This is a genomic window from Streptomyces sp. NPDC026538 (genome assembly GCF_055567535.1).
On the sequence record NZ_JBVHQG010000018.1, the window covers coordinates 57,224 to 113,396 of the forward strand.

Below are 56,173 nucleotides of genomic sequence, written 5' to 3' on the forward strand. Positions count from 1 at the left end.
CCACCGGCGACCGCTGTGACGCGCTCATCAAGGCCGCCGAGGAGCAGCTCGCCAAGGCCCAGGCCAAGGCCAAGGACCTGGTCTCGGAGGCCAACTCCGAGGCGGGCAAGGTCCGGATCGCCGCCGTCAAGAAGGCCGAGGGGCTGCTCAAGGAGGCCGAGCAGAAGAAGGCCACGCTGGTCCGGGAGGCCGAGGAGCTCAAGGCCGAGGCGATCCGCGAGGCCCGTGCCACGGTCGACGCCGGCAAGCGCGAGCTGGAGATCCTGGAGCGCCGCCGCGAGAACATCAACGGCGAGATCTCCCGTGTCCAGGACGTCCTGGAGGCGTTGGAATCCTTCGAGACCCCGGCATCCAACAAGGACGGCGGAGTCAAGGCGGGCAGCACGGTGGGCGCCCCTCGATCGGGTGGCAAGTCGTCAGAAGGTTAAAGAACGGTGCCGGTTCTGTAGTCTTCTGGGGTATTTGACCGAACCTTTGACGGAGGCTTTGGCAAGCGATCTCACAGCTAGCCACCCAAAAGGGGTGTCATTCTCCAGATCAAACACGTATCCGCTCGATGACACACCGCTTCGGCCCCTAGGATTCCACCTATCACCTCACCGGTCTCACTCGACAGGAACCCCATGAGCGACACTTCCCCCTACGGCTTCGAGCTTGTGCGGCGTGGGTACGACCGCGCTCAGGTGGACGAACGCATCTCCAAGCTCGTCTCCGACCGTGACAGCGCTCTCGCCCGCATCACCGCTCTGGAAAAGCGCATCGAGGAGCTCCACCTCGAGACGCAGAACGCCCAGGCTCAGGTAAGCGACGCGGAGCCGTCGTACGCCGGCCTCGGCGCGCGTGTCGAGAAGATCCTTCGCCTCGCCGAGGAGGAGGCGAAGGACCTGCGCGAGGAGGCCCGCCGGGCGGCGGAGCAGCACCGTGAGCTCGCCGAGTCGGCGGCCCAGCAGGTGCGCAACGACGCAGAATCGTTCGCTGCTGAGCGCAAGGCGAAGGCCGAGGACGAGGGCGTCCGGATCGTCGAGAAGGCCAAGAGCGACGCGTCGCAGCTGCGTTCCGAGGCCCAGAAGGACGCGCAGTCCAAGCGTGAGGAAGCGGACGCGCTCTTCGAGGAGACCCGTGCGAAGGCCGCGCAGGCCGCCGCCGACTTCGAGACGAACCTCGCCAAGCGGCGTGAGCAGTCCGAGCGTGACCTGGCCTCGCGCCAGCAGAAGGCCGAGAAGCGCCTCGCCGAGATCGAGCACCGCGCGGAGCAGCTGCGCCTCGAGGCGGAGAAGCTGCGCACCGACGCCGAGCGCCGGGCGCGTCAGACCGTCGAGACGGCTCAGCGTCAGGCCGAGGACATCGTCGCGGACGCGAACGCCAAGGCCGACCGGATCCGCTCGGAATCCGAGCGTGAGCTGGCCGCGCTGACCAACCGCCGCGACAGCATCAACGCCCAGCTGACCAACGTCCGCGAGATGCTGGCCACGCTGACGGGGGCGGCGGTCGCCGCCGCGAGCTCTCCGGCGGAGGACGAGCCGATCTCCCGTGGGGTTCCGGCCCAGCAGTCCCGGTAAGCGCGGACTGGTAACGACCGACGTTCAAAGACCCGCATGCCCTTCGGGGGGTGCGGGCCTTTGTCATGCGGGTGCGGGTGGGATGTGGTTGCCCGCGCAGTTTCCCGCGCCCCTGAAGGGGCGCCAGGTGCACGCCCCTGAAAGGGGCGCGGGGAACTGCGCGGGCGGCCCCCACGGCGCCGCACCCGGCCACGGCGCTCGGGTGGCAGCGCCCGTAGGCCGGTCATAGCGTGGCCGCATGATCGAGCTGGAGGGCCTGACCAAGCGCTACGGCGACAAGACCGCCGTCGACGACCTCACCTTCGCCGTACGGCCCGGCATCGTGACCGGTTTCCTCGGGCCCAACGGCTCGGGCAAGTCCACCACCATGCGGATGATCCTCGGGCTCGACCACCCCACGGCCGGCCGGGTGCGGATCGACGGCAAGCGGTACGAGCAGCTCAAGGACCCGCTGACGTACATGGGGGCGCTGCTCGACGCCAAGGCCGTGCATGGCGGGCGCAGTGCCTTCAACCATCTGCTGTGCCTCGCGCAGAGCAACGGGATTCCGAAGGCCAAAGTGGCCGAGGTCCTTGACACCGTCGGGCTCACGGCGGTGGCACGGAAGAAGGCCAAGGGGTTCTCGCTGGGCATGGGGCAGCGGCTCGGGATCGCCGGCGCGCTGCTCGGGGATCCGCGGATCCTGATGTTCGACGAGCCGGTGAACGGACTCGACCCGGAAGGGATCCACTGGATCCGGAATCTGATGAAGTCGCTGGCCGCCCAGGGCCGGACCGTGTTCGTCTCCTCGCACCTGATGAGCGAGATGGCGCTGACCGCCGATCACCTCGTCGTCATCGGGCAGGGGCGGCTGCTCGCCGACACCTCCATGGCGGACTTCATCCGGATGAACTCGCGGTCGTACGTCCGGATCCGCTCCCCCCAGCGCGAGCGGCTGCTCGACGTGCTGCACGGGGCCGGGATCACCGTCGTGGAGACGGGGACCGGGGCGCTGGAGGTGGAGGGCGGGAAGTCCGAGCCGGTCGGAGAACTGGCCGCGCAGCACGGGATCGTGCTGCACGAGCTGAGCATCCAGCAGGCCTCGCTGGAAGAGGCGTTCATGCAGTTGACGGCGGAGTCCGTGGAGTACCACGCGCACGCCGACTCGGCCCCGGTGCCGCAGGCCTGGGGTTCCGGCTGGGACAAGGGGGCGTGATGGCGGTCGTCGCTCAGGTCGTACGGTCCGAGTGGACCAAGATCCGGTCGGTCTCCTCGACCGTGTGGACGCTGTCGCTGGCCCTGGTCGTCAGCGTGGCGCTCGGGATGCTGCTCTCCGCGCTGGCGAACAGCCAGTTCGGCAACATGCCCGCCCGGGAACGGCTCTCCTTCGACCCGACGAACATCAGCTTCGCCGGGCTGACCCTAGGACAGCTCGCGATGATCGTGTTCGGGGTGCTGGTGGTGTCGAACGAGTACAGCACCGGCATGATCCGCACCTCGCTGGCCGCCGTGCCGCAGCGCGCCACCTTCCTCTTCAGCAAGATCGCGGTGGCGACGGCCCTGGCGCTGGTCGTCGGCATGGTGACCAGCTTCGCCGCGTTCTTCCTCGGCCAGGCCATGCTCGGCTCCCACCGGGCGTACCTCGGCGACACCGGGGTGCTGCGCGCGGTCGTCGGCGGCGGGCTCTACATGGCCCTCATCGCGATGTTCTCCATGGGTGTGGCCACGATGCTGCGCTCGCCGATGCTGTCCCTCGGCATCCTGATGCCGTTCTTCTTCCTGATCTCCAACGTCCTCGGCAACGTGGACGCCACCAAGAAGATCGGCCGGTTCCTGCCGGACCAGGCGGGCAGCCACATCATGCAGGTGGTGCCGAGGGTCGGCGACGACGTCCCGTACGGGCCCTGGGGCGGCCTCGGGATCATGGGACTGTGGGTGGTCGCCGTGCTCGCCGGCGGGTACGTCCTGCTGAAGAAACGGGATGCCCAGTGACCGGACCGATACGGACCGCCTTTGCCAGCTCTTGATGGGAACCGTCAGCGCCCGGATATCCTCCTAACCCTTACGGGGGCGTCTGCCCTGCTGTCCTGATCCTTTCGATGGGTGCGGAGCATGATCGAGGCTGTCGGCCTGACCAAGCGCTACGGCGACAAGACCGCCGTCTACAACCTTTCCTTCCAGGTGCGGCCGGGCGCCGTCACCGGCTTCCTCGGGCCCAACGGCTCGGGCAAGTCGACGACCATGCGGATGATCCTGGGTCTGGACAACCCGACCGCGGGCGCGGTGACGATCGGCGGCTACCCCTACCGCCGGCTGCCCAACGCAGCCCGTCAGGTCGGCGCGCTGCTCGACGCCAAGGCGGTGCACGGCGGCCGGTCCGCCCGCAACCACCTGCTCTCCCTGGCCCAGCTGTCCGCGATCCCGGCCCGCCGGGTCGACGAGGTGCTCGGGGTGGTCGGCCTCCAGGACGTGGCCGGCAAGCGTTCCAAGGGCTTCTCGCTCGGCATGGGCCAGCGCCTCGGCATCGCCGCCGCGCTGCTCGGCGACCCCGAGGTGCTGCTCTTCGACGAGCCGGTCAACGGCCTCGACCCGGAGGGCATCCTGTGGGTGCGCAACCTGATGAAGTCGCTCGCCGCCGAGGGCCGTACGGTCTTCGTCTCCTCCCATCTGATGAGCGAGATGGCGCTGACCGCCGACCACCTCATCGTCATCGGGCGGGGCCAGCTGCTCGCCGACATGAGCGTGACGGACTTCATTTCGGCCAACTCCGCCGACTTCGCGCGGGTGCGCACCCCGGACACCGAGCCGCAGCTGCGCGAGAAGCTCAGCTCGGCGCTGACCGAGGCCGGCGGCCATGTCATGCCCGAGCAGGACGGGGCGCTCCGGGTGACCGGCCTGCCGCTGCCGCGGATCAGCGACCTCGCGCACGAGGCGGACGTACGGCTGTGGGAACTCTCCCCGCACCAGGCCTCCCTGGAGGAGGCGTACATGCGGATGACGCAGGGCGCCGTCGACTACCGGTCCAGCATCGACCAGAAGGCCGGCCTCCAGCAGCCGCTGCCGCCCGGCGCACAGCCGCCGATGCCGGTACCCGGGCAGGGCCAGCCGGGCTGGTACGCCCCGCCGCCGCCCCAGCAGGGCGGCCAGCCGTTCGCAGGGGCCTACGGCGCGCAGGGGGTGCCCGCAGGCGCGTACGGCGCCCCCCAGGCCCCCTACGGGGCGCCTCAGGCCGCTCCCAACCCCTACGCCGCCCCGGCGGCGGCGCCCGCTCCGGCGCCCGCTGAATCGTCACAGCCGGCTCCCGCGCCCGCTTCCGCCCCCGCCGACCTGACCAAGCCCGAGGACGCCCGATGAGCACCCACCAGCCCCCGATGCCGCAGGCAGCCCCGGCCGCGCCCGACCGGCAGGCGGCGCCCGGCGGTCCGTACCCCGGTTACACCTCGCCGATCCCGGTGGTGCGTACCCACCTCGGGCACGCCATCGCCTCCGAGTGGACGAAGATCCGCTCGGTGCGCTCGACGATCTGGACGCTCGGCGTCTTCGTCCTGCTCGTCGTCGGCATCGGCCTCCTCACCGCCTCGGTCGTCAGCAGTTCCGCCTCGTCCGATGACCTGTCCAGCGAGAGCGCGCTGTCGCTCGGCTTCTTCGGGCTGCTGCTCGGCAGCATGTGCATCATCACGCTGGGCGTGCTGACCACGGCCTCCGAGTACGGCACCGGAATGATCCGTACGACGATGGTGGCCTGCCCCTCCCGCGCCCGCGTGCTCGCGGCCAAGGCGATCGTCTTCTTCGCGGTCGCGTTCGTGATCACCCTCGCGGCCAGCGCGTTCGTGGCCATGACGCAGGTGTCGATGCTGAACGACGTCGCCCGGACGCCGACCGGCGGGGAATGGCTGAAGGGCACCGTCGGCGTCAGCCTCTACATCGCGCTGCTCGGGCTGCTCTCGCTGATCATCGGCTCGATCATCCGGCACTCGGCGGGCGCGATCACGATCATGATCGGCGCGGTGCTCGCCCCGCTGGTGATCGCGCTGTTCATGTTCTCGCAGTCGCTGGAGAAGGTGCGCACGGCCCTGTTCGAGTACTCGATCCCGAACCAGCTGAGTGTCTTCTACTCCAACTCCCTCAGCGATTCCGGCCCTTCGGGCTGGGACCCGCTGTGGATCATCCTGCTCGTGACGGCCGTCGCGTTCGGCGGCGCCTACCTGCTCCTGGAGAAGCGGGACGTGTGACGTCCCTCCAGAGCCTCCGGTAGAACCTTCGGCAGAGCCGCCGGCCTAGAACTTCGGCGCGTTCCGGGACCGCTGCACCCGCGTGGTGCGGCGGTTCTTCGCGTTCCAGCAGGCCTTGTGCCAGTGCCGGCGCTCGTCGACGCCCGAGTGCTCCGGCCACGCCACCACGTGCGGGACACCGGAGGGGATCACCTGGTCGCAGCCCGGGCAGCGGTACGTCTTGCCGAGCGCGCTGGCGCCCGCCACGTGCCGCACGCTCCACTCCTCGCCCTGCCAGCTCTCGCTGGACTGCCAGCCGCCGTAACGGTCCGCGCGGTCGTCCTCGGCGCTCCGCCCGGAGCTCTGTCCGGACGAGGAGGCTCCATTCGGGCCCTGGGGTCGGTTGCGACGCGGGGACACGGGACACCTCTCGGGGCTATACAGGAAGCACGGGCTGTGTCCAGCCTACGACGCGCGCCCGGGGGTACGCGTAGGGCACCAACCCGCACAAGTCCCCCTCCAGGGCGACCCATTCTCCAGACAATCCGCAAATCTCTTCGCCAGGCCGTGTCCTCGGCACGTGTCAGACGGTTATGCCCTGTGGGGGAGCTCCGGGTAGGAGCCAGGAAAGCAGGAAGAAACGATGCGCGTAGGTAGTTTTGTGCTGGCCGCCCAGTTCCCGGGCCAGGGCCAGGGCGAGGCGCTGCACCGGGCGGTGCGCACGGCGGAGGTGGCCGAGGAGGCCGGTCTGGACGCGGTCTGGCTGGCCGAACACCACTTCGTGCCGTACGGCACCTGTCCGTCCGCGGTCACGCTGGCGGCTTTACTGCTGGGCCGCACCAGGCGTCTCCGGGTCGGTACGGCGGTGAGCGTACTGCCGACGGTCCACCCGGTGGCGCTCGGCGAACAGGCCGCGCTGCTGCATGTGACGAGCGGCGGCCGCTTCACCCTCGGCGTGGGCCGGGGCGGGCCCTGGGTGGATCTGGAGGTGTTCGGGAGCGGCCTCGACGCCTACGAACGCGGCTTCCCGGAATCACTCGAACTGCTGATGCGCTGGCTGCGCGAACCGGCCGTGTCGGCCACCGGGCCGCGCTTCTCGTTCCGTGAAGTCCCGGTCGTGCCACGCCCGTCGGAGGCGCTGACGGAGGCGCCCGGGCCGGAGGTGGTGGTCGCGTGCACCTCTCCGGCGAGCGTTCGGCTGGCCGCCGAGCGGGGGTTGGCGATGCTGCTTGGAATGCATGTCGGGGACGAGGAGAAGGCCGAGATGGTCGCGCTGTGGCGGCAGCACGCGCGGGCCGCCGGACGGCCCGCCGAGGAGATCCTCGGCGCGGCCCATGTCTCGGCCGGCGTCTGCCAGATCGCCGACCGGCGCACCGACGCCGTGGAGACGCTGACGAAGGCGATGCCGGGCTGGCTGAAGCAGGGCCTGGAGGCCCATGTGACGGTGGACGGCCGGTTCCGCTCGATGCGCGATCCGCTCGCCTACACCGAACTGCTCTGCGGACTGCACCCGGTGGGGACCCCGCGGCTGTGTGCCGACCGGCTCGCGGCGACCTCCGAGCGGACCGGTATCTCCCGATTCGCCCTGCTGACCGAGGGCTCGGGGGACCTTGCGGCCACGGAGGAGAACGTACGACGGCTGGGTGCCGAGGTACTGCCGCACCTCCGGTGACCGCACACCTCCGCGGGGAGCTTGCCGCCCCAGTGACTTATTGCACCTCCCGCGTGTGGAGCGGCAAGCAAGCGGCTCACTGCGTCAGCAGTACCGGAACTCCGCGTCAGCAGTCCCGGAGCTCCGGGGACTGGTTCAGCAGCTGACTGCGCACCGAGGTGAAGCGGGCCAGCCTCGCGTCCACCGAGACGTCCAGCGGGAACACCGCAACACGATGGCAGTTCTGGAAGGCCAGCCGCACACCGAAGTGCCGCTGCAGGGCGCCGCGTATGGCGTCACTCGCGAGCGCACGCAGCAGCTGACCGCGTGCCTGCTCGTCCGGCGGGGGCGTCTGGTTGTCGGCGAACTCTCCGCCGTCCACCTTCAGCTGGGCCACCAGGGAGCTGATCATCTCCCATGCGTAGGGCAGGGAGGTCCGGACGCAGTCGACGAAATCTGCTTCGTCGACCTCGCCTCGCTCGGCCTGTTCGAGTAGGGCCGGTGAGACGTCGAGCGACATGGGTTCTCCTCTCGCACCCCCGAACAGCAGGGGTTGCCGGACAGGTATGGGGAGTTCGCGATACCGAACACGCTGAGTACACACACAGCGACCTCCCGTTCACTACGGTAGGCAACGGACGGTGACGCCACCAGGAGATTGCGTATATGCGACGGTCCCTTTAGGCACACAATCGGCCAGGGTTGAACAGAGGTGTGCAGGCGACTCGTCAGGAGCGGTCGCCGGGGCCTGCCGAGAGGGCGGATCAAGCGGCGCGGCCCGCAGGGCCTCGGTTGAGGGCGGGCGGGCGAATCGCGTGGAGGGCGGGGCGTCGAGTAGCGTTGCCGACCATGCGTCTCGTCATCGCCCGGTGCTCCGTCGACTACGCCGGCCGGCTCACCGCCCACCTTCCCTCGGCCCCCCGTCTGATCCTGGTCAAGGCGGACGGCAGCGTCTCGATCCACGCGGACGACCGGGCCTACAAGCCCCTCAACTGGATGTCGCCGCCGTGCACCCTCAAGGAGGGGGCGGGCGACGAGGAAGGCGTCTGGACGGTCATCAACAAGGCCGGCGAGAAGCTCATCATCACGATGGAGGAGGTCCTGCACGACTCCTCGCACGAGCTGGGCGTGGATCCGGGCCTGATCAAGGATGGCGTGGAAGCGCACCTGCAGGAGCTGCTGGCCGACCGTATCGAGACACTCGGCGAGGGCTACACCCTGATCCGCCGCGAGTACATGACGGCGATCGGGCCGGTGGACATCCTGTGCCGGGACGCCGACGGGCAGACCGTCGCCGTCGAGATCAAGCGCCGGGGCGAGATCGACGGTGTGGAGCAGCTCACCCGCTACCTGGACCTGCTCAACCGCGATCCCCATCTCGCCCCCGTGCGAGGCGTCTTCGCGGCCCAGGAGATCAAGCCCCAGGCCCGCGTCCTCGCCACCGACCGCGGCATCGGCTGCACGATCCTGGACTACGACGCGCTGCGGGGCGTACAGGACGACAAGCTGCGGTTGTTCTGAGCGCCGGGGCCGGCTGACGCCGAAGACAGCTGAGGGCCGGTCTCCACGTGGGAGACCGGCCCTCGATCGTGGCTCAGATCACCGTGCCGGTGGATGTTCCCGGGCTGATGCCTTCCGACGCGCTGGACGTGATGACGCTCGGGGTGTCGGAGGTCGGGCCGCTGGCGGAGTCGGTCGTGCTGGGGGTGTCGCTCGGGGAGACGCTCTCCGAGGGGGTGTCCGACGGCGTCGGCGACTCGGTGGTCTTCGACGGGGACGGCGACGGTGAATGCGAAGTCGAACGGGTCGGCTTGGGCGACTTGGACGGCGTGTGAGTGGGACCGCCGCTCGACGATCCCTTCGTCCCCGACGGCGTGTCCGAAGGCGTGACCGTGTCCGACGGTGGCGTCGGGTCGTCCGACGTGCCGAGCGTGCCGTCGGGGCCGGGGTCCGTCGGCTTGGTGGTCGCCGTGCCCGTGTCGCCCGTGCCCGACGACTGCTTGGGATCGGCGTCCAGGCTGCCGTCCCCCGTGCCCTCGCCGGCCGACGGGTTGACGCTCACGTTGTTGGCCGGGTTGTCGGCGTTGTCGTGGGAGGTCATGCCGAGCCCCACCACCGTGCCGAGGACCGCGGTGAGGAGGACGCCCGAGCCCACCGCCACCAGGTTGCGGCGGGCCATGCGTACCAGCCCGCTGCCGCCCCGGTCCGCCGGCGAGTGCTCCGGGCCGCGGCGGCTGACCAGCGTCTCCGAGATCGGGGAGTGGACGGCCGGGAAGGGCGTCGTGACACCGCCCGCCGGGGATATGGACTCCTCGTGGCGGGCGTCGGGGATCTCGTCGCCCGCCATCGCGGCGAGGCTGGGAATGACCTCGCCCGAACGGTCGGCGACCAGCGCCAGCGCGCGTCGGCCGGCCGTCGTACCCCGCTTGTCGGAGAGCGCTCCGCGCAGCCCGATGGAGGCCTCCAGCTCGGCCCGGGCCCGGTCCAGCTGGTCGCCGCAGAGCGCGAGTATCCCCAACTCGTGGTGGAAATAGGCTTGTTCACTTACGTCGCCGGCCAGACGGGCGGCCTCCGCGCCGGCCCGCAGCGCGCGTTCCCACGCGCTCCAGTGCAGGCCGGCCGCGAACGCGGGCGCGGCCGTGCGGGCCAGTCGTACCGGGGTGGACTCCTGGTCCTCGGCCGGCGGCACGGTGGCCGGGACGAGGACCGCCAGGGCGGCGAGGACCGCGTCCGCCTCGGCGCACACCCGGTCGGGGGTGACGGAGGGGTGGCCGGCCCACCAGGAGTAGTGCTGGCCGGCGGTGAGGGCCTGGGTCTCGATGTCGTCGGCGTATCCGGCGGCCTCCAGCTGCTGCTGGACGCCCGCGGCGAGCCGGTAGCGGGAGCCGACCGGGGAGACCAGTCCGCAGCCCGCCAGTTCACCGAGGGCGGCGTCCGCGTGGGTGTCGCCGACCAGGGCGGGCAGATGGGCCTGGTGCGGGACCTCACCGCCGAGGGCGACCGCGAAGCGCAGGGTGGCGCGGGCGGAGGCGCTGAGGCGGGCGGCGAGCAGCGGCGCGGGCGCGGCGGCCTCGCCGAGGGACGGCAGCGGAACTTCTTCGGCCGTCTCGGCGTCGAAGGGCGCGTCGACCGACAGGTCGGACAGAGCGGACAGGTCGGACAGGTCGGAGGCGAAGACGCCGAACTCGTCGACGGCGCCCGCGCTGGCCCGCAGTTGGTCGCGCTGGCGCAGCAGCGCGCCCGCCTGGACGAATCGCAGCGGCAGGCCCTCGGACTCGAACCAGAGGTCGCCGGCCCAGTTGGCCTCCTCCTCGCTGAGTACCCGGCCGACCGCACGCTCCAGGATGTCCACTCCCCCGGCCCGCTCCAGGCCGCTGAGGAAGATCTCCTCGACCGCCGAGTCCGCGGTGGGTGCCGGCACGTCCGGGGTGGCGGCGATGAGGAAGGCGCACTCCGGGGTGGCGTCGACCAGTTCGTCGAGCCCGGAGCCGCCGAACTCGATGTCGTCGAGGACGACGACCGCGCCGATCTCACCCACCAGTTCCAGGAGCTCGTCGGGGTCGGGCCGGTGCGCGGGCGCCTTGTAGACGGCGTAGAAGAGGTCGTGGAGCAGGTCCGCGGGCGTGCGGTGGAAGCCGCTGAGGCGGACCACGCCGTCGGGGGCGAGGTCCGAGCAGTCGTCGGCGACCAGGTCGAGGAGCGCGGTGCGGCCGGAGCCCGAGGGGCCGGTGAGCCGGACGGAGCGGCCGCGGGCGAGGAGTCGTACCAGACGCTCGCGGTCGTCCTGGCGCTCCAGGAGCGGCAGGTCGGGCTGGGCGGGGCCGGGCGGCACCGGCGGCCGGGCGGCGCGCTCGTACTCGGCGCGCTCGGCGGCGGTGCGCTTCTCCGGTCTGGCGGGGCGCTCGGTCGGCGGGCAGGGTTCTATCTCGCTGCCGTCGACCGGGTTCACGGTCAGCAGGAAGTCGCCGGAGACCAGCCGTGCCGTGCGCACGAGCGCCGGCGCGCTCTGGCCGAAGTCGTTGGTGAGGGATTCCCTCGGCGGGCGCTGGCGCGGCGTGCTGCCGTCGCCGTCGTGGCCGTACGCCTCGGGTCCCGGGTTGATCGGGTCCATAGGTTCCTAGCCCCCCAAAAGCGTGGTGTGCCGTGAATGCGGGCCCCTCCCGGCCTGTTGCACACTGCGCTGTCGCTTCTGGTCCGGGCCCGCGCTCGAAGGGTGACTAGGCAGCGGGCGACCGAACCCTAAACCTTCGCACAGTATCTACGACAGTCCGGGGTACCGCGCCGTCCAAGACATCACAGTCTCGTGAGGATTGCGCACGAGGTGAGCTTGTGCGCGGTCCGTCCGGGTCTCCCCCGTCGCCCGGTCCACACCGTGTCCCACCCGTTCGCCGCCGCACACCCGTCGCACACCCGGGGCAGGCGTGACACCCCGGCCCCGTGGTCAGACCCGGGGCAGCGACTCCACCCCGATTCCCCCCTCGATCGCCAGGATCCGGTGCAGCCTGGTGGCCACCAGCAGGCGCTGCATCTGCGGCGGTACGCCGCGCAACACCAGACGGCGGCCGCAGCGGCCGGCCCGCCGGTGGGCCCCCATGATCACCCCGAGTCCGGTGGCGTCCCAGGAGTCCAGCTCGGACAGGTCCAGCACCAGATCGCCGACTCCGTCGTCGACGGCCGAGTGCAGGACCGTACGGGCGTCCGCCGCGCTGCGCACGTCGAGGCGGCCCCCGACGACCAGCTCGGCGTGGTCGCCCCTGATGTGCATATGCGCTCCCCGAGAGTGCGTGTCCTACTCCGTGCAAGTGATGTCCGGTGATGCAACCTCTGACTGCGTTCGACGGTCAGAGGTTGCCATCTGTAAGCGAACCGATACCGAATTCACCCCCGAGAGTGAAACTTTCGGGGCCTGTGCGTTTTCGGAGGCGGTTCAGAGGCTCTGGGTACGGGTGCCGGGCTGATGACGCACTGATGTTTCAGTACGTGTAGAAGCCCTGCCCGCTCTTGCGCCCGATGTCACCGGCGTCAACCATCCGGCGCATCAGCTCCGGCGGGGCGAACTTCTCGTCCTGCGACTCGGTGTAGATGTTGCCGGTGGCGTGCAGCAGGATGTCGACGCCGGTGAGGTCCGCCGTGGCCAGCGGGCCCATGGCGTGGCCGAAGCCCAGCTTGCAGGCCAGGTCGATGTCCTCGGCGGTGGCGACGCCCGATTCGTACAGCTTGGTGGCCTCGACGACGAGCGCCGAGATCAGCCGGGTCGTCACGAAGCCGGCGACGTCCCGGTTGACGACGATGCAGGTCTTGCCGGTGGACTCGGCGAACTCCCGCGCGGTGGCGAGGGTTTCGTCGCTGGTCTTGTAGCCCCGGACCAGTTCCACGAGCTGCATCATCGGCACCGGCGAGAAGAAGTGGACGCCGACGACCCGCTCGGGGTGCTCGGTGGCCGCCGCGATCTTGGTGATCGGGATGGCGGAGGTGTTGGAGGCGAGCACGGCGTCCGGACGCACGATCTTGTCGAGCGCACGGAAGATCTCGTGCTTGACCTCCAGCTTCTCGAAGACGGCCTCGACGACGATGTCGGCGTCGGCGACCGCGTCCAGGTCGGTGGTCGTGGTGATGCGGGCCAGGGCGGCGTCGGCGTCGTGCGCCTCCAGCTTCCCCCTGCTCACGAACTTGTCGTACGAGGCCTGGATGCCTCCCACGGCACGGTCCAGCGCCTCGTCGGTGACGTCCCGCAGGACCACGTCCCAGCCGCCCTGCGCGGCGACCTGGGCGATGCCGGAACCCATCAGGCCGGCACCGATGACGGCAAGCTTCCGTGCCACTCCGCTCCCCTTACACGCTGTTGAGGTATGCCTCTTTGGCGGGACCCTAGCGCTCGTGGGGGGCCGGGAAACCCGGTAAGTAATGCGTGTCACGGTCTCAGGGCGTGAGACAACCGTCACGTCTCGTCAGCCGTGCCCCGCGGCGTGGTTCATTCCCGGCCACGTAACACGATGCGCGACGCACACGCCGGTGCGTACACGACCGTCCACATGCTGTACGGCGTGCTGGTCGCCGTCGCCTTCACGACACCGGCCGTGACGGTGGGCACACGCGCGTTCCGGACGGCCGGAGCGTAACTACGCTGGTCGCATGGTCAATCTGACGCGCATCTACACCAGGACCGGCGACCAGGGCAGCACCGCTCTCGGGGACATGAGCCGGGTCGCCAAGACCGATCTGCGGATCTCGGCGTACGCGGACGCCAACGAGGCGAACGCGGCGATCGGTACGGCGATCGCGCTGGGCGGGCTGGACGAGGAGGTCGTCAAGGTGCTCACCCGGGTGCAGAACGACCTGTTCGACGTGGGAGCGGACCTTTCGACGCCGGTCGTGGCGAACCCGCAGTTCCCGCCGCTGCGGGTCGAGCAGTTCTACATCGACAAGCTGGAGGCGGACTGCGACCGCTTCAACGAGCGGCTGGAGAAGCTCCGTTCGTTCATCCTGCCCGGCGGCACCCCCGGCGCGGCCCTGCTCCACCAGGCCTGCACGGTGGTGCGGCGGGCCGAGCGGTCGACGTGGGCCGCGCTGGAGGTGCACGGCGCCGAGGGCAAGGACGGCGGCATGAACCCGCTGACCGCGACCTACCTCAACCGGCTGTCGGACCTGCTGTTCATTCTCGCCCGCACAGCCAACAAGGACGTCGGGGACGTGCTGTGGGTGCCGGGCGGGGAGCGCTGAGTCCGGGCGGTCCCCGCCCCTCCCCCGCTTCTCAGCGGCCGGTGTCGTCCTGGGCCGCGTCCTTGTCCGCCTGCCCGACCGCGGACTCGGCCGCGGCCACCTTCTGCTGCATCTCCGGGTAGCCGGAGGGGGCCGCGGGGGCGTGCTGCGCCGTACCGCCGTCGTGGGCGCAGCCGACGCAGAGCCCCGCGAGGAGGGCGACCGCGGCGGCCGCGAGCCTCGGGCGCATCAGCTCGCGCCCGCGTCGTTGTTCCGGCACCACGTCCGGACGTCGGCCAGATCGCTCTGCCGCTGCCGGAGGGTGGGGACGAGGGACTTGCGGAAGGTCAGCCGGTCCTGCAGATAGGTGGCGACCTCGCTGTGCCCCGCCGCCTTCGCGTTGTCCACCCGCTGCTGCAACCGGGCGATCGAACCGCGCCGGTCCGCCCCGGCGTTCAGCCGCCGCAGCGCGCGGTCGATGCGCCGGTCGATCTTCGGCGCCCGCTTGCACAGCGCCTGTGCGCCGTCACCGGTCGGCGTCGCCGCCGGGGCCGGCGTGCTGTCGGCCGTCGCCACGCCGGTGCCGGTCGTCATCAGCGCCGCCGCGGCCAGCCCCACGAGGAGGGTGCGCCGCCTTCGTCGTACATACATCTCTGCCTCCGTTCCCCGGGCGGTCCCGTGGTCCGCCCGACGCGACGGACGCTAGGGACCGTCTTTGGGGAAACTCTGTGACCGGTTTGCCCCGGCTGTGTCGATCAGCCAGTCCCGGTGGGCGGGCAGTTCGCCGCCGGCCCGGTCCATGCGCACCTGGAAGCGGGCGCCGGCGCCGTCCGGACCGCCGGTGACCGTGACCTCGCCCTGGTGCAGTGCCGTCTGCTGGGCCACCAGAGTCAGGCCGAGCCCCGAGCCGGTGCTGCCCGGCCCGCGCCGGAAGCGCTCGAAGACGCGGCCCCGCTCCCCGGGCGGCACGCCGGGTCCCTGGTCGTCGACGGTGATCACGACCTGCTCGCCCGCACCCCGCAGCCCGACCGCCACGCATGCCCGACCGTCCGCGTCCCGGCCGTGGGCCAGCGCGTTGGCCAGCAGGTTGTCGAGCAGCAGTCGCAGGCCCGGTTCCCAGCCGTGGACCGTGAGCCCGGGGGCCGCGTCGACGGTGATCAGGGCGTCCGGGGTGCGCCGCCGGGCCTCGGCCACCGCCGCGTCGGCGACGTCGGAGAGGTCTACGGTCCGGAGCGCTTCCGCCTCCACCAGGTCGCCGCGCCCCAGCTCGCGCAGCATCACCAGCAGACCGAGCAGCCGGGCGTGCTCGTGACGCAGGTCGGTGAGGACCTCGGCGCGTTCCGGCTCGGCGAGCTCGGGATGCGCGACGAGGATGTCGAGGTTGGTGCCCATGCTCATGAGCGGGGTGCGCAGCTCGTGGGCGGCGGCCGAGGAGAAGGAGCGGGCGGTGTCCAGGGCTTCGGCGGTGCGGGCGGCCTGTTCGTCGTAGCGGGCGAGGGCTTTCTGGAGGGTGGCGGCCAGTTCGTCGACCTCGGTGACGCCGGTCGGTTCGTGGTGCAGCCGGGTGGCGCTGGTGCGCGGGTCGAGGCCGGCGGCACGGCGGCCGAGGCGGCGCAGGGGGCCGGTGGCGCCGGTGGCGATGCCCCAGGCGAGCAGGCCGGAGAGGGGGGCGGCGAGCAGGGAGGTGGCGAGCACGCGGCGCCGGACGAGACGGAGTTGGGCCTGGTCGGCGGCGTTGGGCGCGAAGACCCACAGGGTGCCCGAGCCGCGGTCGGTGGTGATCGGCCGTGACAGGGCACGCCAGCTGGTGCCGCCGTCCCGGACGGTGACCGGGGTGCGGGCCGCCCGTGCCGGCAGCCGGACCGAGGCGTCCGGCTGGGGGCCGCCGCTGAAGGTGCCGTCCGGTGCGACGACCCGTACGCCGACGTCCAGGGCCGCGCTGAACAGCTGTCGTTCCCTGGTGTCGGCCGCCTTGGGCCGGCCGCCCGCGCTGGCCCGCAGCAGGGCGCGGGCGTCCTGGGCCACGGCGGTGGCGCGGGCCCGGAGGTGGTCGTCCTCGGCGCTGTGAAGGTCGTGGTCGACCAGCTGGAGCAGCAGCCAGCCGGAGGCCAGCACCAGCAGCGGCACGGTCACCCCGACGGCGAGCCCGATGCGGGTGGAGAGCCTCACGGCTCCTCCCGCAGCACGAAACCCACGCCGCGTACGGTGTGCACCAGCCTGGGCCGCCCGTCCGCCTCCAGTTTGCGGCGCAGATAGCTGACGAACGTGTCGACGGTGTCGGTACGCACGTCGAAGTCGTAGCCCCACACCCGGTCCAGGAGCTGGTCCCGGGTGAGGACCAGCCCGGCGTTGCGGGCGAGCACCTCGAGGAGTTCGAACTCGCGGCGGGTCAGGTCCAGGGGCCGTTCGTCCCGCGCGGCGGTGCGGGCCGCCGGGTCGATCACCAGCCCGGCCACCCGCAGCACCTCCCGCCCGGCGGGCGGCCGGCGGCGCAGCAGCGCGCGCAGCCGCAGCACCAGTTCCTGCAGCGCGAACGGCTTGACCAGGTAGTCGTCGCCGCCCGCCTGGAGTCCGGCTATCCGGTCGGCGGTCTCGTCCAGCGCGGAGAGCATGAGGACGGGGAGGTCCTGACCGTCGTCACGGAGCCGTTCGCAGACCTCGATGCCGCTCATACCGGGCATCGAGACATCGAGGACAAGCACGTCCGGCGGGGCGTCCCGGACGGCGGCCAGGGCCTGCGGTCCGCTCTCCGCCGTCCGCACCACGAAGCCGCTCAGCCGCAGCCCGCGCTCCAGGGAGCGCCGGATGGCCGCGTCGTCGTCCACGACCAGCACGGCCCCCGGCGTGTCCGCCTCGCTCATGCCCGCCTCCCTCACTCGGTGCCCGGCCAGCGTACGGTCCCCGTCCGGGCGGCCGGCCGAGGGATCCGTCTATCCGCCTCGGGTACGGCGGGCCGTCCGGCGCCGGTGTCGCGGCCCGGCCGGAGCCGGCCGAGGCCACGGCGAAGACGCACGTCAGTCGGCCGCCGGGCGGCCCAGAGCCACACAGCCGGGGCAAGCGGCCCCACCGGCAGCGGAGTTGGGCGTCCGGCAGCCGATTCCGGATAGTGGTCCAGACCTATTGACCGGTGGTCCAGACCTTTCTATTCTCGCGGCACTGTGGGTGCGAAGGCTCAGTCGCACCCCCCAACTCCCCATAGGAGGCGCACGATGCGCTTCAGACACAGAGCCGCGGCAGGGTTCGCGACCCTGTTGCTCCCGCTGGCCGGCCTGGTCGGCCTCGCGGCCCCCGCCCAGGCCGCGACGACCGCCACCGCCACCTACACCAAGACCCAGGACTGGGGCACCGGCTTCGGCGGCCAGTGGACCGTCAAGAACACCGGCACCACGTCGATCAGTTCCTGGACCGTCGAGTGGGACTACCCCTCCGGCACCTCGGTCACCTCCGCCTGGGACGCGGACGTCACCTCGTCCGGCACCCACTGGACCGCCAAGAACAAGTCCTACAACGGCTCCATCGCCCCCGGCGCGTCCGTCTCCTTCGGCTTCAACGGCGCGGGTTCCGGCGCCCCGAGCAACTGCCTCCTCAACGGCGCCAGTTGTGACGGCGGCACCACTGTCCCCGGTGACGCGGCGCCCTCCGCGCCCGGCACCCCGACCGCGTCCGCCATCGCCGACACCTCGGTGAAGCTGAGCTGGTCCGCCGCCACCGACGACAAGGGCGTCAAGAACTACGACGTGCTGCGCGACGGCAAGGTCGTCTCCACGGTGACCACCACGTCGTACACCGACACGGGTCTCACCGCCGGTACCGACTACTCCTACACGGTCCAGGCCCGCGACACCGCGAACCAGACGGGTCCGGTCAGCGGCGCGGTCTCCGTCCACACCACGGGCGGTACGACCACTCCCCCGACCACCGGCTCCAAGGTCAAGCTCGGCTACTTCACCGAGTGGGGCATCTACGGCCGCAACTACAACGTCAAGAACCTGGTGACGTCGGGATCGGCCGCGAAGATCACGCACATCAACTACGCCTTCGGCAACGTCACCAACGGCCAGTGCGCCATCGGCGACGCCTACGCCGACTACCAGAAGACGTTCACCGCCGACCAGTCGGTCAGCGGTGCCGCCGACACCTGGGACCAGCCGCTGGCCGGCAACTTCAACCAGCTGCGCGAGCTGAAGGCCAAGTACCCGAACATCAAGGTCCTGTGGTCCTTCGGCGGCTGGACCTGGTCCGGCGGCTTCGCCCAGGCCGCTGCCAACCCGACCGCGTTCGCCGACTCCTGCTACAAACTGGTCGAGGACCCGCGCTGGGCCGATGTCTTCGACGGCATCGACATCGACTGGGAGTACCCGAACGCCTGCGGGCTGAGCTGCGACACCAGCGGGGCGGCGGCCTACAAGAACCTGATGGCCGCGCTGCGCGCCAAGTTCGGCTCGAACAACCTGGTCACCGCGGCCACCACCGCGGACGGCACCTCCGGCGGCAAGATCGACGCCGCGGACTACGCGGGCGCGGCCCAGTACGTCGACTGGTACAACGTGATGTCGTACGACTTCTTCGGCGCCTTCGACGCGGACGGCCCGACCGCCCCGCACTCGCCGCTCACCACCTACGCCGGTATCCCGACGCCCGGCTTCACCACGGCCGACGCGATCGCCAAGTTCAAGTCCAAGGGCGTCCCCGCGAGCAAGCTGCTGATCGGCATCGGCTTCTACGGCCGCGGCTGGACGGGCGTGACGCAGGACGCTCCGGGCGGTACGGCGACCGGTCCGGCGCCGGGCACCTACGAGCAGGGCATCGAGGACTACAAGGTGCTCAAGACGTCCTGCCCGGTCACCGGCACCATCGCGGGCACGGCGTATGCGCACTGCGGCAGCAACTGGTGGTCCTACGACACGCCGTCGACGATCGCCGGGAAGATGAGCTGGGCCAAGTCCCAGAGTCTCGGCGGCGCGTTCTTCTGGGACTTCAGCGGTGACACCAGCGACGGCGAACTGGTGAGCGCCATCAACTCGAACCTGTAGTAACCCACCTGAGCAGGATTCGCCCTTCCCCGGACCCCGTCCGGGGAAGGGCGAATGTGGTTACGCCACATTCACCCGCTGGCCGGGCGGGGCTGCCTCCAGCCACGCGAGAAAACCGGTCAGCGCGTCTTCGCTCATCGCGAGTTCCAGGCGGGTGCCCCGATGGACACAGGTGAGGATCACCGCGTCGGAGAGCAGCGCCAGTTCCTCCTCGCCCTCCGGCAGGCGGCGGCCGGCCACCTCGATCCGGTCGCGTTCCAGGACCCGGCGGGGGCGGTAGGCGTAGGAGAAGACCCGGTACCACTCGACGCTGTCGCCGTTGTAGCGGGCGACGCCGTAGCTCCAGCCCTTGCCGTTGGTGTCCGGTTTCTCGGGGACGTCCCAGCGCAGCGAACAGTCGAAGGTGCCGCCGGAGCGCTGGATCAGTCTGCGCCGCAGCCCGAACAGGAAGAGTCCCACCACCACGAGCGCGACCACGATTCCGCACACAGTCAGAGCGAGGACCATCGGCACCGACCTCCTCGTCTCCTAGGTAATGGAACGTAAAAAGACCCAGATCTACCTCAGCCGCGGCTGGGACCGGATGGCTCCGGTCCCAGCCGCGGCTGAGTTACGTCAACGCATACGCGCAGTGTGTCAGCGCGACGTCGCCGCCCGCAGACGGACGTCGGCGCGTCGCTCGGCAGTGGCGTCGCCTTCCGCCTTCGCGCGCTCCAGCTCCCGCTCCGCGCGCTGGACGTCGATCTCGTCCGAGAGCTCGGCGATCTCGGCCAGCAGCGACAGCTTGTTGTCCGCGAACGAGATGAAACCGCCGTGCACCGCGGCGACGACCGTCCCACCTTCACTCGTACGGATGGTCACCGGGCCCGACTCCAGCACACCCAGCAGCGGCTGGTGACCGGGCATGACGCCGATGTCGCCGGACGTGGTGCGCGCGACGACCAGGGTCGCCTCGCCGGACCAGACCTGACGGTCGGCGGCGACCAGCTCGACATGCAGCTCAGCAGCCAAAGGTGGCTCCTCGGGTCACCACCCGGTGGGATCACCGGGTGTTGGATACAAGTCTAATGGGCGTGAGAGAGGGGGCGGGACGCGCCCGCCCCCTCACACGAACTCAGGCGAGTTCAGGAGACGCCCAGCTCCTTGGCGTTGGCCTTGAGGTCCTCGATGCCACCGCACAGGAAGAACGCCTGCTCCGGGAAGTGGTCGTACTCACCGTCGATGATCGCGTTGAACGCGGTGATCGACTCGTCCAGCGGCACGTCCGACCCGTCGACGCCGGTGAACTGCTTGGCGACGTGGGTGTTCTGGGACAGGAAGCGCTCCACGCGACGGGCACGGTGGACGACGAGCTTGTCCTCCTCGCCGAGCTCGTCGATACCGAGGATCGCGATGATGTCCTGGAGGTCCTTGTACTTCTGCAGCACCGTCTTGACGCGCATGGCGGTGTTGTAGTGGTCCGCCGCGATGTAGCGCGGGTCCAGGATCCGGGACGTGGAGTCCAGCGGGTCCACGGCCGGGTAGATGCCCTTCTCGGAGATCGGACGGGACAGCACCGTCGTCGCGTCGAGGTGGGCGAAGGTGGTGGCCGGGGCCGGGTCGGTCAGGTCGTCCGCGGGGACGTAGATCGCCTGCATCGAGGTGATCGAGTGACCGCGGGTCGAGGTGATGCGCTCCTGGAGGAGACCCATCTCGTCGGCCAGGTTCGGCTGGTAGCCCACCGCGGAGGGCATCCGGCCGAGCAGGGTCGAGACCTCGGAACCGGCCTGCGTGAAGCGGAAGATGTTGTCGATGAAGAACAGCACGTCCTGCTTCTGCACATCGCGGAAGTACTCCGCCATGGTCAGACCCGCGAGGGCCACGCGCAGACGGGTGCCCGGGGGCTCGTCCATCTGGCCGAAGACGAGGGCCGTCTTGTCGATGACGCCCGAGTCGGCCATCTCCTCGATGAGGTCGTTGCCCTCACGGGTGCGCTCGCCGACACCGGCGAACACGGAGACACCGTCGTGGTTGTTGGCGACGCGGTAGATCATCTCCTGGATGAGCACCGTCTTGCCGACGCCGGCACCGCCGAACAGACCGATCTTGCCACCCTTGACGTACGGGGTGAGCAGGTCGATGACCTTGACGCCGGTCTCGAACATCTCGGTCTTCGACTCGAGCTCGTCGAAGTTCGGGGCCTTGCGGTGGATGGACCAGCGCTCGCCCGTGTACTTCTCGTCGACGTTCAGCACCTCACCGAGGGTGTTGAACACCTTGCCCTTGGTGAAGTCGCCGACCGGGACGGTGATGCCGTCGCCGGTGTCGGTGACCGGGGCCTGGCGGACCAGACCGTCGGTGGGCTGCATCGAGATCGTCCGGACCAGGCCGTCACCCAGGTGCTGGGCGACCTCCAGGGTCAGGATCTTCTTCTCGCCGGCGTTGGCCGGGTCGGCCACCTCGACGTGCAGCGCGTTGTAGATCTCCGGCATCGCGTCGACGGGGAACTCCACGTCGACGACCGGGCCGATGACCCGGGCGACGCGGCCCGTGGCCGTCGCGGTCTCAACAGTGGTGGTCATTAGCGGTCACTCCCCGCGGTCGCGTCGGCCAGGGCGCTGGCGCCACCGACGATCTCGCTGATTTCCTGGGTGATTTCGGCCTGGCGGGCCGCGTTGGCAAGCCGGGAGAGCGTGTTGATCAGCTCGCCCGCGTTGTCGGTCGCCGACTTCATCGCGCGCCGCGTGGCGGCGTGCTTCGAAGCGGCCGACTGGAGGAGCGCGTTGTAGATACGGCTCTCCACATAGCGCGGCAGAAGGGCGTCGAGGACGTCCTCCGCCGAGGGCTCGAAGTCGTACAGCGGGAGGATCTCGCCCTGGGGCCTCTCCTCCGCGACCTCTTCGAGGCGCAGCGGCAGCAGTCGGGCGTCAAGCGCCGTCTGCGTCATCATCGAAACGAACTCGGTGTAGACGATGTGGAGTTCGTCCACACCGCCGTCCGCCGTGTCCGTCTCGATGGCCTCGATCAGAGGCGCCGCGACCTTCTTGGCGTCCGCGTACGAGGGCTCGTCGGTGAAGCCCGACCACGACTCCACGACCTTGCGCTCGCGGAAGTTGTAGTGGGCCAGACCACGGCGGCCGACGATGTAGGTGTCGACCTCCTTGCCCTCCGCCTCAAGACGCGCCGTCAGCTGCTCGGCGGACTTGATGGCGTTGGAGTTGAAGGCACCGGCCAGACCGCGGTCGCTCGTGAGGAGCAGGACCGCGGCACGGGTCGGGTTCTCCGCCTCCGTGGTGAGCGGGTGCTTGGTGTTCGAACCCGTACCGACCGCCGTGACCGCGCGCGTGAGCTCGGTCGCGTACGGCGCGGAGGCCCGCACCTTGCGCTGCGCCTTGACCACGCGCGAGGCGGCGATCATCTCCATCGCCTTGGTGATCTTCTTGGTCGCGGTGACGGATCGGATGCGACGCTTGTAGACCCGGAGCTGGGCTCCCATGAGTCAGGTCCCTTCCTTACGTCACTTGGCCGCGGCCGGGGCGTCCTCGCCGAGAAGCTTGCCGTCCGAGGTCTCGAACTGCTTCTTGAACTCGGCGATCGCGTCGGCAACAGCGGTGAGGGTGTCGTCCGACATCTTGCCGCCCTCCTTGATGGAGGTCATGAGGCCCTGCTCCTTGCGGTGCAGGTACTCCAGGAGCTCCTTCTCGAAGCGGCGGATGTCGGAGACCGGGACGTCGTCCATCTTGCCGGTGGTGCCGGCCCACACGGAGACGACCTGGTCCTCGGTCGGCATCGGCTGGTACTGAGCCTGCTTCAGCAGCTCGACCAGTCGGGAACCACGCTCCAGCTGCGACTTCGACGCGGCGTCCAGGTCGGAACCGAAGGCGGCGAACGCCTCCAGCTCGCGGTACTGGGCGAGGTCCAGACGGAGGCGGCCGGAGACCTGCTTCATCGCCTTGTGCTGCGCGGAACCACCGACTCGGGAGACGGAGATACCGACGTTCAGCGCGGGGCGCTGACCGGCGTTGAACAGGTCCGACTCCAGGAAGCACTGGCCGTCGGTGATGGAGATGACGTTGGTCGGGATGAACGCCGAGACGTCGTTGGCCTTGGTCTCGACGATCGGCAGACCGGTCATCGAACCGGCGCCCATCTCGTCGGACAGCTTGGCGCAGCGCTCCAGCAGACGGGAGTGCAGGTAGAAGACGTCACCCGGGTAGGCCTCACGGCCCGGCGGGCGGCGCAGCAGCAGCGACACGGCGCGGTAGGCGTCGGCCTGCTTCGAGAGGTCGTCGAAGATGATGAGGACGTGCTTGCCGTCGTACATCCAGTGCTGGCCGATGGCCGAACCGGTGTACGGCGCCAGGTACTTGAAGCCGGCCGGGTCGGACGCCGGGGCGGCGACGATCGTCGTGTACTCCAGCGCGCCGGCCTCTTCGAGGGCGCCACGCACGGAGGCGATGGTCGAGCCCTTCTGACCGATGGCGACGTAGACGCAGCGGACCTGCTTCTTCGGGTCGCCCGAGCGCCAGTTGTCACGCTGGTTGATGATCGTGTCGACGGCCAGGGCGGTCTTGCCGGTCTGACGGTCACCGATGATCAGCTGACGCTGGCCGCGGCCGACCGGGGTCATGGCGTCGACGGCCTTGTAGCCGGTCTCCATCGGCTCGTGCACCGACTTACGGGCCATGACGCCCGGAGCCTGCAGCTCCAGGGCACGGCGGCCGGACGTCTCGATCTCACCGAGGCCGTCGATCGGGTTGCCGAGCGGGTCGACGACGCGGCCGAGGTAGCCCTCGCCCACCGCGACGGAGAGGACCTCACCGGTGCGGTGCACCGGCTGACCCTCCTCGATGCCGCTGAACTCACCGAGGACGATGGCGCCGATCTCGCGCTCTTCCAGGTTGAGCGCGAGGCCGAGGGTGCCGTCCTCGAACTTCAGCAGTTCGTTGGCCATGGCCGAGGGCAGGCCCTCGACCTTCGCGATGCCGTCGCCGGCAAGGGTGACCGTACCGACCTCCTCGCGCGAGGCCGCGTCCGGCTTGTACGACTGGACGAAGTTCTCCAGCGCGTCCCGGATCTCCTCCGGCCGGATCGTGAGCTCCGCCATCTGGGTTCCCTGCTCTCCTTGTTGGGCCCGAAGTTTCACTTGGGGGGTCTGGGGGCGACCCCCAGGATTCTTCATGTACGGCCCAACCCGGGCCGTCGTAAGTACGTACTGCTTGTTCTCGACTACCGAGGTGCTAGCTCGCCATGCGGCGGGCCGCGTCCTCCAGCCGGTCCGCGATGGAACCGTTGATGACCTCGTCACCGACCTGCACCCGGATCCCGCCGACGACCTCGGGGTCGACGTCGAGGTTGAGGTGCATCGTGCGGCCGTAGAGCTTCGCGAGGGCGGCGCCCAGGCGCTGCTTCTGCGGCTCGCTCAGCGGCACCGCCGAGGTGACGACGGCGACGACGCGGCTGCGGCGCTCGGCGGCGAGCTTGGAGAGGGCCTCCAGGCCCGCTTCCAGGCTACGTCCCCGCGGCGCGGTCACAAGGCGCGTGACCAGACGCTCGGTGACCGGCTTGGCACGGCCGCCGAGCAGCCGGTGCAGCAGCTCGGTCTTGGCCGGGGTGCCGGCCTTGCGGTCGGTGAGCGCGGCGCGCAGCTCGGTGCTGGAGGAGACGATCCGGCCGAAGCGGAACAGCTCGTCCTCGACGTCGTCCAGCGTGCCCGCCTTCTCCGCCGCCGTGAGGTCGGCGGTGTTCGCCAGCTCCTCCAGCGCGTCCACCAGGTCGCGGGGCTGCGACCAGCGGGACCGCACCATGCCGGACACCACGTCGGCGGTGGCCTCGCCGACCTGGCCGCCGATCAGGCGCCGGACCAGCTCGGCCTTGGCCTCGCCGGACTGCGCCGGGTCGGTGAGGACCCGGCGCAGGCCGCCCTCGCGGTCGAGCAGCGTGGTGACGGCCGCCAGCTCGTCCGCGAGCCGCGTCGCGTTCACGGACGTCGAGTCCGTCAGCGCGTCGAGACGCTCACGTGCGGCTGCCAGTGCCTCGCGGCTCGCTCCGTTCATCGGGCCGCCTCGGCCTTCTCCTCAAGCTCGTCGAGGAAGCGGTCGATCACGCGGCTCTGCCGGGCGTGGTCCTCCAGGGACTCGCCGACGAGCTTGCCGGCCAGGTCGGTGGCCAGCTGACCCACGTCCTGACGCAGCGCCAGCGCGGCGGACTTGCGGTCGGCCTCGATCTGGGCGTGACCGGCGGCGACGATCTCCTCACGCTGCCGCTGGCCCTCGGCGCGCATCTCGGCGATGAGGGTGGCGCCCTGCTCCTGAGCCTCCTGGCGCAGGCGCGCGGCCTCGTGCCGGGCCTCGGCCAGCTGCGCCTTGTACTGCTCAAGGACGCTCTGGGCCTCGGTCTGCGCGGCCTCGGCCTTCTCGATACCGCCCTCGATCGCCTCGCGGCGCTGCTCCAGAACCTTGTTGATGTTCGGAAGGAGCTTCTTGGCGAGGAAGCCGAAGACGATGACGAAGGCGATGAGGCCGATGACGAGCTCTGGGATCGGCGGGATGAGGGGGTTCTCGGCCTCCTCTACCGCCAGCTGAACCAGGGGGCTCATATCAGTGCCTTTCGTCTAAACGTGCGCTGCGGTCGGGTCAGGAGGCCGGGTAGACGAACGGCATGACCAGACCGATCAGGGCGAGCGCCTCACAGAAGGCGAAGCCGAGGATCTGGTTGGCGCGGATCAGGCCGGCCGCCTCGGGCTGGCGGGCGAGGGCCTGGGTGCCGTTACCGAAGATGATGCCGACGCCGACGCCCGGGCCGATCGCGGCGAGGCCGTAACCGATGGAGCCGAGGTTGCCCTTGATCTGGACAGCGGCCAGGGTCTCGTGCAGAACGGACATGCCGGTTCTTCCTTCTCTTTCAATGACCGGTGGGGGTTGGCCACCGGATGCCTGGAGTGGGTGGTCGGGTTGGCGCTCAGTGGGACTCGGCGAGCGCGCCCTGGATGAAGCTGCAGGTCAGCAGTACGAAGACGTATGCCTGAACAGCCTGGATGAAGAGCTCGAAGGCGGTCATCACGAGGACCATCACGAACGAGACACCGGAGTAGGCGATGCCGACGCCGTTGAGCATGTACCAGCTGGCAACCGTGAAGAGCAGCAGCAGGGTGTGGCCGGCGAACATGTTCGCGAAGAGCCGGACGGCGTGGGTGAAGGGCCGCACGAGCAGGTTCGAGAAGAGTTCGATCGTCATCGAGAGCGGAAGGACCGCGCCGAGCGACTTGTCGTAGCCGGTGAAGTTCTTGAAGGCGCCGACGAAGCCGTGCCGCTTGAAGGTCAGCGAGACCCACAGGATGTAGACGATCGCGGCCAGGGCGGCGGGGTACGAGATGATCGCGGTCACCGGGAACTGGGCGATCGGGATGATCGACCAGAGGTTCATCATCCAGATGAAGAAGAAGAGCGAGACGATGAGCGGGACGTACTTCTCGCCTTCCTTCTTGCCGATGGTCTCGTAGACGACACCGCGGCGGACGAAGTCGTAGCCGGCCTCGGCGACCATCTGGAGCTTGCCCGGGACGACCTTCGGCTTGGCGAAGGCGGCCCAGAAGAAGCCGATGACGATGATCGACCCGAGCAGCGCCAGCAGCATCGTCTTGTTGAAGTACACGTTGCTGTCCGCGTCGCCGAAGAGCGGCTTGAACAGGAACGAGTGCAGGCCCGGAGCGACCGTGTCGAATCCGCACCCGTCGTTTCCGAACAGGTGGCAGCTCGTGTCGAAAGCGAGCGTCTGCGTCGGGTCAGCACTCACCGCGGGCTCCTTCAGCGTGGCGCATAGGTACGGCAACCTCGTTGTGTCGGCGCGGCGCATGGCCGCGGTTCGGCACGGGACTGGTGTTACGGATGTGGGGGCGGCTGGGGGGCATCTCGCCTCGCGATTGAGCAGGCGTCAGCTCAGATGCCCGCGCCCGCGATGCCGCAGTTGGCACCGGACGATAGCAGCATCTCTCGTGCGCCTTTATCCCGGGCCTACCTCTCACGACGGCTGCCCGGTCTTGTCGGGCTCGACGTAGAGGATCTTGGCCTTCATATGGGCACGGGTCTGGGCGGCGATCCAGGTGAGCGTGGCGGCCACGAGCACGAGGGCGAAGGCCCGGGGATTGAACAGCGTCGTGTTCTTGAACGCGGCCATGAAGATGAACAGCAGCAGGAGCTGGGCCGCGTAGAGCATCAGGCCCATCATCTGGAAGAGCTGCGGAAGCGATTTGGCAGTGCGCTGCAGAACATAGAGACCGACCCCCATGAAGAGGATCACGATCACCGTCGCGACGACGGCCCCGATCGCCCCCTTGCCGCCCGCGACCACTGCGCTGACGACGGCAGCGAGCACGCCGACGGCGGCCGTGGGTACGGCGGCCTGGGCCAGGATCCGGGCGTCATTGGACGGCATGGCGGCAACTCCGCTTTCACAGGGGGGCAGGTGTCGTCATGGACGAGCGTAGTCCCGGTCGGAGGGTCGAAGACCTCACGCTGACGGACCTTCGCAGTCGGGTCCGTCGACTCTGTCCGGGGTTCTCGTGAACCGTATCACAAACTATTTGATGAGGTCTTTACCTGGTAGGTGTGCTCACTGTCACACATGAGAGTGAACATGCGCGTCTGAGCGAAAACCGAGCCGTTATGTCTGGTATTAGGGGTGTTTACTCCCCCACGACTTGGCAATGCTCTAGTCAGATTCTTACCTTGCGAGGGTCTGCGCAGAGTCAGCACGAGGTCAGCGGGAGGTTTCGGAAGCGCGCCGATCCAGCATGCGCGCACGGGGGCCGACCGCGGTCGCGCCGTTGAGCCGGGCCGCGCCGACGGGCACCGGGGAGTGGTGCCCCTCGCACGGTTCCTCGGCCTTCTCCAGCACCACGGGGGTGGCCGTCTGCGCAGTCGCGGCCGCCTGCTCGGCGGCCTCCGCGGCGCGCCCGCGGCGCCGGTAGCGCGGCGGCACGAACCGTTGGCCCCACACCGGCACGCGCGGGGTGAACCGCGGCAGCAGAAGCAGCCCCAGGCCGATCGCGCTGAGGAAGACCACCCCGAGCACGATCCACATGGAGGCGGAGTTCACCGAGTACGCCAGCGCCCCGAAACCGATCAGCGCCGACCAGAAGTACATGATCAGCACCGCCCGGCTGTGCGAGTGGCCGATCTCCAGGAGCCGGTGGTGCAGGTGCCCGCGGTCGGCCGCGAACGGCGACTGGCCGCGCCAGGTGCGCCGCACGATCGCCAGCACCAGGTCGGCGGCCGGCACCGCGATGATGGTCAGCGGCAGCAGCAGCGGGATGTAGACCGGCACCATCTGGTGCACCGCGTTGCGCTCGGACCCGGCGAACAGGTTCATCACGTCCGGATCGACCTGGCCCGTGACCGAGATCGCACCGGCGGCCAGCACCAGGCCGATCAGCATCGAGCCGGAGTCGCCCATGAAGATCCGCGCCGGATGCAGGTTGTGCGGCAGGAAGCCCAGACACATACCCATCAGGATCGCCGAGAACAGCGTGGCCGGGGCCGCGGCCTCGATGCCGTACGAGTACCAGATCCGGTACGCGTACATGAAGAACGCCGCGGCCGCGATGCACACCATGCCGGAGGCCAGGCCGTCCAGGCCGTCGACGAAGTTGACCGCGTTGATGGTGATGACCACCAGGGCCACCGTCAGCAGGGTGCCCTGCCACGGGGTCAGGGCGACCGTGCCGACGCCCGGGATGGGCAGCCACAGGATGGTCAGACCCTGCATGACCATGACGCCCGCGGCGATCATCTGGCCGCCCAGCTTGATCAGGGCGTCGATCTCGAACTTGTCGTCGAGCACACCGATCAGCCAGATCAGCGCGGCGCCGGAGAGCAGCGCCCGCGGCTCGTTCGACTTCTCGAAGACCTCGTTGAGGTTGGTCAGGTGGTCGGCGACCAGCAGACCAGCGCACAGCCCGAAGAACATCGCGATCCCGCCGAGCCGTGGAGTGGGCTCCCGGTGCACGTCACGGGCCCGGATCTCCGGCATGGCCCCGGCCACGATCGCGAACTTCCGCACCGGCCCTGTCAGCAGATACGTCACCGCGGCCGTGATGCAGAGCGTCAGCAGGTATTCACGCACAGGCTTCCCCACAGGTCTCGCTGGCCATCACAGCCCACACCCTAGCGACGGTCGCATATGTATGGGGACTTCCGGGTAGCGACGATGGTTGCACGTGTGCCTGTAAGGCGGGCGTACAACGGCTCTACGACGCTGCGCCTACCCCGTCTCCAACGGGATACGGCGGAAATCTACCGGTGAGCTCGCGCACCTCGTCACGCACCCTCCCCACGTCCGTCGCACCGCGCAGCACCTCCGCCAGCAGGGCCGCGATCCGGGTCATCTCCCCCGCCCCCATGCCCTGGGTGGTCACGGCGGCTGTGCCCAGCCGCAGGCCGCGCGCATCCCCGTGCGGCAGAGCACAGCTGTCCAGCACGATCCCGGCGGCGACGAGCCGGCCCCGGGCGGTGCGTCCGTCGACGCCCAGCGGGGCGGGGTCGGCGGTGATCAGGTGGGTGTCCGTGCCACCTGTCGTGACCAGCAGCCCCTGGTCGGCGAGCCCGGCCGCGAGAACCCTCGCGTTGGCGACCACCTGATGGGCGTACACGGAGAACGCCGGTGTCGCCGCCTCCCCGAACGCGACCGCCTTGGCGGCGATGGTGTGCATCTGCGCGCCGCCCTGTGTGAAGGGGAACACGGCCCGGTCGAGGCGCTCGGCCAGCTCGGGCGAACCGCACAGGAGCATCCCGCCGCGCGGCCCGCGCAGCACCTTGTGTGTGGTCGCGCACACCACGTCGGCGTACGGCACCGGGTTCGGCGCCGCTCCGCCGGCCACCAGCCCGATCGGATGGGCCGCGTCCGCGATCAGATACGCGCCCACCTCGTCGGCGACCTCGCGGAAGAAGGCGTAGTCGATGTGCCGGGGATAGGCGATGGACCCGCACACGATCGCCTTGGGCCGGTGGCCGCGGGCCAGCGCCCGCACCTGGTCGTGGTCGATGAGCCCGCTCTCCGGGTCGACCCCGTACCCGACGAAGTCGAACCAGCGGCCGGAGAAGTTGGCCGGCGAGCCGTGCGTGAGATGACCGCCGTAGGGCAGGCCGAGGGCGAGAACGGTGTCACCGGGGCGCAGCAGGGCGGCGTAGGCGGCCAGCACGGCGGACGAACCGGAGTGGGACTGCACGTTGGCGTGCGCGGCGCCGAACAGGGCCTTGGCGCGGTCGACGGCGAGCCGTTCGGCGACGTCCACGATCTCGCAGCCGCCGTGGTGCCGGGCGCCCGGGTACCCCTCGGCGTACTTGTTGGCGAGCGGCGAGCCGAGGGCGGCCAGCACGGCCGGGGAGGTGAAGTTCTCGGCGGCGATCAGCTGCAACGACGTCGACTGCCGGGCCAGCTCCCCCAGCAGGATCTCCGCCAGCTCCGGGTCCTGCCGGCGCAACGGATCGGCTTCGACGAGGGTAGGGCTGACCGACATGACGGGCTCCGGGCGGTCGACGGTGACGTACGTCCAATGTAGGCCCGGGGTGGGTGGGGTGCGCGGTGTGTACGGCGCCTCGGGTTACATCCGCGCCGGGACGCCCGTCAGCGCCGTGACCACCGGGTCCAGGGCCTCGTGTATCTCGTCGCCGATGGAACGGAAGAACGGCAGCGGGGCGCCGTACGGGTCGTGGACCTCGTCCGCCTCCGCCGTGGGGGCCAGCAGCCATCCGCGCAGCGCGGCCGCCGCACGGACCAGCGCACGGGCGCGGACGACCACGCCCTCGTGCAGCGGGGGCAGCGTCGCCGGGTCGATCGCGCGGACCAGGCGGGTGAACTCCTTCAGCGTGAAGGTGCGCAGACCCGCCGAGTGGCCCATGGAGATGACCTGGGCGCGATGGTCGCGGGTGGCGGTCAGCACCAGGTCGGCACGGATGACGTGCTCGTCGAGCAGCTCCCGCCCCACGAACCCGGTCGCGTCCGCGCCGAAGTCGGCCAGGACCGCCTCCGCGTTGGCCTCCATGGGCGCGCCCTCATGGCCCCAGGTGCCCGCGCTCTCCACGACCAGGCCGCCGCCCAGAAAGGTGCCGAGCCGGTCGGTGACGAGATGGCGGGTCAGCCGCTCGGTGATCGGCGAGCGGCACACGTTGCCGGTGCTGACGTGGAGGATGCGGAAACTGTCGCGCGGAAGCCCCACGAACGTGGTCGTGATCTCCGATGCGCGCTCCCCGTTGCCTATGCCACGCCCCGCGTCAGGGGCTGTCAATTCGCCACCTCGAGGTCGGGTACGACCTTGCGCAGCTCCTCGGCCGAGATCGCGCCCGCGCGCAGCAGCAGCGGCACCTCACGGCTGACGTCGACGATCGACGAGGGCACGTTGCCCGGGGTCGGACCGCCGTCGAGGTACACGGAGACGGAGTCGCCGAGCATCTCCTGCGCGGCGTCACAGGTCTCCGGGGACGGGTGGCCGGTGAGGTTGGCCGAGGAGACGGCCATCGGGCCGACCTCGGTGAGCAGCTCGATGGCGACCGGGTGCAGGGGCATGCGGACGGCGACCGTGCCCCGGGTGTCGCCGAGGTCCCACTGCAGGGACGGCTGGTGCTTGGCGACCAGTGTGAGGGCGCCCGGCCAGAACGCGTCGACCAGCTCCCAGGCCAGCTCGGAGAAGTCGGTGACGAGCCCGTGCAGCGTGTTCGGGGACCCGATCAGCACCGGGGTGGGCATGTTGCGGCCCCGGCCCTTGGCGTCGAGCAGGTCGGAGACCGCCTCCGCGGTGAACGCGTCGGCGCCGATGCCGTACACGGTGTCCGTGGGCAGCACCACCAGTTCGCCCCGGCGGACGGCGGACGCGGCCTCGCGCAGACCCGTCACGCGGTCGGTCGCGTCATTGGTGTCGTATCGCCGTGCCATGTCTAGCGGGCCTCCTCGTACACGAAGTACACGTACTTCCGGGACTTCCGGAGCGTCCGGGACTTCCGGCACGTCCGGGAACGGGTCTGGGGGGTGCTCACGGCAGCGCCTTGCGGGCGGTCGCGAAGCGGGGGCGGTTGTTGAGGTCCGGATGGTCGGCCGCGTCGGCCCAGCCCCGCTCCTCGGTGAAGATCCACGGCACCTGGCCGCCCTGGGTGTCGGCGTGCTCGATGACGACGACACCGCCGGGGCGCAGCAGCCGGTGCGCGGTGCGTTCGATGCCCCGGATGAGGTCGAGACCGTCCTCGCCGGAGAACAGCGCCAGCTCCGGGTCGTAGTCGCGGGCCTCGGGGGCGACGTACTCCCACTCGGTGAGCGGGATGTACGGCGGGTTGGAGATGACCAGGTCGACGTGGCCGTCGAGGTCGCGGAAGGCGTCCAGGGCGTCTCCCTGGCGCAGGTCGACCCTGGAGCCCGCCACGTTCTTGCGGGTCCACTGGAGCGCCTCCTCGGACAGCTCCACGGCGTGCACGCGCGAGCGCGGGACCTCCTGGGCGAGGGCGAGCGCGATGGCGCCGGAGCCGGTGCACAGGTCGACGATGCACGGCTCGACCACGTCCATGGCGCGCACGGCGTCTATGGCCCAGCCGACCACGGACTCGGTCTCCGGGCGCGGGACGAAGACGCCCGGCCCCACCTGGAGTTCGAGGTAGCGGAAGTAGGCCCGCCCGGTGATGTGCTGGAGCGGCTCGCGCTGCTCCCGCCGGGCGATGACCTCCCAGTAGCGGGCGTCGAAGTCGGAGTTCTTGACGGAGTGCAGCGCGCCCCGCTTCACGCCGTGCACGAACGCGGCGAGCTCCTCCGCGTCGTTGCGCGGCGAGGGCACGCCGGCGTCGGCCAGCCGCTGGGTGGCCTGGGCCACCTCGGCGAGCAGCAGGTTCACGCTGGTCCTCCGTGTCGTACTCAGTCGTGCATGCCTTACGCGGCCGCGAGCTTCGCGGCCGAGTCCGCGTCGACGCAGGCCTGGATCACCGCGTCGAGGTCGCCGTCCAGGACCTGGTCCAAGTTGTACGCCTTGAAGCCGACGCGGTGGTCCGAGATGCGATTCTCCGGGAAGTTGTACGTGCGGATCTTCTCGGAGCGGTCGACGGTACGGACCTGGCTGCGGCGGGCGTCGGCGGCTTCCTTCTCCGCCTCCTCCTGCGCCGCGGCGAGCAGCCTGGAGCGCAGGATACGCAAGGCCTGCTCCTTGTTCTGCAGCTGGCTCTTCTCGTTCTGGCAGGAGGCGACGACTCCGGTGGGCAGGTGCGTGATGCGCACGGCGGAGTCGGTGGTGTTGACGGACTGTCCGCCGGGTCCCGAGGACCGGTAGACGTCGATCCGGAGGTCGTTCGGATTGATCTCGACGTCGACCTCCTCGGCCTCGGGGGTCACCAGCACACCCGCCGCCGACGTGTGGATACGGCCCTGCGACTCGGTCGCCGGCACGCGCTGCACGCGGTGCACGCCGCCCTCGTACTTCAGCCGCGCCCAGACGCCCTGACCGGGCTCGGTCGCGCCGTTGCCGCCCTTGGTCTTCACCGCGACCTGGACGTCCTTGTAGCCGCCCAGCTCGGACTCGGTGGAGTCGATGATCTCGGTCTTCCAGCCGACGCGCTCGGCGTACCGCAGGTACATCCGCAGCAGGTCACCGGCGAACAGCGCGGACTCGTCACCGCCGGCCCCCGCCTTGATCTCCAGGATCACGTCCTTGTCGTCGGACGGGTCCCGGGGTACCAGGAGCAGCCGCAGCTTCTCGGTCAGCTCGTCGCGCTGCTTGTCGAGCTCCTTGACCTCGGCGGCGAAGTCGGGGTCGTCGGCGGCCAGTTCACGCGCGGTCTCGATGTCGTCGCCGGTCTGCTTCCAGGAGCGGTAGGTGCCGACGATCGGGGTGAGTTCGGCGTAGCGCTTGTTCAGCTTGCGCGCGTTGGCCTGGTCGGCGTGGACCGACGGGTCGGCGAGCTTCTTCTCCAGGTCGGCGTGCTCGACGACGAGCTCCTCGACGGCCTCGAACATTTTTGGGCTCCTGATACTGCGTACGGAAGGGAAGGCGGGCGACCAAAAACGCCGGTCCCGGGCGTGCCCTCGTAGGGACACGGCCGTGGACCGGCGAAATGGGGCTCGCTACTTCTTGGAGCCGGCGGCAGCCTTGCCGAAGCGGGCCTCGAAGCGGGCCACACGGCCACCGGTGTCGAGGATCTTCTGCTTGCCCGTGTAGAACGGGTGGCACTCGGAGCAGACCTCAGCCCGGATGGTGCCGGACTGGATGGTGCTGCGGGTGGTGAACGACGCGCCACAGGTGCAGCTGACCTGCGTCTCGACGTACTCGGGGTGGATCTCGCGCTTCAAGGTGTCTCCTAGATTTCGGGAGGGCACCGGGTCGCTACCGCGGGCTGCGGGGCGTGAACCGGGGCCGACGTACCAGTCTGCCAGGGCTGGGCGCATAGCCCAAAACCGGGGGGACCGGTCCGGTATTCCCAAGGGTGCGGGGGATGGTCGTGCCGAAGGGGGTGCCTCAGATTCGTCGTGCGCGAGTGCGGGTGCGTGGGGGCTTGTCGCGCGGTTCCCCGCGCCCCTTTAGGTGGGACCAGCGCAGTTACCTGGGGGCGCGGGGAACTGCGCGAGCAACCCCAACGCACCCGCGGCCGGGCTACGACGTCACGACCCCCTTGGCCTGGCCCGTCGCCGTGCCCTTCGTCGCGCTCGCCGGGATCGGCCTGTCGTTCTTCAGGGCCGTCCAGACCTGCTTGGCCTTGGCCTTGGCCACGATCACCCGGTTCGGGTTCGCCGGGTCGTACTCGACCGGCATCGTGACCATGTGCATGTTCTTGGAGCCGATGGACTTCAGGCCGTTCGCGAAGTCGATCAGGGAGTTCACCGAGCCCAGGTCGGAGTCGGCGGTGACCGTCTTCGTCGCGGTGTCCGCCAGGTCGTACAGCTTCTTGGGGCTGGTGAAGACGCCCACCTGCTTGACCTGGTCGATCAGGGCCTTGACGAACGCCTGCTGGAGCTGGATGCGGCCCAGGTCGGAGCCGTCGCCGACGCCGTGCCGGGTGCGGACCAGGCCGAGCGCCTGCTCGCCGTCGAGCGTGTGCCTGCCGGCCTTGAGGTCGAGGTGGCTCTGCGGGTCGTCGATGCTCTTGGTCGTGGTGACCGTGACCCCGCCCAGCTCGTCGACGAGCTTCTGGAAGCCCGAGAAGTCGACCTCCAGGTAGTGGTCCATGCGGATGCCGGTGACCGACTCGACGGTCTTGACCGCGCAGGTCGCACCGCCCGTCGAGTACGCGGAGTTGAACATCACGCCGGTCGCGGCGGAGTGGCGGGCGCCCTGCGCGTCCTTGCAGGCGGGACGGTCGATCAGGGTGTCCCGGGGGATGGAGACCACACTGGCCCGCTTGTGGCCCTTGTACACGTGGACGATCATCGCCGTGTCGGACCGGGCGCTGCCGTCGTCGGTACCGCCGCCGAGCTTCCTGTTGACGCCGGAGCGGGTGTCCGAGCCGAGCACCAGGATGTTCTCGGAGCCGTTGTCGACCTTGGTGGGCCGGTCGGCGCCCAGCGCCTGGTTGATGTCGACGCTCTTGATGTTGCCGTTGAGCTTGAAGTACAGGTAACCGAGGCCGGTGCCGCCGAGGACGAGGATGCCGGCCGCCGTCCAGGCCGTGACGCGGAGCGCCCTGCGGCCCGTACCGGGGGCCTTGCGGCGGCGGCCCTTGCTCCGGCGGCCCGGGACCTTCGGACCGGCCTCGGGTATGGCGGGCTCCGGCGTGCTCTCGGCAGACATGGGCTCCTCTGTTCTCCTACGACTGCTCGGTTACCCCCTGCTTTCAGGGTCAGGCCCGGCGTACCAGGATCATCGGCACGTACCGGACCATCGTCGCTCCGCCTGGTCAGACCGCGAAACTCGGGAAAGGGTTGCACAACGCAGTGTGCCCACCGCGTGGGGCGATGGGCACACTGTGTAGTCGGACAGGTGGGGCGAACCCCGCTCACCAGCTATTTCAGCCGAAGATGCCGTACTGCTGGAAACCGGTACCGAGAGACTTCCTTGTGCCGAAGATCTCACTGGTCGCCTTGCCCGTGCCCGGGTAGAGGTACAGCGTGCCGCCGGTCGTACGGGCCAGCAGGTCGGCCTTGCCGTCGCCGGTCAGGTCGCCGACCGTGGCGAGGGTGTTGAAGCCGGTCCAGCCGGAGCGGACCTTCACCCGGGCCGAGAAGAGGCCGGTGCCGGACTTGCCGGTGCCCTTGTACAGGTAGAGGTCGCCGCCGCTGCTCTTGCGGGCCAGCAGGTCGGCCTTTCCGTCGCCGTTGAAGTCGCCGACGCCGCGCAGCTGGTTGTACTGGCTCCAGCCGCCGCCGATCCGGACGCGGGAGCCGAAGGTGCCGTCGCCCTTGCCCGGGTACAGCCACAGGACGCCGCCGGAGTCCTCGGAGAGCACGTCGGGCAGGTAGTCGCCGGTGAGGTCACCGGGGATGACCGTGGCCTTGCGGGTCTTCCAGTTGGTGAAGAGCTTCTTCGTGACCCAGGAGCCGCTGGTCTGGGCGCTGTTCAGCGCGAAGTGGTCCCAGTAGACGTCACCGGTGGAGGCCACCCGGTAGACCAGGTCCTGGAAGCCGTCCCGGTTGAGGTCGGCCTGCAGGATGAGGTTGACACCGCTCCAGTCGCCCCAGGACTGGCGGGCGGCCAGCGAGGTGCCCTTGGAGTCCAGCTCGTAGCCGACCTGGGACGACGACTTGCGGGCGAACAGGTCCGCCTTGCCGTCCGTGTAGCTCAGGTTGGTGTCGGCGATCTGCGCGTAGGCGGCACCGACGTAGGTGCTGACCTTCGTGAAGACGCCGTACGCGCCCTTGGCGACACAGTCCTCGACGCCCCAGGAGACCACGCCGACGATCCGGCCGCCGACGACCAGCGGGCCGCCGGAGTCGCCGTTGCAGGTGGTCGTCGTGCCGGTGTCGCTGCCGGTGGCGGGCGCGCCCGCGCAGACCATGTGGCCCTTGACGAAGTCGGTGCTGCCGTAGGCGGCGGTGCAGGTGGCGTCCGAGTCGATCGGCAGCGTGGCCGTCTTCAGCGTCTCGGAGATGTCCTGCGTGGTGGAGCTGGTCCGGCCCCAGCCGTAGACCTTGGCGGTCTTGGCGGGCGTGCCCGTGTACGACGCGGTGTCGGTGTTCGTCGTCATGCGGATCGGGGTCGCCTTGACGGGGGCCGCCAGGGTGAGCACCGCGATGTCGTTGTTGGGGGCGCCGTCGGCCGACACGGTGTACGACGGGTGGTTCCACTGGCGCAGGACGCCGGTGGCGGTGCCGCCGTGCAGGTTGGCGGTGCCGTCGGCGTTGCTCGTGGGCAGCGAGGCAGTGCCGGTGACGACCGCGGAGTCGGTGGTGCTCCACTTGTAGCCCTTGACGCAGTGCGCCGCGGTGAGGATCTTCGTGGGCGAGATGACCGAACCACCGCAGAAGAAGCCGACGTCGTCGCTGGTGCTGGTGGTGCCCTTGTCGTCGTAGTACCAGAGCTGCGCCATCCACGGCGCCGAGGTGATGGTGGTCGTACCGCCACCGATGATCTTCGGCGAGACCGAACCGCTCGAGGCGGCCGGCTTCTTCGTGGTCGTCGTCGCGCTGTCGGCGGTGATCGCACGCGCGATCCGCTTGTTCAGGACGGTCTGCGACGTCGTGCTGACGGCCGGCTTGACCGTGGGCGTCGGCTGGGTGGCCGCACTGGCGGAGGTCGAGATCAGCGCGGCGGCGGTGGCCGCGGCGACAGCGGCCGCGGCGACGGGCAGCGCGAACCGTATCCGACGTCTGTGGCGACCGCTCCCGGACGTGGGTGTACCCACCTAAGTCCCCCCTCGGGATCAGGATTTCGAGATTCGGTCAACTGACCGAAGGGCGAGATCCTACACCGAGGGGGAGAACGCCAGAAGCCGTCCCCCCAGGTGGGGGAACGGCTTCCGGTTAGGGCAGTCGTCAGTCGCCGTTGCCCGGCGTGGGCGTCGTCTTCTGAATCTGCATCAGGAACTCGGCGTTCGACTTCGTCTGCTTCATCTTGTCGAGCAGCAGCTCGACCGCCTGCTGCTGGTCGAGGGCGTGCAGCACCCGGCGCAGCTTCCAGACGATGGCGAGCTCGTCCGGAGCGAGCAGGATCTCTTCCTTACGGGTGCCGGACGCGTCGACGTCCACCGCCGGGAAGATGCGCTTGTCGGCGAGCTTCCGGTCGAGCTTGAGCTCCGCGTTGCCGGTGCCCTTGAACTCCTCGAAGATCACCTCGTCCATGCGGGACCCGGTGTCCACAAGGGCGGTGGCGAGGATCGTGAGAGACCCGCCGTCCTCGATGTTGCGGGCCGCACCGAAGAAGCGCTTCGGCGGGTACAGGGCGGTCGAGTCGACACCACCGGACAGGATGCGGCCGGAGGCCGGCGCGGCCAGGTTGTACGCACGGCCCAGACGCGTGATCGAGTCGAGCAGCACGACCACGTCGTGGCCCAGCTCGACGAGGCGCTTGGCGCGCTCGATGGCCAGCTCGGCGACCGTGGTGTGGTCCTCGGCCGGACGGTCGAAGGTCGAGGAGATGACCTCGCCCTTGACCGACCGCTGCATGTCGGTGACCTCTTCCGGACGCTCGTCGACCAGGACGACCATCAGGTGGCACTCGGGGTTGTTGTGGGTGATCGCGTTGGCGATCGCCTGCATGATCATGGTCTTGCCGGTCTTCGGCGGGGCCACGATCAGACCGCGCTGACCCTTACCGATCGGCGACACCAGGTCGATGATGCGGGTGGTCAGCACGCCCGGGTCGGTCTCCAGGCGGAGCCGGTCCTGCGGGTAGAGCGGGGTCAGCTTGTTGAACTCCGGGCGGCCACGGCCGTGTTCGGGCGCCATGCCGTTGACGGAGTCGAGGCGGACCAGCGCGTTGAACTTCTCGCGGCGCTCGCCCTCCTTCGGCTGCCGGACCGCGCCGGTGACGTGGTCGCCCTTGCGCAGGCCGTTCTTGCGGACCTGGGCGAGGGAGACGTACACGTCGTTCGGGCCCGGCAGGTAGCCGGAGGTCCGGATGAACGCGTAGTTGTCGAGGATGTCCAGGATGCCCGCGACGGGGATCAGGACGTCGTCGTCGGCCAGCTGCGGCTCGGCGCCACCGATCTCGTCGCGGCCCCGACGGCCCCGACGGTCCCGGTAGCGGCCTCGACGGCCACGGCGGCCGCCGTCGAAGTCGTCGTCGTCCTGCGGGCCGGCGTTGCGGTCCTGACGGCCACCGCCCTGCTGCTGCGGCTGCTGCTGCCGGTCCCGGTCCTGACGGTCCTGGCGGTCCCGGTCCTGACGGTCCTGACGGCCGCCCTGGCCACCGCCCTGCTGCTCGTCGCCCTTGCCGCGCCGGTCACGGTCCCGGCCGCGCTCACGGCGGTCACGGCGGCCGCGGCCGTCGCCGTCGGCGTCGCCCTGCGGCTGCGCGGCGGGCGTCTCGGCCTTCGGCTCGCTCTTCGCCTCGGCGACGACGGTCTCGGCGCCGCTCGCGGTGGGGCTGCCGGCCTCGGCGGTGGCCCGGCGACGGCGGCGCTCGGCCGGCGCGTCATCTCCGCCACGCTCGGCGTCGCCCGTGCGGGTGCCGCCGGCGGGCTGGCCGGGAATCTCGATCTGCTGCTGGGCCACGGCCTGCTCGGCGGGGGCCTCGGCGGCCTGCTCCGCCTTCTTCTCGGCGACCTCGTCGCCCGTACGGGCCTTGGAGGTGGCCCGGCGCTTCGGCTTGGCCTCTGTGGCGCTCTCGGTGGCCTTGGGGGCGGTGCCCCCACCGGCCTGCGCCTCCTTGATGACCTCGATCAGCTGGCTCTTGCGCATCCGCGCCGTGCCCCTGATACCGAGACCGGATGCGACCTGCTGAAGCTCGGCCAGCACCATGCCCTCAAGGCCGGTACCACGGCGCCGCCGGGAGCCGGCACCGGTGGCAGGCGCGGAGGCGTCCGTGGCGGGCGCGGCAGCGGTCTCCTCGACACGTGCGCCCATCAGATCGGTGGTGTCGCTCACGAAGGGTCCTTCCCTGGAGCGGACGTCGGCCTGTCTGGCTCGGCGACCGGTTGTGCTGTCCGGCTGCGGTCCTTGCTGTGTGGACCGGGCCGGGGCGGTGGTCCGCCAAAGCGGCGGAGAGAATTTCTGGTGACGGCGCTTCCTCAGCCGTGGCACCCGGTGTCACGTGGCGTGGTAGCACCAATTCCGGAGCGTGCCCAGCGGCCCGCTCAGTGTCCGCGTACGACGTACTGCCCAGGTACGACATACGAAACGCTGAGTGGCTTGGGAGACTCCCGGAAGAATGTCTGTCCCGGACGGGGACGTGAAGCACCTCGCCATGGTGGGGTCGGGTGCAGACTTGAGGTTAACACTACCGGATCCAACAAACATTCCCCCTCTCCAAATCCGGCAACCGTGCGCAGTCAAATGTCACTGGTGGGCGCGAGCGGCAGCACGCTCGCTCCCTGGACGTCGAGGTTCAGCCGGTTGGCGGCCCACTCCGAGCCGGCCAGGGCTTCGATCTTTTCGGCGCTCGCGGCGTCGGCCAGCGCCATGACGGTGGGTCCGGCGCCGGAGATCACGGCCGGGATCCCGTCCGCGCGCAGCCGCTCCACCAGCGCCGCGCTCTCGGGCATGGCGGGGGCGCGGTACTCCTGGTGCAGACGGTCCTCGGTGGCGGGCAGCAGCAGCTCGGGGCGCCTGGTGAGGGCCTCGACGAGCAGGGCGGCACGGCCGGCGTTGGCGGCGGCGTCGACGTGCGGCACGGTGCGCGGGAGCAGTCCGCGCGCGGTCTCCGTAAGGACCGGCTTCCCGGGCACGAAAACCACCGGAACGATGGAATCGGCGGGCTCCATCCTGATCGCCCGGGCAGCGCCGGACTCCATCCAGGAGAGCGTGAAGCCGCCCAGCAGACACGCCGCGACGTTGTCGGGGTGACCCTCGATCTCGGTGGCCAGTTCGAGGAGCGCGGCGTCGTCGAGCCTGGCCTCGCCGCCTATGGTCACGGCACGCGCGGCGACGATGCCGGCGCAGATGGCCGCGGAGGAGGAGCCCAGGCCGCGGCCGTGCGGGATGCGGTTGGCGCACACGATCTCCAGGCCGCGGGGCTGTCCGCCCAGCAGGTCGAAGGCGGTGCGCAGGGAGCGTACGAGGAGGTGGCTCTCGTCACGCGGCAGCGTCTCGCTGCCCTCACCCGCGATATCGATGTGCAGCCCGGAGTCGGCCACCCGTACGACGACATCGTCGTAGAGCCCCAGCGCGAGGCCCAGGGCATCGAAGCCCGGACCGAGGTTGGCGCTGGTGGCGGGGGTGCGCACCCGGACGGCGGCGGCGCGGAACGCTGGACCGGCCATCGCTCGATGACTCTCCTTGAGCTGCGTGATGGTCGAATGACACTCGATAGGTACCTGAGGGAACCTCGGGCCGCGGAGGCGGCACGGCACCGCGCCATATGCGCAGGCATATGCAGCGGGCGGGTTCGGTACAGCCTATCGAAGGAAGGTTCTGTGGCGACATAGGGCGCACAGGAGGCGCACGATGCGTGTCGTAAGCCCCTTGTGCCCCCTCCTTAGGGAGTCCCCTGTTCAGGACGCCTCAGTCCGTTCACCGGTTGCCCGGCCGGGGTTGGCCGGGCGTTGCCCGAGAAGCGCTCGTGCGGTTCTCGGGCAACGCTCCAGCGGTTCTCTAGGCGAGCCCGAGCCGCTCGGCCGCCGCGGCGGCGTCGACGGGCACGGTGACCGGCTGCGGGGCGCCGGCGACGGCCCAGTCCGGGTCCTTCAGGCCGTTGCCGGTGACGGTACAGACGATGCGCTGCCCCGGGTCGACCTTGCCCTGCTCGGCGGCCTTGAGCAGACCGGCGACGGAGGCGGCGGAGGCGGGCTCCACGAAGACACCCTCCTGCGCGGCCAACAGCCGGTAGGCGCGCAGGATTTCACGGTCCGTCACCTCGTCGATGAGGCCCTCGGACTCGTCCCGGGCGGCGAGCGCGAACTGCCAGGAGGCGGGGTTGCCGATCCGGATCGCGGTGGCGATGGTCGACGGGTCCTTGACGATCTCACCCCGCACGATGGGCGCGGAGCCGGAGGCCTGGAATCCCCACATCCGGGGGGTCCCCGCGGCGATCCCGTCCGCGGCGTACTCCTTGTAGCCCTTCCAGTACGCGGTGATGTTGCCCGCGTTGCCGACCGGCAGGACATGGATGTCGGGCGCGTCGCCGAGCATGTCCACGATCTCGAAGGCGGCCGTCTTCTGCCCCTCGATGCGTACCGGGTTCACCGAATTGACCAGCGCCACCGGGTAGTTCTCGCTCAGCTTGCGGGCGAGGGTGAGGCAGTCGTCGAAGTTGCCGTCGACCTGGAGGATCTTCGCGCCGTGCACGAGGGCCTGGCCCATCTTGCCGAGCGCGATCTTGCCCCGCGGCACGAGCACGGCCGAGACCATGCCGGCGCGCACGGCGTAGGCCGCGGCGGAGGCGGAGGTGTTGCCGGTGGAGGCGCAGATGACCGCCTGGGCACCCTCCTCCTTGGCCTTGGAGATGGCCATGGTCATACCGCGGTCCTTGAAGGACCCGGTGGGGTTGGCACCCTCCACCTTCAGGTGGACCTCGCACCCCGTGCGCTCGGAGAGCACCTGCGCGGGCACGAGGGGCGTGCCGCCCTCGCGGAGCGTCACGACCGGCGTGGTGTCGGAGACGGGCAGCCGGTCCCGGTACTCCTCGATGATTCCGCGCCACTGGTGGGTCATTGCTGGTTACTCTCCTTCAACCCGCATGATGCTGGCGACACCCCGCACGGTGTCGAGCTTGCGCAGCGCCTCGACGGTCCCGGACAGGGAGGCGTCGGAGGCCCGATGGGTGACGACGACGAGGGAGGCCTCGCCGTCCTTGCCCGTCTGCCGAACCGTATCGATGGAAACCCCGTGCTCGGCGAACACGGTGGCGACCTGGGCGAGAACACCCGGTTTGTCGGCGACGTCGAGGCTGATGTGGTAGCGCGTCACGACATCGCCCATCGGCGACACGGGCAGGGCGGCGTACGCCGACTCGCCGGGCCCCGTTGCCCCGCTGAGCCGGTTGCGGCACACGGCGACCAGGTCGCCGAGGACCGCGGAGGCGGTCGGGGCGCCGCCGGCGCCGGGACCGTAGAACATCAGCTGGCCGGCCGCGTCCGACTCCACGAAGACGGCGTTGTAGGCGCCGCGCACGGAGGCGAGCGGATGGGTCAGCGGAATCATCGCGGGGTGCACCCGGGCCGTCACCGATCCGCCGTCCTCGGCGCGCTCGCAGATGGCCAGCAGCTTGATGGTGCAGCCCATGTTCTTGGCGGAGGCGAAGTCCGAGGCGGTGACCTCCGTCATGCCCTCGCGGTAGACGTCGTCGAGGCGCACCCGCGAGTGGAAGGCGATCGCGGCGAGGATGGCGGCCTTGGCGGCGGCGTCGAAGCCCTCGACGTCGGCCGTGGGGTCGGCTTCCGCGTACCCGAGAGCGGTGGCCTCGTCGAGGGCCTCCTGATAACCGGCGCCCGTCGAGTCCATCTTGTCGAGGATGAAGTTGGTGGTCCCGTTGACGATCCCCAGCACCCGGTTGACCTTGTCGCCGGCGAGGGACTCGCGCAGCGGCCGGATCAGCGGGATGGCACCGGCGACGGCGGCCTCGTAGTAGAGGTCCTTGTCGTTCTGCTCGGCGACCGCGTGCAGGGCGGCACCGTCCTGGGCCAGCAGCGCCTTGTTGGCGGAGACCACGGAGGCGCCGTGCTCGAAGGCGGTGGTGATGAGCGTACGGGCGGGCTCGATGCCCCCGATGACCTCGACGACGACGTCGATGTCCCCCCGCTTGACCAGGGCGGTCGCGTCCGTGGTGACCAGGCTCGGGTCGATGCCCTCACGCACCTTGGAGGGCCGTCGTACGGCCACACCGGCCAGCTCGATCGGGGCACCGATGCGCTGCGCGAGGTCGTCGGCGTGCGTCGTCATGATGCGCGCCACCTCTGAGCCGACAACCCCACAGCCCAGCAGCGCCACCTTCAGCGGACGCGTACGCATCATCCGACCTCGTTTCCTCATACCGTCTACGGTTGGACCAGTCTCACTCACCGGACGGGAGTTTCTACCCTTCGTCCGGATCGTGAGACATCTATTTCATTTTGCGGCGGTGGCAGACCGGAGATCTTCCGCCTGCGCCATCCGGGGCTTCGGACACCATTCGAGAATGCCGTCCGATGTCGCCGAATGACCTCGAATGCCGTTGAAGTGCCGCCGAAATGCCGTCGCCATTCCGTCGGACGGGATCATCGGTCGGTCGCACGGGATCGTCAGTCCGTCGGACAGGATCGTCAGTCCGTCGCACGGGATCATCGTCCTGTCGAGCGGCACCGTCGTTCCGTCGAACCGGACCAAACACTCCGTCGGGCGGGACCATCGGATCCGAAGCGGTCCGGCGTCGTCGGACGCCGTGCGTTCCGCGGACGTCATCCGACACCGTGCACTCCGTGAAGGTCATCCGACACCGTGGACGCCGTTCACGTCACCCGACGTCGAGGCGCAGGAGGTCCTCCTCCGTCTCCCGGCGGACGATGACCCGGGACTCGCCGTCGCGCACCGCGACGACGGGCGGCCGGAGCACATGGTTGTAGTTGCTCGCCATGGACCGGCAGTAGGCGCCGGTGGCCGGTACGGCGATCAGGTCACCGGGTGCCAGGTCGCCCGGCAGGAACGCGTCCTTGACGACGATGTCCCCGCTCTCGCAGTGCTTGCCGACGACCCGGGCGAGCATCGGCTCGGCATCGCTCGTCCGCGACACGAGAGCGACGCTGTACTCGGCGTCGTACAACGCGGTCCGGATGTTGTCGGACATGCCGCCGTCGACGGAGACGTAGGTGCGCAGCCCGTGCAGGGGCTTGATGGTGCCGACCTCGTAGAGGGTGAAGGCGGTCGGCCCGACGATGGCCCGCCCCGGCTCGACGGAGATCCGCGGCGTCCGCAGCCGGGCGGCCTCGCACTCCCGCGTCACGATCTCGGTCAGCGCCTTGGCGATCTCGTGCGGCTCGCGCGGGTCGTCGTCACTCGTGTACGCGATCCCGAGCCCGCCGCCCAGGTCGATCTCGGGCAGCTCGACCCCGTGCTCGTCCCGGATGTCCTTGAGCAGCCCGACGACCCGGTGCGCGGCGACCTCGAAGCCGGACATGTCGAAGATCTGCGACCCGATGTGCGAGTGGATCCCGATGAGCTCCAGCCCGTCCAGCTGGAGCGCCCGCCGCACGGCCTCCGCGGCCTGTCCCCCGGCGAGCGGGATCCCGAACTTCTGGTCCTCGTGCGCGGTGGCGATGAACTCGTGCGTGTGTGCCTCGACGCCGACGGTGATACGGATCTGCACGCGCTGCCGCTTGCCGCGGGACTGGGCGATGTGGGCGACCCGCACGATCTCCTGGAAGGAGTCGAGCACGATCCGCCCGACGCCGGCCTCGACCGCCCGCTCGATCTCCTCCGTCGACTTGTTGTTGCCGTGGAAGGCGATCCGGTCGGCGGCCATGCCGGCGGAGAGGGCGGTGGCCAGCTCGCCGCCGGAGCACACGTCGAGATTGAGGCCCTCCTCGTGCAGCCAGCGCACGACGGCCCGCGACAGGAAGGCCTTCCCGGCGTAGAACACGTCGGCGTCCGGCCCGAAGGCGGTGCGCCAGGCGCGCGCCCGGGCCCGGAAGTCGTCCTCGTCGAGGACGTAGGCGGGCGTGCCGAACTCCTCGGCGAGGGTCTTCACGTCGACACCACCGACGGTGACGACCCCGTCGGCGTCTCGCGTGACGGTCTGGGCCCACACCTTGGAGTCGAGGGAGTTCAGGTCGGCGGGCGGAGCGGCGTAGTGGCCCTCGGGCAGGACATCGGCGTGCCGGGGCCCGGCGGGGTGTGCGGAACGGCTCATTGCTCTTCTGGCGCTCTCTTCAGAGGTGATCGGGTGCGTCGATACCGAGCAGGGACAGGCCGCCGGCCAGCACCGTCCCGGTGGCTTCGGCGAGGGCGAGCCGGGCACGGTGGGCGGCCGAGGGTTTCTCGTCGCCGCGGGGCAGCACGGTCGGCAGGAACGGCAGGGCGGCATCGGCGACGGTGACGAGATGCCGGGCGAGCCGGTCGGGAGCGCGGTGGGTGGCCGCGGCGGTGAGGATGCGGGGGTAGTCGGCGAGGGCGGTGACAAGGCCGGCGGGGAGGCGGGGGGTGCCGGGGACGCGGGGGGTGCCGGGAGCGTCCGGGGTGCCGGGAGTGTCCGGGGTGCGGCGCACGCCCGAGGCGCCGCGAACGCCTGAGGTGCCGGGGACGCCGGGGGTGCCGGCGACGCCAGGGGTGCCGGGGACGCCAGGGGCGCCAGGGATGTCACCGGGTTCGGCTTCGAAGCCGAGCCGTACGGCACCGCGGCCGACGGCTCGCGCCCGGGCGTGGGCGTACCGCACCCGGAAGAGCGGGTTGGACTCGCGCTGCACCAGGTGGTCGGCGGTGATCCGGGGCCGGTCGTGGGCGGCGGGATACAGCAGGGCCCACTGGGCGGCGTCGGGCCCGAGCGGGGCCGGGTCCTCGGGCGCCGGCACGGGCCGGAGACTGACGGGCTCGCCGTGACCGACCTCACCGCGCCCGCCCTGGGTCGCGACGATCCGTACGACGGCGTCGGCGACGACCTCGGCCCGGACGTCGTACGGCACCCGCAGCGCGACCACCTGCCCGGCGAGGGCGTCGCCGTGGCCGTAGCCGAGGCCGAGAGCGCGGATCTCGGCGACCAGGGTCGCCGTGGGGGACGCGGTTGGGCTGAGGCTGATGTTGAGGAACCCGGGCCCGGTGACGACGACGTCCTCGACGCCGGCGGCGCCCGCGAGATGGGGCACCAGGATCTCGGCGACCCGCATCGGGGACTGCCCGGCCGGGCGGGCGAGCTGCAGCGCGATGTTGGTGGCGTAGTCCCCACACCCACCGGGCCCCGGAGGCGTGACCACGGCCCGCTCCGGCACGCTCACGCTCAGCTCCCCCTCGTCAACAGCACGACGCACCGCGCGCAGCACGGTACGGGAGAGCTCGACGGGGGTCACGGGACAAGCCTAGGGGAGGAGGGGGCAGGGCAGGCGCCCCGGTTTGAGGGGGTCCGGCATGTGGACGACGACAGCCCGGCGGGCGCGACGCGGCAGAGGGCTACGGACCCACGGCCGAAAAGGGAAACCGTAGATAGACAGGCAGGCAGGCAGGTCCACGGCCACACGGGATTGATGCGGTCCGCAGAGTCGGTCACTGACTACACGTCGGTCGCCGACTACACGTCAGTCACCGACTACACATCAGTCACCGACTGCACGGCCGCGGCCGCTACGGGCAGACGGGATTGCCCCCGGCCCGCTCCCCGGAGAACTCGACCTCGCCGGCCTCGCCGCCGTCTCCCCCGCGTTCCCGCTCCTCCGACTTCTCAGGCCGTCGCCGCCGCTCCACCAACTCCCTGACGAGCCGAACGAGTTCGGAGGGCTCGAAGGGCTTGGCGAGGAAGGCGTCGACGCCAACGTCGAGGCCGGTCTCGACCTCGTACTGGGTACAGGCACTGACGATGGCGAGGGGAAGGTCGTGGGTGCGGGGGTCGGCACGGAGCAGAGCGGCGGTCCGCAGACCGTCGAGCCGGGGCATGACGACGTCGAGGGTGATCACATCGGGCCGCACCTGATGAACGACATCCAGACACTCGGCACCATCGGCCGCGGTCACGACCTCGAGACCCTCCAGTTCGAGATTGACCCTGATCAGCTGCCGGATGACCTTGTTGTCGTCCACAACAAGCACCCGGCCCGACGCCCCTGGCACAACTCGAGAGTAGGTCCGGACCGGCCACCGCGTCCGGGTTTTCCCGACTTCCACCCCGTGCGAGGGAGCGACCCCGGGAAACCCGTTCCTGATCACCCCGAGCAAGCTGGTAGTGTTCTACCCGTCGCCGCGAGCAACAGCTCAACGCCAGACGCCCCCGTAGCTCAGGGGATAGAGCAACGGCCTCCGGAGCCGTGTGCGCAGGTTCGAATCCTGCCGGGGGCACTCGCCTAGGAACAGCAGAAATCAAACGCTGACCAGGGCGGATGCCGAACGAAGAGGGCGGGAGTCAGTCTCACTGACTCCCGCCCTTTCTCATTGTCTCTCAGTGTCCACGCACCATCTGCGATACGCGCGACACACCACGTGTGGACGCCACGCGGCGGCGGAAGGATGCGGACATGCCCCAGCCGAAGAGCTTCACTGCGTGGTTGAAGACCCATGCCAAACAAGACAACGCCATTGGCGATCTCGCCCGGGAAGTCTCGCGCGATCCTGACTGGCCGGCGCGTCGGGGCCTGCCGGGACAGCGCACCTACCTTGAAGAGCGCGGCGCCGTTCGGGCAGCCATAGAGACACTCGAACGCGCCTGGGCTGAGTACGACCAGTACAAAGCCGCCCAAGAAGAATGACGATGTCCCGACCCCTCACGGCCAGCGCCAAGGCGGCAAGGGGTCGCCGGATTGCTGGCCGTGGGTTGGACCTGCGACAACCCAGGTCGCGTTGTTCGGGGTCACGTCGGTTCAGAAACTGGAGAGCCTGTCCTTCCGGCGTGGCCCTGGTCTCACCACCGGTCGTTGATCTCCCACCAACCGGGGGACATCGAGGGCAGGGGCCCCGGGGGTTTCAATGCCCGGCCCTGCCGAGCCCGACGTACGGCATCCTGCTCGGCGAGCCGCTTGGCTATGCGCTGCCTGGCCTCGCTTGCCTCTTTACGTGCCTCTGCGAAGTACTCGTCAGACTCGCGGGGCCCTCGTAATAAGCGAACGCATGGCCGGCAGTAGACACCCTCTGCATACGGTGTCCGCCGCGCTTCATTCTTGCATCCTCGACCTGTGCACCTTGGCATGTTCCCCCCTGCCCGTGTGGCCCGCACGATACGGGAGTTGCCCCCGCTGCTCTAGCCCCTGTGCTGGTTGCGAAAATTGGGTCTGCTGCACGATTGGGTGACATCTGAACTGGCTTGCCCTGTGGGGCGGGTGGGAAGGATGTCGCTGTGCCCAAGCCTTATCCCGAAGAGTTCCGCCAGGACGTCGTGCGGGTTGCGAGGAATCGCGGGCCGGGTGTGACGGTCGAGCAGGTGGCCACCGACTTCGGAGTCCATCCGATGACGTTGTGGAAGTGGATGCGTCGCGCGGACATCGACGACGGGAACAAGCCCGGAACGACCAGCCAGGAGAGCGCAGAGCTTCGGGAAGCGCGTCGGCGGATCAAGCTGCTGGAGCAGGAGAACGAGGTCCTGCGCCGGGCCGCGGCCTACCTGCCGCAGGCACATCTTCCGGGAAAAGGATCTACCCGCTCGTGAAGGAGCTGGCCGGGGACGGGGTGCCCGTCACGGTTGCGTGCCGGGTGCTGAAGCTCGCCAGACAGCCCTACTACCGGTGGTTGGACCAGCCGGTGACCGATGCCGTGCTGGAGGAGGCGTATCGCGCGAACGCGCTGTTCGACGCGCACCGTGACGACCCGGAGTTCGGCTACCGCTTCCTGACCGACGAAGCGCGCGGCGCCGGCGCCGTTGATGGCGGACCGGACTGCCTGGCGGATCTGCCGGGACAACCGCTGGTGGAGCGTGTTCGGCAAGAAGCGCGGCAGGGGCAAGAAGGCCGGCCCGCCGGTCCACGACGACCTGGTGTGCCGTGACTTCACCGCGACCTGTGCGAACCGGCTGTGGCTCGCCGACATCACCGAGCACGCCACTGGCGAAGGCAAGCTCTACCTCTGTGCGATCAAGGACGCCTTCAGCAACAGGATCGTGGGCTACTCCATCGATGCGCGGATGAAGTCCCGCCTGGCCGTGGCCGCCGTGGACAATGCCGTGGCCCGGCGTGGAGACGTCGACGGGTGCATTCTGCACAGCGATCGCGGATCGCAGTTCCGCTCCCGGAAGTTCGTCCGGGCGCTCGACCGCCACCGGATGGCCGGATCGATAGGGAGGGTCGGAGCTGCCGGCGACAACGCGGCCATGGAGTCCTTCTTCAGCCTGCTGCAGAAGAACGTCCTCGACCGCCGTGTCTGGGCCACCCGCGAAGAACTCCGGATCGCGATCGTGACCTGGATCGAGCGGACCTACCACCGACGCCGCAGACAAGCCTCACTCGGCCGGCTGACCCCCATCGAATTCGAGACCGTCATGACCACGCCGGCCCTCCAGGCCGCGTGACCGAACCTATCACCCGAATCTGCATCAGACCCGACGCAGTCGCCCAGGAAGCTGCCGAAATCGGGAGTGAGATGGCGAGTGAACTGGCCGCCGCAGAACCGACGTATCCGGAGGAAGGAGATACAGCGACTCCGGAAACCCCGAGTGGAGAACCGCTCCAGATCACGCGACCACAATATTCAGGCACCGATTTTTCCGACCTGTTTGAGCTTGCGGAGACAGAGACAACTGCTGCGGTTATGGCCGCGTGGCGGGAGGTAGAGAGGGCTCTGAAGGCTGCCGCTGCAAAGCACGGGGTTGCGCGGGTGTCTTCGCAGGCTCTCTCTGATATCGGCCTGCTCTCTGACGAACTCGCCAGATCGGTTGAAGACCTGCGCAGCCTACGGGATCGAGTCGTCCATGAGGGCGATATCGTCCTAACGAGGAGTGGCGCACGGTCCTACATCACTGCCGCGCAGCGAATCGTACAGGCATTGGAGCTGTCTCAAGATCCAAGGTTCCGGGCGCTCCAGTACGAGCGTTCTGTCATTCACGCCTTGAGGCGCGCAGGTTTGCCTGCCGAACCAGGATACCGGGACGACGAATTCGACGCTTACGGGCAGACTCCCGCCGGAACCACAATTGCACTGGAGGTGCGATTTCGTCGTCGAGGGGCATTGCAGATGCGCGATATCGAGCAAGTGGTTTCCAAGCTTCCGTCCCTTACCGAGAACGTCCTCTTGGTGACCAATGCGCCGCTCTCTGACAAAGTGCGCGAGTTCAACCGAACCTACGACGCCCGACCGCGCTGCGAGATCGTGCAGTGGCAGGGTGATGAGGACACACCTTGGCTGGCTCGGGCTGTTGGGCGCCTGGCCAGCTGATCCGAGCTCTGTCATCAGGATGGCTGTACCACCCCGGGGTGGTACAGCCCGTCGGCGAAGCCGACCTCTCAATGGAAGTAGGAGCCGGAGGCGACCTCCGATCTGCTCTGCCTGTCCTGCGGCCTTCGCGACACACCTCCGACATACTCTGCTTGGTTTCCCACCCCTCGTGTATCTCCGCCGCAGGTCAGAGGCCGCACAGGGGCACCATCAAACAATCACTCCGGAGTCATGTGGGCAGGTTCGGATCCTGCCGGGGTCACTCGCCAAGGAACAGCAGAAGTCAAGCGCTGATCAGGGCAGATACCAACAGAGAGCGGGGTCAATCCCACTGAGCGTTCTAGGGGTTGTATGCCAACTCCCTCCCAGATCAACCGCCCGTCTGGAATGCTGGGTTGAGCTGAACGGTGCCATCGCCGAGGGGGACGGCCATGGAGTGGACGATGTCCATCACATACGGTGCGATGGGCGGCCTCGTCGTGGAGATCGTGGTCTTCTACGGCCGGATCGCAGCGTGGCAGACAGCCCGCCACCGCGCTCTGGAGAGGAACAAGCAGCGAGCCCAGTTGCCGCGGCTCGACAAGTACATCGATCCCCCGTCCGATGTACTGGCTGCCCTCACTCGCCTGTCGCTCGGTGCCGGTGCCGGGTGGATTTTCTCCCCCCAGCTGACAGGCGCACTGGCCACGGTCGCCGTGGGAGCCTCTGCCCCAGCGTTGCTGCGTCAGCTCGGCAGCGCGCGTACCTTGCAGGCAGTGATCGGCAGTACTCATTCCGGCCACGAACCGATTGAGACTGACGACCCCAGTGTCGGCGTATTGCCAGGCGGGGCGGAGGTGATCGAGTCGTGAGCAGGCTCGCACGGCGGTACTGGACGTCGCTGACGGATGCCGATGTCGACTCCCTGGATCAGCTCATCGAGCGAGGCCGACAGCGGGACGGAGCATTGTGGCGGAGGTATCTGGCTTCTCTGCTCGATGTACCGGCGACCGGCGAAGCCCTCAAAGCCTCTGGCGAAGCGGTCAAGGAGATGAAGCAGGCCGAAAGAGATCCACCGACGTCAAGGGTTTCGCACGTCTTTGAGGCGACTGTCAATGTCGGCACGACTCCGCCCGCGCGCAGCCTTCGGCGACGCTCCATCGGCTTCGCACTCGCGGCTCTGCTCGTCATAGCCACAGCATTCGGCGCCTCGCGGTTGCTGTCGGCTCCGAGATGGATAGTCACCCCCGCTGCCACCCCGTCAGCTCCGCCTGTTACGGGAAGGGCAGTCACACCGATCCCCGCCGGCTATCACACGGTGAGGGACCCGGTCGGCTACACGGTCGCCATCCCTCTGGGTTGGACTCGCAGTCAAAAGCAGGGCGTCACAACTTCCGTGGTTTACTACAAATCGCCCGCCGGCAGCCGCCAACTGCAAATCTTCGGCCTCAGTGAAAGCACCCCGGCCGAGTCTTTGGACCTTGCTGAGAACGACTCGGGCCACGGCTACGCCCAGCAACCCGGCTACCAGGCTCTCGACCGCGCTTCGGGCGACACCTGGTCAGAACTCAGTTACCGCTACGACGACGCGGACAAGGGGCCCAGCCAAGTCATCGACCACCGCTTCACGGCGCGGGACGGCAGACTCTACGCGATTCGCGCCAGCGGACCTGGTAGCCCTACCTCAGCCCTAATCCGTGACCTGCTCAACACAGCCATTGCGACGTTCTGCCCAGAGGGGTCGTCCTGCTCATAGGTTGCAGTTCCGAGGTGGGTCCTTTGAATGGCCTAGCTGCACAGCTGTCAATGCCAAACGTGCAAGGGTCGTCATAACGACGTCCGACACAGTCCACGTAGGTCGTGATCGCAAACCGAGCCCGCCGCAGGTCAGAACGTTGTGAAGGGTGATCTGCGCATTCACTCCGGAGCCGCGCGCAGGCTCGAAGCTCCCTGCCCAACTCTGGAAAGGGGCCATGTCTTCAAGGGGACCCCTCGGCCGTTTGCTTGGTTGGCTCAGGCGTTGGGGCGCTTGCCGTGATTGGCCTTCTTCTTCTTACGGCCGCGCCGCTTGTTCCCTCGCTTAGCCATGGTGCACATCTCCCTAAAACAGGACTTTCCGTACCTTTGTCAGTCTAGATTCGGCCCGGGGTGTCCGCATCAGCGGTGCCGCGGCCGCAGAGCCTATACCGGCGCTCGGCCGCCCCAAAGCGATCACTGGCTTCTGTCGAATGCGCGTCGTAGCCGCCCAGAGCTATCGATTACAACGCGGGCAACCGATGGTCAGAGCTCGGCTCGGACCATCAAGCGCCTTCTAAGCGTCTGTCCGGACGGAGACGTAGACCTCCGGCGCTGGTCCTTGGCTGCAACACCCCGGGCTGCAACACCCCGGGGTGTTACAGCCCGTCGGCGTAAGCCGACCTCTCAATGGGCGCAGGAGCCGGAGGCGACTTCCGACCTCGCACTTTCTGCGATACAGGAAGGCACCACACACCTTCCGGGATCAAGGAAACTGCTGGTCAGAGGCCATTCTCAAGCCGAACACTGATTGTGCTCCGGAGCCGTGTGCGCAGGTTCGAATCCTGCCGGGGGCACCTTGGATTAGGTGCCCAAAGACCCCGTCACCAGCGGAAACGCTGAGGCCGGGGTCTTCTTGCATGTGCAGGCGCATGCGGCCCGAAGCGGCCGTATGTCGGGGTCCGTGGACGAGGCGTGGACGGGATCTTGGAGCATTCCCGCAGCTGACGACACGCATCGAAGCCCAGCAGCCGTACTCCTCGTTATCGTCGTCCCGGTATTGGATGGCGCCAAGGGCGGGGAGCCTGAGCGTTACTCGGAGCTGTCGTGCCGTCTTCGACCGCCGCCGGCGGGCAGATGATCGGACGAGGTGGGGGGATCTCGTGGACGTGACCACGCTTGCAGTCGCGCTCATCGGCGTCGGAGGAACGCTGGGCGGAACTCTGGGTGGGGCATTGCTCAGCCAGCGCGTCACCCGGGAGCAGAACCAGCGTGCCGATCGTGAGCGGGCAGAGGACCGCCACGACCGAGCACAGGAAGCCAGACGGGATCTCTACGCCCGTCTGAACACCACGGCTCGCGCTTACCGGGTCGCTGCGCGAGACGCAGTCCGAGCGGCTGAGCGCGGTGAAAGCGTCGAACCAGCAGTCCTCGACGCTGCGAAGGAAGCCTGGTCAGAGCAATATTCCTTGGCGCAGATGGCCCTGCCGAAAGATGTCCACCAGATCGCGTCGACCCTTAACCGGGCGCTCGGAGTCGGGTACTCAGTCGTCAAGTTGCCGAGCAGCCCTGACCCAGTCGGGTCGTACAACCGGGCCAAAGACTGGTTCAGCGGCCCCTTGTCCAACGGGGTGTATCTGCTGCGGGTCACCTTGCGCCATGACCTCGGCGTCGAGGTCGAGCCCGACTTGGAGCGGACGCGTGCGCAGATGCTCGCTGTGCTCGACAGCGAGCGAAGGAGCCTTGAGCGCCTGCTTGCCTCCGAACAGGCCCAGGCCACCAGGCCTGCTTGACAGACCGGGTAAACGACGAGACCCCTGGCCATCACGCCAGGGACCTCGGGCACGGTCAGGTGTTGTCACTAGATATTCAGATCTTTCGTGTCGCCGTCGGCGGGACCTGGTTCCAAGCCTGGCGATGGCGAGCAACGCTGTACACCTGTTCGACCTGGCGGGCCGTCAGCACCCCTGATAGGGGCGCCAGTGCCGACACCTCACGCTCCTGGTACACGCGCACGCTGAGCTGCGTTGCGACCACCTTCAGATCAGTCACGCCGACGAAGACGAGCACCGGCTCCACCGGTACAGAAAAGCCGCAGTAGTGCTCAAACACTCGGGTTACTCGCTTGGCTTCCGCCCGGCTCTTGCGCGCATAGGGCGCCGGTTTTCCGTAATCGACCTTCACGGAGTCGTCGCCTACCCATACGGCCTTTTTGTGGTGGTGCTTTGTATTGATGCTGAACACCCCGCCGGGCCCGATCAGCAAGTGATCGACATCCACGTTGTTGGCCAGGGGAATGGAGTGCAGGACCCGCCAGCCGTGGCGCGCCAAGCGGTTCAGCTCTGCCCCCCCACTCTCTTCTCCCCCGCCAGTCCGAGCAATGCTCAGAACCTGTGGATCAGTCCGGGGAGGACGTACCTTCCCGGGTGATTGATCGATTGGTCACCGAGCAAGACCGGTGTTCGCAGCACCGGCCGGGAAGGTACGTCCGTGCTCACCGTAATCACCAAGGACGGCTCCACGCACGACGGGTCGTCGCTGATCGACGAGATCGTTCGGGAAGGCGCAAGAAGGATGCTGGCCGCCGCGCTGAAGGCCGAAGTCAACTCCTACATAGCCGAGTTGGGTGACCAGCGTGACGAGAACGGTCGGCGACTCGTGGTCCGTAACGGCTGCCACCAGCCCAGGAAAGTCACCACCGCGGCCGGCGTCGTCGAGGTGGAAGCGCCCCGGGTGAACGACAAGCGCGTCATGAGGCCACGGGCGAGCGCAAGCGGTTCTCCTCGGCGATCCTGCCACCGTGGTGCCGCAAGTCGCCGAAGATCAGCGAGGTGCTGCCACTGCTCTACCTGCACGGCCTGTCCTCCGGAGACTTCGTGCCCGCCCTGGAGCACTTCCTGGGCAGCTCGGCCGGGCTCTCCCCGGCCACGGTCACCCGGCTCACGCAGCAGTGGCAGGCCGATCACGCCGCGTTCATGGAACGCGACCTCGCCCAGGTCGACTACGTGTACGTGTGGGCCGACGGCATCCACCTCAACGTCCGCCTGGAGGAGGCCAGAGCCTGCGTCTGACAGGACGAGCTGCTGGCGTTCCAACTTCCCGGCCGGGCACTGGATCCACCTGCGGACCCCACACCCCGTCGAGTCGACGTTCTCGACCGTCCGGCTGCGGACCAAGGTCACCCGCGGCGCCGGCTCCCGCACCGCCGCCCTCGCCATGGTCTTCAAGCTCGTCGAGTCCGCCCAGCAGCGGTGGCGGGCGGTGAACGCACCCCACCTCGTCGCCCTCGTCCGTGCCGGAGCCCGCTTCGAACGCGGCCAACTCGTC

53 protein-coding genes, 1 tRNA gene and 3 pseudogenes (1 of these 57 only partly in view) are annotated in these 56,173 nt (G+C 69.3%); 19 read left to right on the forward strand and 38 right to left on the reverse strand.

From position 1 onward, the window contains the following. The 6 genes from scy to ACZ4N4_RS43810 form a co-directional block, all read left to right on the forward strand. A protein-coding gene (gene scy, locus ACZ4N4_RS43785) for a polarized growth protein Scy (protein ID WP_467599795.1) crosses the window boundary here: on the forward strand, window positions 1-428 show its 3' portion. Its footprint begins 3,421 nt before the window's first position; only the last 428 of its 3,849 coding nucleotides appear in the window; the start codon falls outside the window, past its left edge; its stop codon occupies window positions 426-428. A gap of 195 nt (window positions 429-623) precedes the next feature. Continuing rightward, window positions 624-1,559, forward strand: a complete 936-nt coding sequence (locus ACZ4N4_RS43790; RefSeq protein WP_360477452.1) for a coiled-coil domain-containing protein — start codon at window positions 624-626, stop codon at window positions 1,557-1,559. A gap of 238 nt (window positions 1,560-1,797) precedes the next feature. After that, window positions 1,798-2,754 carry an ABC transporter ATP-binding protein gene (locus ACZ4N4_RS43795; protein WP_453580446.1) on the forward strand — a complete coding sequence of 319 codons (957 nt, stop codon included), beginning with the start codon at window positions 1,798-1,800 and terminating at the stop codon, window positions 2,752-2,754. Continuing rightward, the gene (locus tag ACZ4N4_RS43800) at window positions 2,754-3,530 is read left to right on the forward strand and encodes an ABC transporter permease (protein ID WP_467599798.1); all 777 of its coding nucleotides are present in this window, start codon (window positions 2,754-2,756) and stop codon (window positions 3,528-3,530) included. The genes ACZ4N4_RS43795 and ACZ4N4_RS43800 overlap by 1 nt, the downstream gene beginning before the upstream one ends. A 120-nt stretch (window positions 3,531-3,650) precedes the next feature. Next, window positions 3,651-4,892 carry an ABC transporter ATP-binding protein gene (locus ACZ4N4_RS43805; RefSeq protein WP_467599801.1) on the forward strand — a complete coding sequence of 414 codons (1,242 nt, stop codon included), beginning with the start codon at window positions 3,651-3,653 and terminating at the stop codon, window positions 4,890-4,892. Beyond that, on the forward strand, window positions 4,889-5,770 hold the full coding sequence (locus ACZ4N4_RS43810) for an ABC transporter permease (protein WP_453580455.1): 882 nt from the start codon (window positions 4,889-4,891) through the stop codon (window positions 5,768-5,770). Before ACZ4N4_RS43805 ends, ACZ4N4_RS43810 begins: the two co-directional genes overlap by 4 nt. Window positions 5,771-5,815: 45 nt before the next feature. On the opposite strand, the gene ACZ4N4_RS43815 is transcribed toward ACZ4N4_RS43810, so the two are convergent. After that, a complete protein-coding gene (locus ACZ4N4_RS43815; RefSeq protein WP_450767313.1) occupies window positions 5,816-6,169 on the reverse strand; it encodes an ATP/GTP-binding protein in 354 nt (117 codons plus the stop codon). A gap of 223 nt (window positions 6,170-6,392) precedes the next feature. Here ACZ4N4_RS43815 and ACZ4N4_RS43820 point away from each other — a divergent pair, with 223 nt between their 5' ends. Continuing rightward, a complete protein-coding gene (locus ACZ4N4_RS43820) occupies window positions 6,393-7,421 on the forward strand; it encodes an LLM class flavin-dependent oxidoreductase (protein ID WP_467599804.1) in 1,029 nt (342 codons plus the stop codon). Window positions 7,422-7,527: 106 nt separating this feature from the next. Here ACZ4N4_RS43820 and ACZ4N4_RS43825 read toward each other — a convergent pair whose 3' ends face one another. Beyond that, window positions 7,528-7,920, reverse strand: coding sequence for an SCO5389 family protein (locus ACZ4N4_RS43825; RefSeq protein WP_351710524.1), 393 nt, complete (start codon window positions 7,918-7,920; stop codon window positions 7,528-7,530). 329 nt (window positions 7,921-8,249) lie between these two features. On the opposite strand from ACZ4N4_RS43825, the gene nucS reads away from it, so the two are divergent. Next, entirely contained in the window at window positions 8,250-8,921 is a 672-nt protein-coding gene (gene nucS / locus ACZ4N4_RS43830; RefSeq protein WP_362575552.1) for an endonuclease NucS, read from the forward strand. Window positions 8,922-8,994: 73 nt separating this feature from the next. Here the strand turns inward: nucS and ACZ4N4_RS43835 are convergent, their stop codons facing one another. From ACZ4N4_RS43835 to ACZ4N4_RS43845, 3 genes are all read right to left on the reverse strand, one after another. Further along, window positions 8,995-11,511, reverse strand: a complete 2,517-nt coding sequence (locus ACZ4N4_RS43835) for an ATP-binding protein (protein WP_467599807.1) — start codon at window positions 11,509-11,511, stop codon at window positions 8,995-8,997. 330 nt (window positions 11,512-11,841) lie between these two features. After that, window positions 11,842-12,165: an STAS domain-containing protein gene (locus ACZ4N4_RS43840; protein ID WP_186284954.1), complete on the reverse strand. Its 324-nt coding sequence runs from the start codon at window positions 12,163-12,165 to the stop codon at window positions 11,842-11,844. Window positions 12,166-12,373: 208 nt separating this feature from the next. Continuing rightward, window positions 12,374-13,222 (reverse strand): 3-hydroxyacyl-CoA dehydrogenase family protein, encoded by an 849-nt coding sequence (locus ACZ4N4_RS43845; protein ID WP_467599810.1) that lies wholly within the window; start codon window positions 13,220-13,222, stop codon window positions 12,374-12,376. Window positions 13,223-13,387: 165 nt separating this feature from the next. Between ACZ4N4_RS43845 and ACZ4N4_RS43850 the strand changes: the two are divergent. Further along, window positions 13,388-13,519, forward strand: a pseudogene (locus ACZ4N4_RS43850) (ABC transporter permease); the annotation flags it as partial. Between the two features lie 13 nt (window positions 13,520-13,532). Next, window positions 13,533-14,120 carry a cob(I)yrinic acid a,c-diamide adenosyltransferase gene (locus tag ACZ4N4_RS43855; RefSeq protein ID WP_450767297.1) on the forward strand — a complete coding sequence of 196 codons (588 nt, stop codon included), beginning with the start codon at window positions 13,533-13,535 and terminating at the stop codon, window positions 14,118-14,120. A 31-nt stretch (window positions 14,121-14,151) separates the two neighbouring features. Here the strand turns inward: ACZ4N4_RS43855 and ACZ4N4_RS43860 are convergent, their stop codons facing one another. The 4 genes from ACZ4N4_RS43860 to ACZ4N4_RS43875 are packed head-to-tail and all read right to left on the reverse strand — an operon-like array spanning window position 14,152 to window position 16,960. After that, window positions 14,152-14,349 (reverse strand): hypothetical protein, encoded by a 198-nt coding sequence (locus ACZ4N4_RS43860; protein WP_453580465.1) that lies wholly within the window; start codon window positions 14,347-14,349, stop codon window positions 14,152-14,154. Beyond that, window positions 14,349-14,750 (reverse strand): hypothetical protein, encoded by a 402-nt coding sequence (locus tag ACZ4N4_RS43865; RefSeq protein ID WP_453580468.1) that lies wholly within the window; start codon window positions 14,748-14,750, stop codon window positions 14,349-14,351. Before ACZ4N4_RS43865 ends, ACZ4N4_RS43860 begins: the two co-directional genes overlap by 1 nt. A 51-nt stretch (window positions 14,751-14,801) precedes the next feature. Continuing rightward, window positions 14,802-16,268 carry a sensor histidine kinase gene (locus tag ACZ4N4_RS43870; RefSeq protein ID WP_467599814.1) on the reverse strand — a complete coding sequence of 489 codons (1,467 nt, stop codon included), beginning with the start codon at window positions 16,266-16,268 and terminating at the stop codon, window positions 14,802-14,804. Further along, window positions 16,265-16,960 (reverse strand): response regulator transcription factor, encoded by a 696-nt coding sequence (locus ACZ4N4_RS43875; RefSeq protein ID WP_453580474.1) that lies wholly within the window; start codon window positions 16,958-16,960, stop codon window positions 16,265-16,267. The genes ACZ4N4_RS43870 and ACZ4N4_RS43875 overlap by 4 nt, the downstream gene beginning before the upstream one ends. 348 nt (window positions 16,961-17,308) lie before the next feature. Between ACZ4N4_RS43875 and ACZ4N4_RS43880 the strand changes: the two genes are divergently transcribed. Beyond that, the gene (locus ACZ4N4_RS43880) at window positions 17,309-19,132 is read left to right on the forward strand and encodes a glycosyl hydrolase family 18 protein (protein ID WP_467599817.1); all 1,824 of its coding nucleotides are present in this window, start codon (window positions 17,309-17,311) and stop codon (window positions 19,130-19,132) included. A 60-nt stretch (window positions 19,133-19,192) separates the two neighbouring features. Here the strand turns inward: ACZ4N4_RS43880 and ACZ4N4_RS43885 are convergent, their stop codons facing one another. The 27 genes from ACZ4N4_RS43885 to ACZ4N4_RS44015 form a co-directional block, all read right to left on the reverse strand. Continuing rightward, window positions 19,193-19,639: a DUF2550 domain-containing protein gene (locus ACZ4N4_RS43885; RefSeq protein WP_453580479.1), complete on the reverse strand. Its 447-nt coding sequence runs from the start codon at window positions 19,637-19,639 to the stop codon at window positions 19,193-19,195. A gap of 129 nt (window positions 19,640-19,768) precedes the next feature. Further along, on the reverse strand, window positions 19,769-20,143 hold the full coding sequence (locus ACZ4N4_RS43890; protein WP_351710510.1) for a F0F1 ATP synthase subunit epsilon: 375 nt from the start codon (window positions 20,141-20,143) through the stop codon (window positions 19,769-19,771). A 113-nt stretch (window positions 20,144-20,256) separates the two neighbouring features. After that, window positions 20,257-21,693: a F0F1 ATP synthase subunit beta gene (atpD, locus tag ACZ4N4_RS43895; RefSeq protein WP_467599820.1), complete on the reverse strand. Its 1,437-nt coding sequence runs from the start codon at window positions 21,691-21,693 to the stop codon at window positions 20,257-20,259. Further along, window positions 21,693-22,607 (reverse strand): F0F1 ATP synthase subunit gamma, encoded by a 915-nt coding sequence (locus ACZ4N4_RS43900; protein WP_453577597.1) that lies wholly within the window; start codon window positions 22,605-22,607, stop codon window positions 21,693-21,695. Before ACZ4N4_RS43900 ends, atpD begins: the two co-directional genes overlap by 1 nt. A 21-nt stretch (window positions 22,608-22,628) precedes the next feature. Beyond that, a complete protein-coding gene (gene atpA / locus ACZ4N4_RS43905) occupies window positions 22,629-24,218 on the reverse strand; it encodes a F0F1 ATP synthase subunit alpha (protein WP_360477400.1) in 1,590 nt (529 codons plus the stop codon). Window positions 24,219-24,351: 133 nt separating this feature from the next. Then, window positions 24,352-25,167 (reverse strand): F0F1 ATP synthase subunit delta, encoded by an 816-nt coding sequence (locus ACZ4N4_RS43910; protein ID WP_467599823.1) that lies wholly within the window; start codon window positions 25,165-25,167, stop codon window positions 24,352-24,354. After that, on the reverse strand, window positions 25,164-25,709 hold the full coding sequence (locus ACZ4N4_RS43915; RefSeq protein ID WP_467599826.1) for a F0F1 ATP synthase subunit B: 546 nt from the start codon (window positions 25,707-25,709) through the stop codon (window positions 25,164-25,166). Before ACZ4N4_RS43915 ends, ACZ4N4_RS43910 begins: the two co-directional genes overlap by 4 nt. Window positions 25,710-25,746: 37 nt before the next feature. Then, window positions 25,747-25,995, reverse strand: coding sequence for an ATP synthase subunit c family protein (locus ACZ4N4_RS43920; RefSeq protein WP_067003022.1), 249 nt, complete (start codon window positions 25,993-25,995; stop codon window positions 25,747-25,749). 76 nt (window positions 25,996-26,071) lie between these two features. After that, complete coding sequence (gene atpB / locus ACZ4N4_RS43925; protein WP_467599829.1) at window positions 26,072-26,905, reverse strand: F0F1 ATP synthase subunit A; 834 nt, start codon at window positions 26,903-26,905, stop codon at window positions 26,072-26,074. Window positions 26,906-27,130: 225 nt separating this feature from the next. Continuing rightward, a complete protein-coding gene (locus ACZ4N4_RS43930; protein ID WP_453577608.1) occupies window positions 27,131-27,544 on the reverse strand; it encodes a hypothetical protein in 414 nt (137 codons plus the stop codon). A gap of 324 nt (window positions 27,545-27,868) precedes the next feature. Further along, the gene (locus ACZ4N4_RS43935) at window positions 27,869-29,233 is read right to left on the reverse strand and encodes an MraY family glycosyltransferase (protein ID WP_453577611.1); all 1,365 of its coding nucleotides are present in this window, start codon (window positions 29,231-29,233) and stop codon (window positions 27,869-27,871) included. A gap of 124 nt (window positions 29,234-29,357) precedes the next feature. After that, window positions 29,358-30,626 (reverse strand): serine hydroxymethyltransferase, encoded by a 1,269-nt coding sequence (locus ACZ4N4_RS43940; protein WP_453577614.1) that lies wholly within the window; start codon window positions 30,624-30,626, stop codon window positions 29,358-29,360. 84 nt (window positions 30,627-30,710) lie between these two features. Next, window positions 30,711-31,394 carry an arsenate reductase/protein-tyrosine-phosphatase family protein gene (locus ACZ4N4_RS43945; protein WP_453577616.1) on the reverse strand — a complete coding sequence of 228 codons (684 nt, stop codon included), beginning with the start codon at window positions 31,392-31,394 and terminating at the stop codon, window positions 30,711-30,713. Continuing rightward, window positions 31,391-32,038, reverse strand: a complete 648-nt coding sequence (locus tag ACZ4N4_RS43950) for an L-threonylcarbamoyladenylate synthase (RefSeq protein ID WP_450767267.1) — start codon at window positions 32,036-32,038, stop codon at window positions 31,391-31,393. Before ACZ4N4_RS43950 ends, ACZ4N4_RS43945 begins: the two co-directional genes overlap by 4 nt. Window positions 32,039-32,135: 97 nt before the next feature. Then, complete coding sequence (gene prmC, locus ACZ4N4_RS43955) at window positions 32,136-32,981, reverse strand: peptide chain release factor N(5)-glutamine methyltransferase (RefSeq protein ID WP_467599833.1); 846 nt, start codon at window positions 32,979-32,981, stop codon at window positions 32,136-32,138. 35 nt (window positions 32,982-33,016) lie between these two features. Beyond that, window positions 33,017-34,093 (reverse strand): peptide chain release factor 1, encoded by a 1,077-nt coding sequence (gene prfA / locus ACZ4N4_RS43960; protein ID WP_351936901.1) that lies wholly within the window; start codon window positions 34,091-34,093, stop codon window positions 33,017-33,019. 108 nt (window positions 34,094-34,201) lie between these two features. After that, window positions 34,202-34,426 (reverse strand): 50S ribosomal protein L31, encoded by a 225-nt coding sequence (rpmE, locus tag ACZ4N4_RS43965; RefSeq protein WP_190206740.1) that lies wholly within the window; start codon window positions 34,424-34,426, stop codon window positions 34,202-34,204. Window positions 34,427-34,727: 301 nt separating this feature from the next. Next, the gene (locus tag ACZ4N4_RS43970; RefSeq protein ID WP_467599837.1) at window positions 34,728-35,861 is read right to left on the reverse strand and encodes an LCP family protein; all 1,134 of its coding nucleotides are present in this window, start codon (window positions 35,859-35,861) and stop codon (window positions 34,728-34,730) included. A gap of 217 nt (window positions 35,862-36,078) precedes the next feature. Next, entirely contained in the window at window positions 36,079-37,911 is a 1,833-nt protein-coding gene (locus tag ACZ4N4_RS43975; protein WP_467599841.1) for a trypsin-like serine protease, read from the reverse strand. Window positions 37,912-38,041: 130 nt separating this feature from the next. After that, window positions 38,042-40,093 carry a transcription termination factor Rho gene (gene rho / locus ACZ4N4_RS43980; protein WP_467599844.1) on the reverse strand — a complete coding sequence of 684 codons (2,052 nt, stop codon included), beginning with the start codon at window positions 40,091-40,093 and terminating at the stop codon, window positions 38,042-38,044. A 404-nt stretch (window positions 40,094-40,497) separates the two neighbouring features. After that, entirely contained in the window at window positions 40,498-41,427 is a 930-nt protein-coding gene (thrB, locus tag ACZ4N4_RS43985; protein ID WP_467599847.1) for a homoserine kinase, read from the reverse strand. Between the two features lie 331 nt (window positions 41,428-41,758). Next, complete coding sequence (thrC, locus tag ACZ4N4_RS43990) at window positions 41,759-42,817, reverse strand: threonine synthase (RefSeq protein WP_453577633.1); 1,059 nt, start codon at window positions 42,815-42,817, stop codon at window positions 41,759-41,761. 6 nt (window positions 42,818-42,823) lie between these two features. Further along, window positions 42,824-44,116, reverse strand: a complete 1,293-nt coding sequence (locus tag ACZ4N4_RS43995) for a homoserine dehydrogenase (protein ID WP_453577636.1) — start codon at window positions 44,114-44,116, stop codon at window positions 42,824-42,826. A 93-nt stretch (window positions 44,117-44,209) separates the two neighbouring features. Further along, a complete protein-coding gene (locus tag ACZ4N4_RS44000; protein WP_467599850.1) occupies window positions 44,210-44,467 on the reverse strand; it encodes a hypothetical protein in 258 nt (85 codons plus the stop codon). 127 nt (window positions 44,468-44,594) lie between these two features. Continuing rightward, window positions 44,595-45,986, reverse strand: a complete 1,392-nt coding sequence (gene lysA / locus ACZ4N4_RS44005; RefSeq protein ID WP_467599853.1) for a diaminopimelate decarboxylase — start codon at window positions 45,984-45,986, stop codon at window positions 44,595-44,597. 19 nt (window positions 45,987-46,005) lie between these two features. Next, on the reverse strand, window positions 46,006-47,136 hold the full coding sequence (gene nrtL, locus ACZ4N4_RS44010) for an ArgS-related anticodon-binding protein NrtL (RefSeq protein WP_467599856.1): 1,131 nt from the start codon (window positions 47,134-47,136) through the stop codon (window positions 46,006-46,008). 271 nt (window positions 47,137-47,407) lie between these two features. Next, window positions 47,408-47,983: a response regulator gene (locus ACZ4N4_RS44015; RefSeq protein WP_467599889.1), complete on the reverse strand. Its 576-nt coding sequence runs from the start codon at window positions 47,981-47,983 to the stop codon at window positions 47,408-47,410. 60 nt (window positions 47,984-48,043) lie between these two features. Between ACZ4N4_RS44015 and ACZ4N4_RS44020 the strand changes: the two genes are divergently transcribed. The 6 genes and pseudogenes from ACZ4N4_RS44020 (at window position 48,044) to ACZ4N4_RS44045 (ending at window position 52,868) form a co-directional block, all read left to right on the forward strand. Further along, window positions 48,044-48,115, forward strand: a tRNA-Arg gene (locus ACZ4N4_RS44020). Between the two features lie 176 nt (window positions 48,116-48,291). Next, a complete protein-coding gene (locus tag ACZ4N4_RS44025) occupies window positions 48,292-48,522 on the forward strand; it encodes a YozE family protein (protein WP_467599859.1) in 231 nt (76 codons plus the stop codon). Between the two features lie 584 nt (window positions 48,523-49,106). Further along, window positions 49,107-50,270 (forward strand): annotated as a pseudogene (locus tag ACZ4N4_RS44030) (IS3 family transposase). Between the two features lie 71 nt (window positions 50,271-50,341). Continuing rightward, window positions 50,342-51,133: a hypothetical protein gene (locus tag ACZ4N4_RS44035; RefSeq protein ID WP_467599862.1), complete on the forward strand. Its 792-nt coding sequence runs from the start codon at window positions 50,342-50,344 to the stop codon at window positions 51,131-51,133. 443 nt (window positions 51,134-51,576) lie between these two features. After that, window positions 51,577-51,984: a hypothetical protein gene (locus ACZ4N4_RS44040; protein WP_467599865.1), complete on the forward strand. Its 408-nt coding sequence runs from the start codon at window positions 51,577-51,579 to the stop codon at window positions 51,982-51,984. Further along, window positions 51,981-52,868 (forward strand): hypothetical protein, encoded by an 888-nt coding sequence (locus ACZ4N4_RS44045; RefSeq protein WP_467599868.1) that lies wholly within the window; start codon window positions 51,981-51,983, stop codon window positions 52,866-52,868. The genes ACZ4N4_RS44040 and ACZ4N4_RS44045 overlap by 4 nt, the downstream gene beginning before the upstream one ends. 257 nt (window positions 52,869-53,125) lie before the next feature. Here the strand turns inward: ACZ4N4_RS44045 and ACZ4N4_RS44050 are convergent, their stop codons facing one another. Then, window positions 53,126-53,200, reverse strand: a complete 75-nt coding sequence (locus ACZ4N4_RS44050; protein ID WP_099504217.1) for a 50S ribosomal protein bL37 — start codon at window positions 53,198-53,200, stop codon at window positions 53,126-53,128. An 809-nt stretch (window positions 53,201-54,009) separates the two neighbouring features. Between ACZ4N4_RS44050 and ACZ4N4_RS44055 the strand changes: the two genes are divergently transcribed. Further along, entirely contained in the window at window positions 54,010-54,639 is a 630-nt protein-coding gene (locus ACZ4N4_RS44055; protein WP_467599871.1) for a hypothetical protein, read from the forward strand. Between the two features lie 76 nt (window positions 54,640-54,715). Here ACZ4N4_RS44055 and ACZ4N4_RS44060 read toward each other — a convergent pair whose 3' ends face one another. Then, the gene (locus ACZ4N4_RS44060; protein ID WP_467599874.1) at window positions 54,716-55,177 is read right to left on the reverse strand and encodes a nuclease-related domain-containing protein; all 462 of its coding nucleotides are present in this window, start codon (window positions 55,175-55,177) and stop codon (window positions 54,716-54,718) included. Window positions 55,178-55,336: 159 nt separating this feature from the next. Here ACZ4N4_RS44060 and ACZ4N4_RS44065 point away from each other — a divergent pair. Then, a pseudogene (locus ACZ4N4_RS44065) lies at window positions 55,337-56,173 on the forward strand (transposase); the annotation flags it as partial.

Excerpts from the sequence above, each read along its gene's own strand:
- ACZ4N4_RS43790 (WP_360477452.1), top strand. The coding sequence starts at position 624 with ATGAGCGACACTTCCCCCTACGGCTTCGAGCTTGTGCGGCGTGGGTAC.
- ACZ4N4_RS43795 (WP_453580446.1), top strand. The coding sequence starts at position 1,798 with ATGATCGAGCTGGAGGGCCTGACCAAGCGCTACGGCGACAAGACCGCC.
- ACZ4N4_RS43800 (WP_467599798.1), top strand. The coding sequence starts at position 2,754 with ATGGCGGTCGTCGCTCAGGTCGTACGGTCCGAGTGGACCAAGATCCGG.
- ACZ4N4_RS43805 (WP_467599801.1), top strand. The coding sequence starts at position 3,651 with ATGATCGAGGCTGTCGGCCTGACCAAGCGCTACGGCGACAAGACCGCC.
- ACZ4N4_RS43810 (WP_453580455.1), top strand. The coding sequence starts at position 4,889 with ATGAGCACCCACCAGCCCCCGATGCCGCAGGCAGCCCCGGCCGCGCCC.
- ACZ4N4_RS43820 (WP_467599804.1), top strand. The coding sequence starts at position 6,393 with ATGCGCGTAGGTAGTTTTGTGCTGGCCGCCCAGTTCCCGGGCCAGGGC.
- ACZ4N4_RS43825 (WP_351710524.1), bottom strand. The coding sequence starts at position 7,920 with ATGTCGCTCGACGTCTCACCGGCCCTACTCGAACAGGCCGAGCGAGGC.
- nucS (WP_362575552.1), top strand. The coding sequence starts at position 8,250 with ATGCGTCTCGTCATCGCCCGGTGCTCCGTCGACTACGCCGGCCGGCTC.
- ACZ4N4_RS43835 (WP_467599807.1), bottom strand. The coding sequence starts at position 11,511 with ATGGACCCGATCAACCCGGGACCCGAGGCGTACGGCCACGACGGCGAC.
- ACZ4N4_RS43840 (WP_186284954.1), bottom strand. The coding sequence starts at position 12,165 with ATGCACATCAGGGGCGACCACGCCGAGCTGGTCGTCGGGGGCCGCCTC.
- ACZ4N4_RS43855 (WP_450767297.1), top strand. The coding sequence starts at position 13,533 with ATGGTCAATCTGACGCGCATCTACACCAGGACCGGCGACCAGGGCAGC.
- ACZ4N4_RS43860 (WP_453580465.1), bottom strand. The coding sequence starts at position 14,349 with ATGCGCCCGAGGCTCGCGGCCGCCGCGGTCGCCCTCCTCGCGGGGCTC.
- ACZ4N4_RS43865 (WP_453580468.1), bottom strand. The coding sequence starts at position 14,750 with ATGTATGTACGACGAAGGCGGCGCACCCTCCTCGTGGGGCTGGCCGCG.
- ACZ4N4_RS43875 (WP_453580474.1), bottom strand. The coding sequence starts at position 16,960 with ATGAGCGAGGCGGACACGCCGGGGGCCGTGCTGGTCGTGGACGACGAC.
- ACZ4N4_RS43880 (WP_467599817.1), top strand. The coding sequence starts at position 17,309 with ATGCGCTTCAGACACAGAGCCGCGGCAGGGTTCGCGACCCTGTTGCTC.
- ACZ4N4_RS43885 (WP_453580479.1), bottom strand. The coding sequence starts at position 19,639 with ATGGTCCTCGCTCTGACTGTGTGCGGAATCGTGGTCGCGCTCGTGGTG.
- atpD (WP_467599820.1), bottom strand. The coding sequence starts at position 21,693 with ATGACCACCACTGTTGAGACCGCGACGGCCACGGGCCGCGTCGCCCGG.
- ACZ4N4_RS43900 (WP_453577597.1), bottom strand. The coding sequence starts at position 22,607 with ATGGGAGCCCAGCTCCGGGTCTACAAGCGTCGCATCCGATCCGTCACC.
- atpA (WP_360477400.1), bottom strand. The coding sequence starts at position 24,218 with ATGGCGGAGCTCACGATCCGGCCGGAGGAGATCCGGGACGCGCTGGAG.
- ACZ4N4_RS43910 (WP_467599823.1), bottom strand. The coding sequence starts at position 25,167 with ATGAACGGAGCGAGCCGCGAGGCACTGGCAGCCGCACGTGAGCGTCTC.
- ACZ4N4_RS43915 (WP_467599826.1), bottom strand. The coding sequence starts at position 25,709 with ATGAGCCCCCTGGTTCAGCTGGCGGTAGAGGAGGCCGAGAACCCCCTC.
- ACZ4N4_RS43920 (WP_067003022.1), bottom strand. The coding sequence starts at position 25,995 with ATGTCCGTTCTGCACGAGACCCTGGCCGCTGTCCAGATCAAGGGCAAC.
- ACZ4N4_RS43930 (WP_453577608.1), bottom strand. The coding sequence starts at position 27,544 with ATGCCGTCCAATGACGCCCGGATCCTGGCCCAGGCCGCCGTACCCACG.
- ACZ4N4_RS43940 (WP_453577614.1), bottom strand. The coding sequence starts at position 30,626 with ATGTCGGTCAGCCCTACCCTCGTCGAAGCCGATCCGTTGCGCCGGCAG.
- ACZ4N4_RS43950 (WP_450767267.1), bottom strand. The coding sequence starts at position 32,038 with ATGGCACGGCGATACGACACCAATGACGCGACCGACCGCGTGACGGGT.
- prfA (WP_351936901.1), bottom strand. The coding sequence starts at position 34,093 with ATGTTCGAGGCCGTCGAGGAGCTCGTCGTCGAGCACGCCGACCTGGAG.
- ACZ4N4_RS43970 (WP_467599837.1), bottom strand. The coding sequence starts at position 35,861 with ATGTCTGCCGAGAGCACGCCGGAGCCCGCCATACCCGAGGCCGGTCCG.
- thrB (WP_467599847.1), bottom strand. The coding sequence starts at position 41,427 with ATGGCCGGTCCAGCGTTCCGCGCCGCCGCCGTCCGGGTGCGCACCCCC.
- thrC (WP_453577633.1), bottom strand. The coding sequence starts at position 42,817 with ATGACCCACCAGTGGCGCGGAATCATCGAGGAGTACCGGGACCGGCTG.
- ACZ4N4_RS43995 (WP_453577636.1), bottom strand. The coding sequence starts at position 44,116 with ATGATGCGTACGCGTCCGCTGAAGGTGGCGCTGCTGGGCTGTGGGGTT.
- lysA (WP_467599853.1), bottom strand. The coding sequence starts at position 45,986 with ATGAGCCGTTCCGCACACCCCGCCGGGCCCCGGCACGCCGATGTCCTG.
- ACZ4N4_RS44025 (WP_467599859.1), top strand. The coding sequence starts at position 48,292 with ATGCCCCAGCCGAAGAGCTTCACTGCGTGGTTGAAGACCCATGCCAAA.
- ACZ4N4_RS44035 (WP_467599862.1), top strand. The coding sequence starts at position 50,342 with ATGGCGAGTGAACTGGCCGCCGCAGAACCGACGTATCCGGAGGAAGGA.
- ACZ4N4_RS44040 (WP_467599865.1), top strand. The coding sequence starts at position 51,577 with ATGTCCATCACATACGGTGCGATGGGCGGCCTCGTCGTGGAGATCGTG.